The organism is Micromonospora sp. A3M-1-15, from assembly GCF_024213425.1.
Lineage (GTDB): Bacteria > Actinomycetota > Actinomycetes > Mycobacteriales > Micromonosporaceae > Micromonospora > Micromonospora chersina.
Genome location: NZ_JANAVK010000002.1, coordinates 743822 through 794792 on the forward strand (window position 1 = coordinate 743822; position 50971 = coordinate 794792).

General features: G+C 74.4%; 44 protein-coding genes and 1 pseudogene. 26 read left to right on the forward strand and 19 right to left on the reverse strand.

Translation table 11 applies throughout. The annotated features are described in order from the left end of the window. Together NLX85_RS13265 and NLX85_RS13270 are read right to left on the reverse strand one after the other, a co-directional pair. Window positions 1-489 (reverse strand): annotated as a pseudogene (locus NLX85_RS13265) (hypothetical protein); the annotation flags it as partial. 68 nt (window positions 490-557) lie between these two features. Next, window positions 558-1508, reverse strand: coding sequence for a GNAT family N-acetyltransferase (locus NLX85_RS13270; protein WP_254334911.1), 951 nt, complete (start codon window positions 1506-1508; stop codon window positions 558-560). A gap of 79 nt (window positions 1509-1587) precedes the next feature. On the opposite strand from NLX85_RS13270, the gene fdxA reads away from it, so the two are divergent. After that, window positions 1588-1914 carry a ferredoxin gene (fdxA, locus tag NLX85_RS13275; protein WP_091290031.1) on the forward strand — a complete coding sequence of 109 codons (327 nt, stop codon included), beginning with the start codon at window positions 1588-1590 and terminating at the stop codon, window positions 1912-1914. After that, window positions 1911-3020, forward strand: coding sequence for a succinyldiaminopimelate transaminase (dapC, locus tag NLX85_RS13280; RefSeq protein ID WP_305885041.1), 1110 nt, complete (start codon window positions 1911-1913; stop codon window positions 3018-3020). Before fdxA ends, dapC begins: the two co-directional genes overlap by 4 nt. A gap of 51 nt (window positions 3021-3071) precedes the next feature. Here the strand turns inward: dapC and NLX85_RS13285 are convergent, their stop codons facing one another. Then, the gene (locus NLX85_RS13285) at window positions 3072-4913 is read right to left on the reverse strand and encodes a M48 family metallopeptidase (protein ID WP_254334913.1); all 1842 of its coding nucleotides are present in this window, start codon (window positions 4911-4913) and stop codon (window positions 3072-3074) included. A 145-nt stretch (window positions 4914-5058) separates the two neighbouring features. Between NLX85_RS13285 and NLX85_RS13290 the strand changes: the two genes are divergently transcribed. The 4 genes from NLX85_RS13290 (at window position 5059) to NLX85_RS13305 (ending at window position 8423) form a co-directional block, all read left to right on the forward strand. Next, the gene (locus NLX85_RS13290; RefSeq protein ID WP_254334915.1) at window positions 5059-6027 is read left to right on the forward strand and encodes a DUF4034 domain-containing protein; all 969 of its coding nucleotides are present in this window, start codon (window positions 5059-5061) and stop codon (window positions 6025-6027) included. 76 nt (window positions 6028-6103) lie between these two features. Continuing rightward, on the forward strand, window positions 6104-7129 hold the full coding sequence (locus tag NLX85_RS13295; RefSeq protein ID WP_254334917.1) for a prephenate dehydrogenase/arogenate dehydrogenase family protein: 1026 nt from the start codon (window positions 6104-6106) through the stop codon (window positions 7127-7129). A gap of 5 nt (window positions 7130-7134) precedes the next feature. Then, window positions 7135-7776 carry an SIMPL domain-containing protein gene (locus NLX85_RS13300; protein WP_254334919.1) on the forward strand — a complete coding sequence of 214 codons (642 nt, stop codon included), beginning with the start codon at window positions 7135-7137 and terminating at the stop codon, window positions 7774-7776. Then, window positions 7776-8423: a nucleoside/nucleotide kinase family protein gene (locus NLX85_RS13305; RefSeq protein ID WP_254334921.1), complete on the forward strand. Its 648-nt coding sequence runs from the start codon at window positions 7776-7778 to the stop codon at window positions 8421-8423. The genes NLX85_RS13300 and NLX85_RS13305 overlap by 1 nt, the downstream gene beginning before the upstream one ends. Here NLX85_RS13305 and NLX85_RS13310 read toward each other — a convergent pair. From NLX85_RS13310 to dapD, 3 genes are all read right to left on the reverse strand, one after another. Beyond that, a complete protein-coding gene (locus tag NLX85_RS13310) occupies window positions 8400-10967 on the reverse strand; it encodes a hypothetical protein (protein ID WP_254334922.1) in 2568 nt (855 codons plus the stop codon). The genes NLX85_RS13305 and NLX85_RS13310 overlap by 24 nt on opposite strands. A gap of 85 nt (window positions 10968-11052) precedes the next feature. Continuing rightward, window positions 11053-11619, reverse strand: a complete 567-nt coding sequence (locus NLX85_RS13315; RefSeq protein ID WP_308210720.1) for a sugar O-acetyltransferase — start codon at window positions 11617-11619, stop codon at window positions 11053-11055. 122 nt (window positions 11620-11741) lie between these two features. Then, a complete protein-coding gene (gene dapD / locus NLX85_RS13320; protein ID WP_254334923.1) occupies window positions 11742-12701 on the reverse strand; it encodes a 2,3,4,5-tetrahydropyridine-2,6-dicarboxylate N-succinyltransferase in 960 nt (319 codons plus the stop codon). A 24-nt stretch (window positions 12702-12725) separates the two neighbouring features. Between dapD and dapE the strand changes: the two genes are divergently transcribed. Continuing rightward, window positions 12726-13799, forward strand: coding sequence for a succinyl-diaminopimelate desuccinylase (dapE, locus tag NLX85_RS13325; RefSeq protein ID WP_254334924.1), 1074 nt, complete (start codon window positions 12726-12728; stop codon window positions 13797-13799). Window positions 13800-13857: 58 nt separating this feature from the next. Here the strand turns inward: dapE and NLX85_RS13330 are convergent, their stop codons facing one another. Then, window positions 13858-14019, reverse strand: coding sequence for a hypothetical protein (locus NLX85_RS13330; RefSeq protein WP_254334925.1), 162 nt, complete (start codon window positions 14017-14019; stop codon window positions 13858-13860). Between the two features lie 156 nt (window positions 14020-14175). Between NLX85_RS13330 and NLX85_RS13335 the strand changes: the two genes are divergently transcribed. From NLX85_RS13335 to NLX85_RS13360, 6 genes are all read left to right on the forward strand, one after another. Beyond that, window positions 14176-15042 carry a TIGR00730 family Rossman fold protein gene (locus NLX85_RS13335; protein WP_254334926.1) on the forward strand — a complete coding sequence of 289 codons (867 nt, stop codon included), beginning with the start codon at window positions 14176-14178 and terminating at the stop codon, window positions 15040-15042. A 2-nt stretch (window positions 15043-15044) separates the two neighbouring features. Further along, window positions 15045-15590 carry a TIGR00730 family Rossman fold protein gene (locus NLX85_RS13340; protein ID WP_254334927.1) on the forward strand — a complete coding sequence of 182 codons (546 nt, stop codon included), beginning with the start codon at window positions 15045-15047 and terminating at the stop codon, window positions 15588-15590. Window positions 15591-15767: 177 nt separating this feature from the next. Beyond that, the gene (locus NLX85_RS13345) at window positions 15768-19475 is read left to right on the forward strand and encodes an ATP-dependent DNA helicase (RefSeq protein ID WP_254335554.1); all 3708 of its coding nucleotides are present in this window, start codon (window positions 15768-15770) and stop codon (window positions 19473-19475) included. Between the two features lie 114 nt (window positions 19476-19589). Beyond that, window positions 19590-23090 (forward strand): ATP-dependent helicase, encoded by a 3501-nt coding sequence (locus tag NLX85_RS13350; protein ID WP_254334928.1) that lies wholly within the window; start codon window positions 19590-19592, stop codon window positions 23088-23090. 200 nt (window positions 23091-23290) lie between these two features. After that, entirely contained in the window at window positions 23291-23494 is a 204-nt protein-coding gene (locus NLX85_RS13355) for a cold-shock protein (RefSeq protein WP_013288421.1), read from the forward strand. Between the two features lie 214 nt (window positions 23495-23708). After that, window positions 23709-24971 (forward strand): DEAD/DEAH box helicase, encoded by a 1263-nt coding sequence (locus tag NLX85_RS13360; protein WP_254334929.1) that lies wholly within the window; start codon window positions 23709-23711, stop codon window positions 24969-24971. Window positions 24972-25137: 166 nt separating this feature from the next. Here the strand turns inward: NLX85_RS13360 and NLX85_RS13365 are convergent, their stop codons facing one another. From NLX85_RS13365 to NLX85_RS13380, 4 genes are read right to left on the reverse strand one after another with little or no spacing between them, the layout of a single operon-like run. After that, on the reverse strand, window positions 25138-25581 hold the full coding sequence (locus tag NLX85_RS13365) for an Rrf2 family transcriptional regulator (RefSeq protein WP_254334932.1): 444 nt from the start codon (window positions 25579-25581) through the stop codon (window positions 25138-25140). Between the two features lie 4 nt (window positions 25582-25585). Then, window positions 25586-26470, reverse strand: a complete 885-nt coding sequence (locus tag NLX85_RS13370) for an ABC transporter permease (protein WP_254334934.1) — start codon at window positions 26468-26470, stop codon at window positions 25586-25588. After that, window positions 26460-27239: an ABC transporter ATP-binding protein gene (locus NLX85_RS13375; protein WP_254334936.1), complete on the reverse strand. Its 780-nt coding sequence runs from the start codon at window positions 27237-27239 to the stop codon at window positions 26460-26462. Before NLX85_RS13375 ends, NLX85_RS13370 begins: the two co-directional genes overlap by 11 nt. Further along, complete coding sequence (locus NLX85_RS13380; protein ID WP_254334937.1) at window positions 27236-28300, reverse strand: ABC transporter substrate-binding protein; 1065 nt, start codon at window positions 28298-28300, stop codon at window positions 27236-27238. The genes NLX85_RS13375 and NLX85_RS13380 overlap by 4 nt, the downstream gene beginning before the upstream one ends. 229 nt (window positions 28301-28529) lie before the next feature. On the opposite strand from NLX85_RS13380, the gene NLX85_RS13385 reads away from it, so the two are divergent. The 3 genes from NLX85_RS13385 to nudC are packed head-to-tail and all read left to right on the forward strand — an operon-like array spanning window position 28530 to window position 32115. Further along, window positions 28530-29840: a pitrilysin family protein gene (locus NLX85_RS13385; RefSeq protein ID WP_254334939.1), complete on the forward strand. Its 1311-nt coding sequence runs from the start codon at window positions 28530-28532 to the stop codon at window positions 29838-29840. Then, window positions 29837-31171: a pitrilysin family protein gene (locus NLX85_RS13390; RefSeq protein ID WP_254334941.1), complete on the forward strand. Its 1335-nt coding sequence runs from the start codon at window positions 29837-29839 to the stop codon at window positions 31169-31171. The genes NLX85_RS13385 and NLX85_RS13390 overlap by 4 nt, the downstream gene beginning before the upstream one ends. Next, on the forward strand, window positions 31168-32115 hold the full coding sequence (gene nudC, locus NLX85_RS13395) for an NAD(+) diphosphatase (protein ID WP_254334943.1): 948 nt from the start codon (window positions 31168-31170) through the stop codon (window positions 32113-32115). The genes NLX85_RS13390 and nudC overlap by 4 nt, the downstream gene beginning before the upstream one ends. 148 nt (window positions 32116-32263) lie before the next feature. On the opposite strand, the gene NLX85_RS13400 is transcribed toward nudC, so the two are convergent. The 3 genes from NLX85_RS13400 to NLX85_RS13410 all read right to left on the reverse strand — a co-directional run bounded on the left by NLX85_RS13400 (window position 32264) and on the right by NLX85_RS13410 (window position 34025). Then, the gene (locus tag NLX85_RS13400) at window positions 32264-32533 is read right to left on the reverse strand and encodes a hypothetical protein (protein ID WP_254334945.1); all 270 of its coding nucleotides are present in this window, start codon (window positions 32531-32533) and stop codon (window positions 32264-32266) included. Window positions 32534-32743: 210 nt separating this feature from the next. Beyond that, a complete protein-coding gene (locus NLX85_RS13405; RefSeq protein WP_254334947.1) occupies window positions 32744-32974 on the reverse strand; it encodes a DUF397 domain-containing protein in 231 nt (76 codons plus the stop codon). Between the two features lie 70 nt (window positions 32975-33044). After that, complete coding sequence (locus NLX85_RS13410) at window positions 33045-34025, reverse strand: helix-turn-helix transcriptional regulator (protein ID WP_254334949.1); 981 nt, start codon at window positions 34023-34025, stop codon at window positions 33045-33047. A 206-nt stretch (window positions 34026-34231) separates the two neighbouring features. Between NLX85_RS13410 and NLX85_RS13415 the strand changes: the two genes are divergently transcribed. Continuing rightward, on the forward strand, window positions 34232-35497 hold the full coding sequence (locus tag NLX85_RS13415) for an MFS transporter (RefSeq protein WP_254334951.1): 1266 nt from the start codon (window positions 34232-34234) through the stop codon (window positions 35495-35497). A 58-nt stretch (window positions 35498-35555) separates the two neighbouring features. On the opposite strand, the gene NLX85_RS13420 is transcribed toward NLX85_RS13415, so the two are convergent. Continuing rightward, window positions 35556-35798: a mycoredoxin gene (locus tag NLX85_RS13420; protein WP_254334953.1), complete on the reverse strand. Its 243-nt coding sequence runs from the start codon at window positions 35796-35798 to the stop codon at window positions 35556-35558. 91 nt (window positions 35799-35889) lie between these two features. Here NLX85_RS13420 and NLX85_RS13425 point away from each other — a divergent pair, with 91 nt between their 5' ends. From NLX85_RS13425 to NLX85_RS13435, 3 genes are all read left to right on the forward strand, one after another. Then, window positions 35890-38043: an ATP-dependent DNA helicase UvrD2 gene (locus NLX85_RS13425; protein WP_254334954.1), complete on the forward strand. Its 2154-nt coding sequence runs from the start codon at window positions 35890-35892 to the stop codon at window positions 38041-38043. A gap of 131 nt (window positions 38044-38174) precedes the next feature. Beyond that, the gene (locus NLX85_RS13430) at window positions 38175-38429 is read left to right on the forward strand and encodes a hypothetical protein (protein ID WP_091318421.1); all 255 of its coding nucleotides are present in this window, start codon (window positions 38175-38177) and stop codon (window positions 38427-38429) included. 131 nt (window positions 38430-38560) lie between these two features. Then, window positions 38561-38926 (forward strand): WhiB family transcriptional regulator, encoded by a 366-nt coding sequence (locus NLX85_RS13435; RefSeq protein WP_091262418.1) that lies wholly within the window; start codon window positions 38561-38563, stop codon window positions 38924-38926. A gap of 295 nt (window positions 38927-39221) precedes the next feature. Here NLX85_RS13435 and NLX85_RS13440 read toward each other — a convergent pair whose 3' ends face one another. The 3 genes from NLX85_RS13440 to NLX85_RS13450 form a co-directional block, all read right to left on the reverse strand. Then, complete coding sequence (locus NLX85_RS13440; protein WP_254334955.1) at window positions 39222-40568, reverse strand: AarF/ABC1/UbiB kinase family protein; 1347 nt, start codon at window positions 40566-40568, stop codon at window positions 39222-39224. A 10-nt stretch (window positions 40569-40578) separates the two neighbouring features. Then, on the reverse strand, window positions 40579-41679 hold the full coding sequence (locus NLX85_RS13445; protein ID WP_254335555.1) for a TOMM precursor leader peptide-binding protein: 1101 nt from the start codon (window positions 41677-41679) through the stop codon (window positions 40579-40581). A gap of 194 nt (window positions 41680-41873) precedes the next feature. Then, window positions 41874-42041: a DUF5679 domain-containing protein gene (locus tag NLX85_RS13450; RefSeq protein ID WP_012014940.1), complete on the reverse strand. Its 168-nt coding sequence runs from the start codon at window positions 42039-42041 to the stop codon at window positions 41874-41876. A gap of 477 nt (window positions 42042-42518) precedes the next feature. Here NLX85_RS13450 and NLX85_RS13455 point away from each other — a divergent pair, with 477 nt between their 5' ends. Both NLX85_RS13455 and NLX85_RS13460 read left to right on the forward strand, forming a co-directional pair. Continuing rightward, window positions 42519-43049 (forward strand): M48 family metallopeptidase, encoded by a 531-nt coding sequence (locus NLX85_RS13455; protein ID WP_254334956.1) that lies wholly within the window; start codon window positions 42519-42521, stop codon window positions 43047-43049. Between the two features lie 144 nt (window positions 43050-43193). Next, window positions 43194-43796, forward strand: coding sequence for a hypothetical protein (locus NLX85_RS13460; RefSeq protein ID WP_254334957.1), 603 nt, complete (start codon window positions 43194-43196; stop codon window positions 43794-43796). 49 nt (window positions 43797-43845) lie between these two features. On the opposite strand, the gene NLX85_RS13465 is transcribed toward NLX85_RS13460, so the two are convergent. Next, window positions 43846-45048 (reverse strand): zinc-dependent metalloprotease, encoded by a 1203-nt coding sequence (locus NLX85_RS13465; RefSeq protein ID WP_189195745.1) that lies wholly within the window; start codon window positions 45046-45048, stop codon window positions 43846-43848. A gap of 184 nt (window positions 45049-45232) precedes the next feature. Here NLX85_RS13465 and NLX85_RS13470 point away from each other — a divergent pair, with 184 nt between their 5' ends. The 4 genes from NLX85_RS13470 to NLX85_RS13485 all read left to right on the forward strand — a co-directional run bounded on the left by NLX85_RS13470 (window position 45233) and on the right by NLX85_RS13485 (window position 50918). Continuing rightward, window positions 45233-46246, forward strand: a complete 1014-nt coding sequence (locus NLX85_RS13470; RefSeq protein WP_254334958.1) for a PDZ domain-containing protein — start codon at window positions 45233-45235, stop codon at window positions 46244-46246. Between the two features lie 125 nt (window positions 46247-46371). Next, a complete protein-coding gene (locus NLX85_RS13475; protein ID WP_254334960.1) occupies window positions 46372-49347 on the forward strand; it encodes a UPF0182 family protein in 2976 nt (991 codons plus the stop codon). Between the two features lie 148 nt (window positions 49348-49495). Further along, entirely contained in the window at window positions 49496-50005 is a 510-nt protein-coding gene (locus tag NLX85_RS13480) for an RNA polymerase sigma factor (RefSeq protein ID WP_254334966.1), read from the forward strand. After that, window positions 49995-50918 (forward strand): hypothetical protein, encoded by a 924-nt coding sequence (locus NLX85_RS13485; RefSeq protein ID WP_254334968.1) that lies wholly within the window; start codon window positions 49995-49997, stop codon window positions 50916-50918. The genes NLX85_RS13480 and NLX85_RS13485 overlap by 11 nt, the downstream gene beginning before the upstream one ends. Window positions 50919-50971: the final 53 nt, after the last annotated feature.

The following is a 50971-nucleotide window of genomic DNA, read 5'->3' on the forward strand; positions in this document are numbered from 1 at the left end:
CAGGTCGGGCTTGCGCATGTCGGCGGTGCCGGTGACGCCGCGCCGGCGGAGGCGGTCGCGGAGCTGGTCGACCTTCAGGCGGGCGATCTCGCTCTCGTTGATGTCGGGGGTGTTGGGCGTCTGGTTGCCCGGCTGTTCCCCGCCGTTGCCGCGACCACGGGGCGCGGTGCCCGGGCGGCCGCCCGTGCCGCGCCGGCCGGGACCGGAGGCGGACGAGGCCCGGTCGCGACCGGAACCCGAGCCGCCGCGGGAACGGGTGGTCTTGCGGCCCTCGCGGAGGGCCTGGACGAGTGCGTCGACCAGGTCGGGCTTGCGCATGTCGGCGGTGCCGGTGACGCCGCGCCGGCGGAGGCGGTCGCGGAGCTGGTCGACCTTCAAGCGGGCGATCTCGCTCTCGTTGATGTCGGGGGTGTTGGGCGTCTGGTTGCCGGGCTGGTTCTTCGTCGCCGCCGCGCCGTTGCCGCGCCGCGCCATGTGCTGCTTGGCCATCGAGCAGGTCCTTCCTCACCGGGGTACGCCTATCTCCGTACCCCGGACGACCTGCCGGAACCCTTCGATCAGTCCGGGGCGACCCGGGTCAGGTAGGTGTGGTGGGTGGTGAAGCCGAGCCCCTGGTAGAGGGCCACGGCGCCGGTGTTGCGCTGCTCCACCTGGAGGAACGCGTGGGTGGCGCCCTCCGCCCGGCCCCAGTCGGTCAGCGACCGCATGACCGCGCCCGCGAACCCGCGCCGCCGTGCCTCCGGCAGCACCTCGATCAGCGTGAGGCCGAGCCAGCGCCCCTCGCCGGTGACCGTGCCCCGGCCCACCGCGAGCAGCCGGCCGTCGACGTGCAGGTGGGCGAAGCGGATCCGGTCCACGGCGGTCAGCACGTGCCGGGCGTCGTCGGGCAGCCCACCCTTGCGGCCGGCGGCCACCGCCAGCCACTCCGCCGAGGGCGCCGGGGCCAGCTCGACCGGGGGCGGGCCGGGGCGCCCCGGCGGCAGCGCGGTGAGCGGCGCGGTCTGCACCAGCACCGGCGGCCGGGCCGTCCAGCCCCGCGCGTCCAGCTCGGCGCCGACGGGCGCGGCCAGCGGCAGCGGGGTGTTCACCATCGCGGGCTGGCCGCGCTCGGCGTACCAGCGCTGCACGGCGTCCAGCGCGGCGGGCAGCGGGCGGTCCGGGTCGCCGACCGGCAGCGCGCTGTTCGCCCGGCCGGTCCAGCCCCCGGCGCTGCGCAGCAGCCAGTCGCCGAGCCGCCCGCGTACCGGGGCGGGCCACGCCTCGTCGGCCGCCAGCTCCAGGGCGATGACGGCGGCGGCGGTCGGCCGGCGGGCCGGCGGCACCCGTTTCGCCCGGTGCACCTGGTCCACCGGGACCCGCAGCCGGCCCCGGTCGGTGGCCAGCGTGATGTGGGTCTCGCTCAGCTCGACCAGTTCGCCCAGGGCGTCCGAGAAGAGCGGTCGGCCTTCGCGAATCCCCACAATCCGGCGGACCACGATCCGGTGTCCCACGTCCTGCTGTCGGAGCACGATCGACCCCCTCCCCGGCGAGATACTAGGCTCTAACCGTCGCGGATGATCGCGACGAGTCTTGCGGAGGAGAAGACCGGTGACCTACATCATCGCCGAGCCGTGCGTGGATGTGCTCGACAAGGCATGCATCGAGGAGTGCCCGGTCGACTGCATCTACGAGGGCAATCGGATGCTCTACATCCACCCCGACGAGTGCGTCGACTGTGGTGCCTGTGAGCCGGTCTGCCCGGTCGAAGCGATCTTCTACGAGGACGACGTCCCGGAGCAGTGGAAGGACTACACCGCGGCGAACTACGAGTTCTTCGAGGACCTGGGCTCGCCGGGCGGCGCCTCCAAGATCGGCAAGGTGGAGAAGGACGCGACCTTCGTGGCCGCGCAGCCGCCGCGCGGAGAGGGCAACTGAACCGGCCCGCGCCGGTCTCGTCGCGGCTGCCCGACTTCACCTGGGACACCCTGGACGCCGCGGCCGCGACGGCCGCGGCGCACCCGGACGGTCTCATCAACCTCTCGATGGGCACGCCGGTCGACCCGGTGCCGGCGCTGATCCGGCAGGCGCTGGCCGACGCGTCGAACGCGCCGGGCTACCCGCTGACCGCGGGCACCCCCGCGCTGCGGGACGCCATCGCGGCCTGGGTGGCCCGCGCCTGCGGTGCGGGCGTCGACGGGCTGGGTGTGCTGCCCACGATCGGCTCCAAGGAGCTGGTCGCCTGGCTGCCCACGCTGCTCGGCGTCGGCCCCGGCGACGTGGTCGTGGTGCCGTCGATCGCCTACCCGACGTACGAGGACGGGGCCCGGCTGGCCGGCGCCACCACGGTGCGCAGCGACTCGCTGACCGCCCTGGGCCCCAACCCGCGCGTCCGGCTGGTCTGGGTGAACTCGCCCGGCAACCCCACCGGGCGGGTGCTGCCCGCCCGTCACCTGCGCAAGGTCGTCGACTGGGCGCGCGAGCGCGGCGCGGTGGTCGCCAGCGACGAGTGCTACCTGCCGCTGGGCTGGGACGCCGAGCCGGTCTCGGTCCTCTCGCCGGAGGTCTGCGGCGGGTCGTACGAGGGCGTGCTGGCGGTGCACTCGCTCTCCAAGCGTTCCAACCTGGCCGGCTACCGGGCCGGCTTCGTGGCCGGTGACCCGGCGCTGGTGGCCGAGCTGCTCAAGATCCGTAAGCACGCCGGGATGATCGTGCCGGCCCCCGTGCAGGCGGCCATGGTCGCCGCGCTGGGCGACCAGGCGCACGCCGACGCGCAGCGGGAGCGCTACCGCGCCCGGCGGGAGAAGCTGTACGCCGCGTTCACCGGCGCCGGCTTCACCGTCGAGCACTCCGAGGCGGGGCTCTACCTCTGGATGACCCGGGACGAGGACTGCTGGGAGACCGTCGACTGGCTGGCCCGCCGGGGCATTCTGGTCGCCGCCGGCGTCTTCTACGGCCCGGCCGGCGCCCGGCACGTCCGGGTGGCGCTCACCGAGTCGGACGAGCACGTCGACGCGGTCGCCGGCCGGCTCGCCCAGCTCTGACCGCCGTCGCCGCGACGGCCGGCCCGAGCAGGGCCGGCCGCCGCGACCGGGTCAGTCGTTGATCTGCTCGAACACCCGCAGCAGCGTGTCCCGGCTGTGCTTCTCCAGGAACTCGCTGGCCATCAGCTCCTGCACCTGCACGGTCCGGCCGTCGTGGAGGGTGATGGCCGCCTTCAGCGGCACCCGCTTGGTCACCTCGACCGAGCGGATCTCCTCGTAGGGCAGGAACGGGTTCCGGCTGGCCACCTCGGCGACCGGCGAAGCGCTCAGCACCTCCTTGAGCCGCTTCTCACCCTCGTGCGCCTTCCCCGGGTCGGGGACCAGGACCAGGCCGTTGTCCAGCACGTACACGTCGTGCTCCCGGCCGTCGATCTTGATGTTCGCGAGCGCGGCGATCAGGTCGGCGTTCCGCGCCGAGGCCCGGGCCTGGACCACCCTCGACTGCCGCACGTCGACGCCCAGCTCGGCCAGTCGGGCGAGCGCCACGTCCAGGGTCTCCGGGGCGACCGCCAGCTTGGCGATCTCGGCCAGGTCCCACGGCTCGCCGGAACGCCCGACCAGCCGGGCCGGTTCGGACCAGGAGAGCTGCCAGTACGCCCGGCCCGAGCGGACCGCCGCGTTGTCGAGCAGCGTCTCCATCGGGCCGGCGAAGGCGGCCGCCGCCTCCCGGCGGGTGGTGTCGGTGAAGAACTGCTCGGCGAACTCACCGAGCCGGCCGGCGCGGACCAGGTCCAGCACGGTGGGCAGGCCCGGCTCCGGCGTGCCGGTGAACCGTCCGGCCGCGCGGTAGATCCGGTCCGCCCGCTGTTGCACCCCGGCGGCGATCGACTCGGCGATGAACTCCGGCCAGGGCAGCAGGCGGCGGGAGCCGTGCGCGACGATCAGGCTCTGGAGCGCCCGGCCGGCGCCCACCACGTCGGCGAGCATGGTCCAGGCCGGGCGGTCGTCCGGCGTGACGTGCACCGGAGGAATCTGGCCCATCGCGGCGACGCGGGCGCCGATCGGCGGGTGGGTGTCCCAGCGGGACGCCGGCCCCTCCGGGGCGTTCTCCCGCAGCTCGTCGATCTCGTCCCGGCGCGCCTGGAGGAGATGGCCGAAGCCGCCGAAGAAGTCGTCCGGCGCCAGCCCGACCGACCAACCCGGGTCGACGTACCGGGTCTCGTAGAAGCGCCAGGCCGCGTCGAGTGCGGGCAGGGTCCGCAGCGCCGAGGCCGCGGCCTGGTGCCCGGCGATCTGCACCGACGCGCGGTCCGCCTCCAGTTCCTGGCGACGCGACGCGGCGTTGTCGACCAGCAGGTAGAGCTTCGCGTACTGCTTGAAGACCCAGCCGATCGGGTTGCGCGGGCTGATCCGCTCGATGGTCTCGCCGATGGCCAGCCGGCCCCGGTAGGCGACGCCGCCCAGCCGGGTGTGCTGGCCGGAGTAGTGGCCCAGCTCGTGCGCCAGCACCGAGCGGAGCTGGTCGACCCGCATGGCCTGGAGCAGCGGCAGTCCGACGTAGAGGGTCCGCCGGCCGCCGACGAGGCCGAGCAGCCGGCTCTGTTCGCCGACCGCCGCGTTCACCTCGGGCACCAGGCGGATCTCGTCGGGCGCGCGGGTGCCCACGGCCGTGGCGAGCTCCCGTACCGTGGCCCAGAGCCACGGCGCCGCCCGCTCGTCCAGGATCAGGCCGGGCGCCGGCTCGTTCCTCGTACGGATCGCCTTCCACAGCCCGACCCCGACGGCGCCGAGGGCGACCACCAGTGGGAGCAGCAGCTTGCCGGTGACCAGGCCGCTGGTGTGGCTGAACAGCCAGACGCCGAGCGCGGCCACGGCGGCGAGCTGGAGCAGCGCGACGACGTAGAAACCGATCAACATGACCACCGAGGCGAGCGCCCGGTACGTGGCGGACATGTGCATCCTTTCCCCCGTTTGGACCGGCCCGTCCGGTGGGCCGCCGGGGGACCGTACGACGTGAACGCTGCTCGGACAACCCCCTTCCGTGCCCATGCGGGCCGCCCTACGATCTTCGTCGACACGCACGGGGGAGGACGAGAGCATGTGGCCGTTCCGGCGGAGGACGAAGCAGCAGAGTGGACCGGCGCTGCCGGTCGACCCGACGATGGGTGACCCGGCCGCCCGGGCGCTCTCCGAGGCGCTGGCCCGGCGGGACTGGCGGACCGCCCGGGACGTGCTGGTCACCGTCACCGACCCGGACCACCAGGCGTTCTGCCTGCACGCCGCCGGCCGGGTGCCGGGCGTGCAGGAGTGGATCGGCGAATGGGCCGACGCCGAGCCGCGCGCCACCCTCCCGCTGCTGGTCCGGGGCACCCACGCGGTGCACTGGGCCTGGGAGGCCCGGGGCGGCGCGTCCTCCTCGCTGACCAGCCAGGAGCAGTTCCGCGAGTTCCGCAAGCGGCTGACCTTCGCCGAGAACCTGCTGGACGAGGTGGCCGCGCGGGACCCGGACGACACCACCGCCCGGGCCTTCCTGGTCACCTCGGCGCGGGGCCGCCAGGTGGACCGGGACGAGGCGGCGCGGCGCTTCGCCGACGTGGTCGCCCGCCACCCCTGGCACCGGCTGGCCCACGTCCAGATGCTCCAGTACCGGTGCGCCAAGTGGTTCGGCAGCGACGAGGAGATGTTCGAGTTCGCCCGGAGCGCGGCGGCGAAGGCGCCGGCCGCCAGCGGCCTGGCCCATCTGGTCGCGGCGGCCCACCTGGAGATGTGGCTGAAGCTGCCGGCCGGCGAGGACGACGCCCACCTCCGCGATCCCGAGGTGCTCGCCGAGCTGCGCGCCGCGGCCGACCATTCGGTGCGCCACCCGGAGCACGGCCGGTACCCGGGCTGGCCGCAGCCGCACAACAACTTCGCCATGTGCTTCGCGGTGGGCGGCGACCACGCCGCCGCGGCGGAGCGTTTCCAGGCGCTCGGTGACCTGGTCACCGAGCTGCCGTGGTCGTACCTCGGGGATCCGGGGAGCGCGTTCACCCGGTGGCGGCGGACGGTGACGGACAGCCAGGGCTGAGCACCGGACGGTATCCTCGGCGGGACTTGCAGCGGGGCCGGGCCGGCTCCGGACGACGGGACGCCGAGGTGGGCCGATGGTGGGCGGGGCCGGCGGGCAGGCACGCGTGGCGGTGGTCGGCACCGGCCTGATCGGGGGGTCGGTGCTGCTCCGGCTCCGCGACGCCGGGGTCGACGTGGCCGGCTGGGACCCGGATCCGGCGACCCGGCGGCGCGTCGGCGAACAGGGCGTCGCCGCGCCGGACACCGTCGAGGAGGCGGTCGCCGGCCGGGACGTGGTGTTCCTCTGCGGCCCGCTGCCCACCCTGCCCGCGACGCTGGCTCGGGTGGCCGCGGCCACCGACGACCGCTGCGTGCTCACCGACGTGGGCAGCACGAAGGCCGAGGTGGCCACCGCCGCCACCACGCAGGGGCTCGGGCACCGGTTCGTGCCCGGCCACCCGATGGCCGGCGCCGACCGGGCCGGTCTCGGCGCGGCCAGCCCCGGGCTGCTCGACGGGGCGGCGTGGGTGCTCTGCCCGGGGCCGACCGGGATGGGCGCGTTCCGGCGGCTCGCCGCGCTGCTCATCGACGTCTTCCACGCCCGGGTCGTGCCGATGTCCGCCCCGGAGCACGACAGCGCCGCCGCGCTCGCCTCGCACCTGCCCCACCTGCTCGCCGGCGCGCTGGCCGGGACGGTGCAGCGCTCGGCCCTGCGCGACGCGGTGCTGGCGCTCGCCGCCGGCAGCTTCTCCGACGGCACCCGCGTGGCCGGCGGCCCACCCGAACGGACCGCGAACATGCTGCTCGGCAACCGGGAGCGGGTGCTGGCCGAGCTGGACGCGGTCCGGGCGTACCTCGACGACCTGGCCGAGGCGCTGCGGGCCGGCGACCCCGGGAAGCTGGCCGGCCGGCTGGCCGAGGGCCGCACCGCCCGGGCCGCGTTGCGCGGGCGCGCGTTCACCGCCCACCGGCGGGAGTTCCCGGCCGCCGCCGACCACGCCGGGGAACTCGCCTACCTGAGGGAGCTGGGCGCGGCCGGCGGCCACCTGACCGGCTGCCGGGTGGCGGGCGGCGCGGTCACCTACACGGCGCACCTTCCGGTCACCCCGCCACTAGGCTGAGGACCATGGCGGACGCACCGGTCGTGGCGGTACGCGGCGAGGCGTACCGGGAGGTGGCCCCCGAGCTGGCCCGGTTCACGGTGACCGCGACCGCGCGGGACCGCGACCGGGAGACCACGCTGACCCGGCTGGCCGAGCGGACCGCCGCCGTGCGGGTGCTGCTCGACGCGGCCGAGCCCGCCGTGGAGCGGCGGGAGACCGGCCAGCTCCGGGTCTGGCCGGAGACGAAGCGCTCGGGCGAGCGGGTGGTGGCCTACCACGGCAGCGTCACCACCACGGTCACCGTTGTCGACTTCACCGCGCTCGGCGAGCTGATGCTGCGCCTGGCCGACCAGGAGCAGGTCGAGGTGGCCGGTCCGTGGTGGTCGCTGCGGCCGGACAGCCCGGCGTACCGGGAGGCGCGGCACGCGGCGATCGCGGACGCCCTGGCCCGTGCCCGGGAATACGCCGAGGCGCTCGGCGCCCGGGTGACCGCCCTGCTGGAGCTGGCGGACACCGGCCTGGCCGCCGCCCCGCCCATGATGGCGAAGGCGGGCTTCGGCCGGGCCGGGGAGACCGCCCCCGAGCTGGAGCTGGATCCGCAGCCGCAACCGGTGCAGGCGGCGGTCGAGGCCCGGTTCACCATCAGCGAACCGGTGCTCGGCTGATGCCGCCCGCGCAGGTGCTCCCGCTCGGCGAGCTGGTGGCCCGGGCCCGGGCCCTCGCCGCCGACGGCCCGCGGCAGCTGCTCGGCATCGCCGGGGCGCCCGGGGCGGGCAAGTCCACGCTGGCCGAGCGGCTCGTCGCCGAGGTCGGTCCGGCCGCCCGGCTGGTGCCGATGGACGGCTTCCACCTGGCGCAGTCGGAGCTGGTCCGGCTGGGCCGGGACGCGCGCAAGGGCGCGCCGGACACGTTCGACGTCAACGGCTTCGTCTCCGTCCTGCGCCGGCTGCGCCGGCTGGAGCCGACCTCGGTGTGGGCGCCGGCGTTCCGCCGTGATCTGGAGGAGCCGGTCGCCGGATCGATCGAGGTGCCGCCCGAGGTGCGGCTGGTGGTGACGGAGGGCAACTACCTGCTGCTGCGCGACGACCCGTGGGAGGAGGTGCGCACGCTGCTGCACCAGGTCTGGTTCCTCGACCTCGACGCGGAGCTGCGGGTGCGCCGGCTCACCGCCCGGCACGAGGCGTACGGGAAGTCGCCGGAGCAGGCCCGCGCCTGGGCGCTCGGCAGCGACGAGGCGAACGCCCGGCTGGTCGCCGGCACGGCGGGGCACGCCGACCTGGTGGTCCGGCTAGCCGACCCGCTGCCGGGGTGACGGCACGGCCCGGCGCAGCAGCCGGGCCACCACCGCCCGTTCGCGGATGAACTCGGCCGCCTCGGGATAGCCGCTGTGGTTGCGGATCGGCGGGTCGGCCACCTCGCCCCCGGTGGGGTGCAGCGCCTCGGGGTCGACCACCGGCACGTCCCGTTCCCCGGCGCTGACCTGCCAGCCCAGCGGGTCGGTGTCGCGCCAGAAGTTGGTCCAGGTGACGTGGCCGCCGGGCCAGCTGAGCGCCCGGGCCAGGGTGCGCAGCCGCTCCGGGCCGAAGTACGCGGGGAAGACCCGGCCGTAGAGCCGGGTGAGCTGGCAGCCGTAGGAGAAGAACCAGATCCGGCGCCGCCAGCGGCGGGGCAGTTGGAGCAGCATGGCGGCGCAGATGACGGTGCCCTGGCTGTGCCCGGAGAGGATCACCCCGTCCATCCGGTCGGGGTGCAGCGGGGGGAGGGCGAGCAGCCCGGCGACCCGGGTCTGGAGCTCCGGCACGGCGCGCTCGGCGTAGCTGGGCGGGGCGAGCGGGTGCGCGGCGCGGGGCCAGAAGGTGCCGACGTCCCAGATGACGCCGACCGAGCGGCGCACCGTGTCGGTGCGGTAGACCAGCAGTCCGAGCGCGCTGATCACCACGGGTAGCCAGCCGAGCATGGTGTCGCCCTGGTTGGCCGTCCAGTGGACGACGGTGTGCCAGCCGGAGGGGGAGAGCGGACTGGGCCGGCTCCGGGAGAGCGCGGCCGCGCAGCAGAGCGTCACCAGCACCACGGAGAGGGTCGCGTAGCAGCCGACCAGTCGGGCCGCGTGCTCGCCGACCAGCCGGTGCAGCGCGCGGAACGTGCTGACGTCGCGGCAGCGGCGCAGGTCGTGCGCGGAGAGGCCGGCGCCGTCGGTGGTGAGCGCGGCGTACTCGGCCCGGCGCAGCGACTGGAGCAGCACGCCCGCCCGGACGAGCAGCGCGAGCAGGGCGACCAGGCCGACCACGCAGGCCAGCCCCGTCCAGAAGACCGCGAGCGGTGGCACCACGCGGCTGTGGCCGCTCGGGTCGGCCCGGCTGTCGAGCCGGTCGCTGACCCAGTAGAGCAGGCCGGCGCAGTAGGCCACCGCCATCATCCAGCCAAAGCCGGCGATGAGCGCGGGGCCACGCCCGCCCCAGGCCAAATCGGTGTACGCGCCGAGCGGCTGCACCGGCACGGCCGGCCGGGTGCGCGGCAGCAGCAGCCCGGTCAGGGCGACCGCGATGGCCGGCACGGCGAGCATCCAGACGCTCAGCCCGTCCGGTGCGCCGGGCAGGCCGGGCAGACCGCGCTCGATCCAGGCCACCCCGAGCGGCAGCAGCACGCTGCCCGCCACCGGGCCGACCAGCGCCCGCCGCCCGGAGCGGTTCACCGCGCCGATGGTGACCAGCAGCAGCAGCTGGTACGTGGCGAGCCAGGCGACCGCCGTGTCGTACCCGGGCAGCGACCGGTCGGTCCGGCAGCCGGCGATGCCCGGGTCGGCCACGCACCCGGTGGGCGGCCGGTACGCCGACAGCGGCCGGCCGGCCGGACCGTCGGGCAGCAGCAGGAGGGTGAACGTCCCGGCCAGCCCCAGCCCGGTGAGCAGGGCCACGGCGGCGCTCCACCGGCCGAGCGGGGTGGCGCCCTGCCGCCGGGTCAGCCAGGGCCGGCCCAGGGCGACCACCGCGATCGCCACGACGGCCGTGAGCACTCCGACGGTGGCCCAGGCGACCGCGGCCCGCGGCCCGCGGGGCGGGTCCATGATGATCACCGCGGCCACCGGCACCGCCGCAGCGACCACCGCCCCGGTGCACAGGTGCAGCACGGCCGCCCGGCGCAGTTGCCCCTCGCCGTTCCAGAAGGTCGGGTCCTGGAGCGGGTTCTCCAGCGGCTCCGGCCGCTCGACCGGGGAGCCGTCCTGGCCGGGGTGCGGTTCGGCGGGCATCTCCGCCTCGTACTGGTAGGTGCGCCAGGCGACGAGGCCGAGGCCGGCCAGCAGGAGCAGCGGCAGCAGCAACCCCACGGCGAGCGCCCGGGTGTCCTGGCGCCACCACTGGTTGCCGAGGAACTCCCACGGGCCGGGGAGGTGGCCGAGGCAGTCCAGGCCGACGCACTGCCAGCCGATCAGGTCGACACCGATGCCGGTCGCCGTGATCACCAGGGTGGCGGTGAGGCTCAGGCAGAACAGCCGGATGAGCCAGGCCGTGATCCCGGAGCGGCTGGCCCAGCGTTCCTGGTCGGGGTCCGCCGGGATGCCGGTGCGGGCGTAGAGCGCCACGTTGGCCAGGGTGAAGGGGAGCAGCAGCGTCCACAGGGCCCGCTCGACGTCGCGCCGGGTCCGCGCGCCGGAGGTCAACTGCCCCCAGCTGTACGCCTCGACCGCGATCGGGTCGTCCCGGCCGGCGGTGCTGGCGCGGTAGAAGCCGGTGACCGCCCCGCCGGCGACCAGTCCGGGCTGCGCCCCGTCGCCGCCGGGGCCGGGGCGCAGCCCGAGCAGTTGGTCGGGCGGGGTGTTCGACACCCCGTGGACCCGCAGTTCGAGCACCCGTTCCATCGCGCCCCCTGGGTGAACCGGTCACTACCCAGAGTGCACCCTCCGTGCGGAATCCGCACTCGGGCCGAAGGGCTGTTTTAGCAGCTCAGGTGGCCTGTTCGAGGTTCCGGACGGGGCGGGCGGGGTTACCCAGGGCCACCACATTGGGGGGTAGGTCCCGGGTCACCACGGCGCCGGCGCCGACCACGGTGTTCGCCCCGATGGTCACGCCGGCCAGCACGATGACCCCGCCGCCGAGCCAGACGTTGTCGCCGATGGTGATCGGCTCGGCCGCCTCCCACTTGTCCCTCCGGGCCGCCGGCTCGACCGGGTGGGTGGCGGTGAGCAGCTGCACGTTGGGTCCGATCTGGACGTCGGCGCCGATGCTGATCCGGGCGACGTCCAGGAACACGGTGTTGAAGTTGACGAAGCAGCGCGGGCCGAGGTGGGTCTGGTAGCCGTAGTCGCAGTGGAACGGTGGCCGGACCCAGGTGTCCTCGCCGACCGAGCCGAGCAGTTCGCGCAGGGCGGCGAGGCGCCCCTCGGGGTCGTCGGCGGAGCTGCGGTTGAAGCGTTCGCTGAGCCGGGCGGCCCGGTCCAGGTCGGCGATGATCTCGGGGTCGTCGGCGATGTAGGGCTCGCCGGCGAGCATGCGGTCCTTCATGGCGGTCACCCGGGGATCATGCCGGCCGCGACGGTGGACGCGGTGCCGGTTCCGTCGGACTGGCGACGTCCGACTGCATACGGGGGTATGCCGTCCTCGCCCGCAGCGGGCCGGCCCGTCCGCGCCGCCGGTCAGTCGTTGGCGTGCAGCGCCGCGTTCAGCTCGATGCCCCGGCCGGTACGCGGCTTCGCCTCCAGCGCGCCGGTGACGGAGTTGCGCCAGAACAGCAGGCCGTCCACCCCGGACAGCTCCCGGGCCTTGACCACGCGGCCGTCCGGCAGGCTGATCTTGGAGGCGGCGGTGATGTAGCAGCCCGCCTCCACCACGCAGTCGTCGCCCAGCGTGATGCCCACCCCGGCGTTCGCGCCCACCAGGCTCCGCTCGCCGATGCGCACCTTCTCGGTGCCGCCGCCGGAGAGGGTGCCCATGATCGACGCGCCGCCGCCGATGTCGGAGCCGTCGCCGACCACCACGCCCTGCACGATCCGGCCCTCGACCATCGAGGTGCCCAGCGTGCCCGCGTTGAAGTTGACGAAGCCCTCGTGCATCACGGTGGTGCCGGAGGCCAGGTGCGCGCCGAGCCGGACCCGGTCGGCGTCGGCGATCCGCACGCCGGCGGGGACCACGTAGTCGGTCATCCGGGGGAACTTGTCGACCCCGTGGACGCTCAGGTGGCGGCCGGCGGCCCGCTCGATGACCCGCAGCTCGTCGACCCGCTCCGGCGGGCACGGCCCGGCCGAGGTCCAGGCCACGTTGGCCAGCTTGCCGAAGATGCCGTCGAGGTTCAGCTCGTTGGGCCGCACCAGGCGGTGGGAGAGCAGGTGCAACCGGAGGTACGCGTCGGCGGCGTCCTTGATCGGGTCGTCCAGCGAGCCGATCACGGTGACCACCTGGACCGTGCGCAGGCCGGGCAGCGCCCGCTCCCCGATCGCGCCCGGCGGCAGGTCGAGCACGTCGGCCTGGTCCTCGCCGGGGACCAGCGGCAGCTCGCCGAGCCCCAGCTTGCCGGTCGGGTACCAGGTGTCCAGCACCTGGTCTTCAGCGGTGATCGTGGCCAGGCCGATGCCCCAGGCAGACTGTGCGGTCGTCACGAAAATGACGGTACCGTGCCACACATGCAGAACCCGTTGACCCCCGAGGTCTTGGCCGATCCGGTGGCGCTGACCCGCGCGCTGGTCGACATCGAGTCCGTCTCCCTCAACGAGAAGGCGATCGCCGACTGCGTCGAGGAGGTGCTGCGCGGCGTGCCGCACCTCACCACCTACCGGCACTCCAACACGGTCATGGCGCGTACCGACCTGGGCCGGGCGCAGCGGGTGGTGCTCGCCGGCCACCTGGACACCGTCCCGCTGAACGACAACTTCCCGTCGACCATGCGCGGCGACCTGATGTACGGCTGCGGCACCTCCGACATGAAGTCCGGCGTGGCCTTCGCGCTGCACCTCGCGGTGACCCTGCCCGACCCGCGCTACGACGTCACCTACTTCTTCTACGAGGCCGAGGAGATCGAGTCGAGGTACAACGGCCTCACCCTGGTCTCCGAGGCGCACCCGGAGTGGCTGGAGGCCGACTTCGCGGTGCTGCTGGAGCCGACGTACGGGATCGTCGAGGCGGGCTGCCAGGGCACCATGCGGGCGATCGTCACCACGCACGGCGAGCGGGCCCACGCGGCCCGGTCCTGGCACGGGGTGAACGCCATCCACGGCGCCGGCGAGGTGCTGCGCCGGTTGACCTCGTACGAGGCGCGGCGGGTGACCATCGAGGGTTGCGACTACCGCGAGGGACTGAACGCGGTGCGCATCACCGGCGGGGTGGCGGGCAACGTCATCCCGGACCGCTGCGACATCGAGATCAACTACCGGTACGCCCCGGACCGTGACCCGGCCGCGGCCGAGGCGCACCTGCGCGAGGTCTTCGCCGGCTTCGACCTCGCGGTCACCGACGCGGCGGCCGGCGCGGCCCCGGGCCTGGACAACCCGCCGGCGCAGGAGTTCCTGGGCGCGGTCGGCGCGGCCCCGATCGGCAAGTTCGGCTGGACGGACGTGGCCCGGTTCGCGGCCATGGGCATCCCCGCGCTGAACTTCGGTCCGGGCGACCCCAACCTGGCCCACCACAAGGACGAGCACGTCGAGCTGACCAAGATCCGCGACGGCGCGGCCACCCTGCACCGCTGGCTCGCCTCGTCCTGAGCACACGACCGGGGGCCCGCGTCGCTGACGCGGACCCCCGGATCGGCCGGCCGGACCGTCAGACGGTGGTGGTGAGCGGCGTGTCCGTCTCGGTGCTCTCGCCGGTGAGGTCGGTGTGGTGGGCTTCCATCATCCGGGCGCGGCGGCGCTCGGCCACCACGTCACGGATCCGCCGCTGCATCTGCCGGCGAATCCGGATCATCTCGCTGTTGCTGATCAACGCTGGCTCCTCCCCCGAAGGCGCGTCGCCGGGGCATACCCGGTATGTGAATAGTAAGACGTACGAGCGAGCCATTTAGTTGCCCATGATCACGAAGAATTTCTCCGGCTCGCCCGCCTCCGCACCGCGTCGCCCCGCCTCCACTACGGTGGCCCCATGAGCCAGAGCAACGGCCGGCCGCCCGGCCACGGTCCGAGCCGGGAACGGCACCGGGGCGCCGTCACGCTGCGCAACCGGGCCATCCCGACCAGCACCGCCGACCAGCGGCTGCTCGACTCCCGCGGCCGGGGCGACTGGAAGACCAAGGACGCCTGGCGGGCGCTGCGCATCCTGTCCGAGTTCGTCGAGGGCTTCGACACCCTCGCCGACCTGCCGCCCGCGGTCAGCGTCTTCGGCTCGGCGCGGAGCAAGCCGGAGAGCCCCGAGTGCCGGCTGGCCGAGGAGTTGGGTGGCGCGCTGGCCCGGGCCGGCTACGCGGTGATCACCGGCGGCGGGCCGGGCGTGATGGAGGCGGCCAACCGGGGCGCCGGCCAGGCGGGCGGGCTCTCCGTGGGGCTGGGCATCGAGCTGCCGTTCGAGCAGGGCCTCAACGACTGGGTCGACCTGGCCATCGACTTCCGCTACTTCTTCGCCCGCAAGACCATGTTCGTCAAGTACGCCCAGGCTTTCGTGGTGCTGCCCGGCGGCTTCGGCACCATGGACGAGCTCTTCGAGGCGCTCACCCTGGTGCAGACCGGCAAGGTGACCCGCTTCCCCGTGGTGCTGATGGGCGTCGACTACTGGCGGGGCCTGCTCGACTGGCTGCGGGACAGCATGGCCGCCGAGGGCAAGATCGGCCCGACCGACCTGGACCTGATCTGCCTCACCGACGACGTCAACGAGGCGGTCCGGCACATCGTGGAGGCCGAGGCGGTGCTCTCCGCCGAGCAGGAGGCGGTCCGCGAGGAGGCGGTCGCCCGGGTGGCCGCCGACCAGCAGGCCGCCGCCGAGGCCGCCCCCGAAGGGCCGGCGGAGCAGGGCTGACCATGGCCAACGTCTGCGTGTTCTGCGCGTCCTCGCGTACCCTCGACGCCCGCTGGCTGGATCTGGCCACCGAGACCGGCGCGGCGCTGGCCCGGCGCGGGCACACCCTGGTCAGCGGCGGCGGGTGCGTGGGCATGATGGGCGCGGTGGCCGACGGGGCGCGGGCCGCCGGCGGCCGGACGCTCGGTGTCATCCCGCAGGCCCTGGTCGACCTGGAGGTCGCCGACCTGGCCTCGGACGAGCTGCTGGTCACCGACGGGATGGCCAGCCGCAAGACCCTGATGATCGACAAGTCGGACGCGTTCGTCGCCCTGCCCGGCGGGCTCGGCACCCTGGACGAGCTGTTCGAGGTCTGGACGACCGCCACCCTGGCCATGCACGCCAAGCCCATGGTGCTTGTCGACGCCGACGGCTTCTACCGCCCCCTCCTCGACTGGCTGCGCACCCTGGCCGACCAGCACTTCCTCAAGCCGGCCGGCCTGGACCTCCTCCTGGTGGCGAACACGGTTCCCGAAGCGCTCGACCTCCTGGACACCCGCCTCACCTGACCGCGTGCCGCCCCCGGACCGCTCTCGGTGATCATGAAGTTATTGCCCTCGATGCCGGCGTGTCGTGACAACAACTTCATGATCAGCGAGCGGGGGCGGGCGGAGGGCGGCGGGCGAGGGCGGCGGGCGGGGGCGGTGGGTTTTCGGGTGTCGTACCAGCGTGGTGGGATGTCGGGGATGCAGGCGTATCGGCTGGTGCGCCGGGCCGGTGACGTGGGGACGGGGGTCTCCCGCGTCGCCGGGGCGGGGCAGGGGGGTGGTCGGTCCGGTGGGCCGGCCGGGACGGAGCCGCGATCCGGGGGGTCCGCGGGCGATGCCGCGCACCCGCCGCTGCTCCGGCCGGATCCCGTGCAGGCCGAGGTCGTCGCGCACACCGACGGGCCGATGCTTGTCGTCGGCGGCCCCGGCACCGGTAAGACCGGCACCCTGGTCGAGGCGGTCGCCGCCCGGGTGGCCGAGGGCGTCGACCCGGAGCACGTCCTGGTGCTCACCTTCGGCCGGCGGGGCGCCACCGACCTGCGCCACCGGATCGAGGCGCGGATCGCCGGCAACGGCCACCGCGTGGTCCGCGAGCCACTGGTGCGCACCTTCCCGGCGTACGCCTTCGGGCTGCTCCGCCGGGCCGCCGCCGAGCGCGGTGAACCCTCGCCCCGGCTGCTCACCGGCCCCGAGCAGGATCTGATCATCCGCGAGCTGCTCGACGTGGTGGGCGAGGAGCCGACGGACGACCCGGTCGGGTGGCCGGAGGACCTGCTCCCGGCGCTGCGCACCCGGGCGTTCGCCCAGCAGCTCCGCGACCTGCTCATGCGCGCCGCCGAGCGGGGCGTCGGCCCCGTCGAGCTGGCCCGGCTGGGGGAGAAGCTGGGCCGCGCCGACTGGCCGGCCGCCGCCCGCTTCCTCCGCGAGTACGTGGCCGTCCTCGCCCTGCGCGACGTGAGCAACCGGGGCTCGATCGCGTACGACCCGGCCGAGCTGGTCCGGGCCGCCACCGGCATGCTCCTCGACGACCCGGAGCTGCTGGCCGCCGAGCGCCGCCGGCTGGCCCACGTCTACGTCGACGAGTTGGCCGACACCGACCCCGCCCAGCTCGACCTGCTCGCCGTCGTGGCCGGCGGCGGCAAGTCCCTGGTCGCCTTCGCCGACCCGGACTCCTCCACGTACGCCTTCCGCGGCGCCGACCCGACCGGGGTGACCACCTTCCCGCACCGGTTCCGCACCGCCTCCGGAGCGCCGGCGGCCCAGGTCACGCTGACCACCTCCTACCGGGCCGGCCCACAGCTGCTGGCGGCGACCGCGCGGCTGGCCCGGCGGCTGCGCGGCCCGGCGGCGCACCGGCGGCTGCGCCCGCTCCCCGACGCCCCGCCCGGCACAGTGGAGGTACGCACCTTCCGCTCGGCCACCAGCGAGTCCGCCTGGCTGGCCCACGCCCTGCGCGAGGCGCACCTGCTCGACGGGGTGCCCTGGTCCCGGATGGCGGTGCTGGTCCGCTCCACCGGCCGGCAGCTGCCCTCGCTGCGGCGCGCCCTGCACACCGCCGGGGTGCCGACCGTGGTGCACGGCGAGGACCTGCCGCTGCACCTCCAGCCCGGCGTGGCCCCGCTGCTGCTCCTGCTCCGCTGCGCGCTCGACCCCGAGCGGCTCGACGAGGAGTCGGCGGTCGCCCTCCTGCACTCGCCGCTGGGCGGCGCGGACCCGCTCGCCGAGCGGCGGCTGCGCCAGGGGCTGCGCGCGCTCGCGCTGGCCGCCGGCGACCGCCGCCCCTCCGGCGAGCTGATCGTCGAGGCACTGCGCGACCCGGCCGAGCTGGCCACCGTCGAGCGGCGCTGGGCCGCCCCGGCGCAGGCCGTGGCGCACCTGCTGGACACCGCCCGGCAGGCCGCCGCCACCCCCGGCGCGACCGCCGAGGACGTGCTCTGGGCGGTGTGGCGCGAGAGCGGCCTCGCCGAGCGCTGGGCCGGGGCGATCACCCGCGGCCGGGCGGCCACCGGGGAGCACGAGACGGCACAGCGCTGGCGGGCCGAGGCCGCCGACCGCGACCTCGACGCCGTCATGGTCCTCTTCGACGCGGCGGCCCGGTTCACCGACCGGCTGCCCGGCGCGCGCACCGAGGTCTTCCTCGACCACGTGCTGGGGCAGGAGCTGCCGGCCGACACGCTCGCCGCCAGCGCCGACCGGGGCGAGGCCGTACGCCTGCTCACCGCGCACGCCGCCAAGGGCCTGGAGTGGGACCTGGTGGTCGTCGCCGGGGTGCAGGAGGGCGTCTGGCCGGACCTGCGGCTGCGCGGCAGCCTGCTCGGCTCGGAGCGGCTGGTCGACGTGCTGGCCGGTCGCGCCGACGGCGCCGGGCTGCGGGCCAGCCTGGTCGGGCAGACCTCGGCGCTGCTGGACGAGGAGCGCCGGTTGTTCCACGTCGCCGTGAGCCGGGCCCGGCTCCGGCTGCTGGTCACCGCGGTCGCCTCGGCGGCGGTGGGCGGCGACGACCACGAGGAGCAGCCCAGCCGCTTCCTGCACGAGCTGGCCGCCACCGACCCGCCCGCCGTCGGCGGAGGCGGCACGACCCCGCCCGCCCCGGAACCCGGACCGCGCCCGACCGGCGGCGCCCCGACCGGCGGCGCCCCGACCGGCGGCGGTCCGGCCGGTGGCGGTCCGACCGGCGGCGCCTCGACCGGGGGCGGCCCGACCGGTGACGGCCCGACCGGCGGCGCCGTCTCGACCGGGGTCGCCGGCCGGGGACGGGACCGGCGTGCCGGCGACGGCGCCGCCGGGATTCCGGCCCTTGTGGCCGGGCGACCCGGCGACGGCGCCGCGCTGACCTTGCCGGCGCCGGACGGGCCGGTGCCGGCCGGGGACGAGGACCCGCAGGACGGGACGCCGGGCGCGCTGCTGGTCACCCTGCCGCCGCGCGGGCTCACCCTGTCCGCGCTGGTGGCGGAACTGCGTACCGCGGTCACCGACCCGGCGGTGCCGGTCACCCGGCGGCGCGCGGCGGCGGCCGAGCTGGCCCGGCTGGCCGCCGCCGGGGTGCCCGGGGCGCACCCGGACGACTGGTGGGGGCTGCGTGGCCTCTCCGACGACCGGCCGCTGGTCGACGAGGGCGAGCCGGTGCGGGTCACCCCGTCGGCCATGGAGAGCGCGCTGCGGTGCAGCCTGCGCTGGCTGCTGGAGCGGCACGGCGGCAGCGCCCCGGCCAGCGCCGCGCAGGGCGTCGGCAACCTGGTGCACGCCGCCGCCATGCTGGCCGAGGACGCCAGCGTCGACCGGACCGCCCTGCTGGAGTACGTGGCCGCCCGGTTCGACGCCATCGAGCTGGCCGCCCGCTGGATGGTCGGCCCGGAACGGGCCCGCGCCGAGGCCATGGTGGACAAGCTGCTGCGCTGGCTGGCGGGCAACCCGCGGCGGCTGCTCGCCATCGAGCACGAGTTCGCGGTCCGCCTCGACGACCCGCAGCGGCCGGTCCAGCTGACCGGCCGGGTCGACCGGCTGGAGGTCGACGCCGAGGGGCGGCTCGTGGTCATCGACCTGAAGACCGGGAAGTCCACCGCCGTCACCGAACGGGAGGTGGCCGAGCACCCGCAGCTCGGCGCCTACCAGGCGGCCGTGGAGGCGGGGGCGTTCGCCGAGTTCGGCGAGGAGTCCGGGGGCGCCGCGCTCGTGCAGCTCGGCACCGGCGCGAAGGACGCCAAGGAGCAGGCGCAGGCAGCCGCCGGGGAGGGGCCCGAGGCCGGCTGGGCCACCGCGCTGGTCCGGCGCACCGCCGACACGATGGCCGCCGCCACCTTCGCCGCCGTCGCCAACTCGAAGTGCCGGGTCTGCCCGGTGCGGACGAGCTGCCCGGTCTCCGGGCAGGGCCGCCAGGTCGTCGAGCCCCCCGCGGAGAACCCGTGAGCGCGAGGAGTGAGCCGGTTCTGCGAGCCCCGCAGTCGCGAACGAAGAGGGCACCGTGAGCGCGAGGAGTGAGCCGGTTCTGCGAGCCCCGCAGTCGCGAACGAAGAGGGCACAGTGACGACGCAGCCGACCCTGTTCAGCGCCACCGCCACCCCGGCGCCCCGGACCGCCGACGCCGGTCCCCGCTACACCCCGGTCGAGCTGGCGAAACTGCTCCGGCTGCCGGCGCCCACCCGGGAACAGGCGGCGATCATCGCCGCGCCGGTGGAGCCGCTGCTGGTGGTGGCGGGCGCCGGCTCCGGCAAGACCGAGACGATGGCCGCCCGGGTGGTCTGGCTGGTCGCGAACCAGTACGTCCGCCCCGAGCAGATCCTCGGCCTCACCTTCACCCGCAAGGCGGCCGGCGAGCTGGCGCACCGGGTACGCACCCGGCTCGACCAGCTCATCCGCCGGCTCGGCCGGCAGGGCCGGGACCCGCACGAGGACCCCCTCGCGGGCGAGCCGACGGTCTCCACCTACCACTCGTACGCGGGCCGCATCGTCACCGAGCACGGGCTGCGTGCCGGCTACGAGCCGACCACCCGGCTGCTCACCGAGGCGTCCCGTTGGCAGCTCGTCGACCTGCTGGTGCGCAACTACGACGGTGACATGTCCGAGGTGGACCGGATGCCGTCCACCATCACCGACGCGGTGCTCGCCCTGGCCGGCGAGCTGGACGAGCACCTGGTCGACCCGGACGAGCTGGCCGCCTGGACCGGGCGGTTCTTCGCCGAGGTGCAGTCCCGTCCCGGCCGGGTCTACGCCGACGTGCGCAAGGCCCTCCAGCTCCAGCAGACCCGGCTGAAGCTGCTCCCGCTGGTCCGCGCGTACGGCCGGCGCAAGGACGACTTCGAGGCCATGGACTTCGCCGACCAGCTGGCCCGGGCCGCCCGGGTGGCCCGCGACCACCCCGGCGTCGGGGTGATCGAGCGGGACCGGTTCCGGGTGGTGCTGCTCGACGAGTACCAGGACACCAGCCACGCCCAGGTGGTGCTGCTCAACGCGCTGTTCGGCGGCGGCCATCCGGTCACCGCGGTGGGCGACCCCTGCCAGTCCATCTACGGCTGGCGGGGGGCCAGCGCCGGCACGCTGGACCGGTTCCCCACCGAGTTCGCCCGCACCGACGGCGCCGCCGCCGAGGTGCTCGGCCTCACCACGAGCTGGCGCAACCGGCCGGAGATCCTCGGCGTCGCCAACGCGCTGTCGGTGCCGCTGCGGGCGGCCGGCGCCCGGGTGCCCGAGCTGCGCGCCGCGCTCAGCGTCCGCGACCCCATCCCGCACCGCAGCCCCGGCGGGCGGGCCGCCGGCACCGTGCACTGCGCGCTGCTGGAGACGTACGCCGACGAGGCCGACTGGATCGCGGACAGCGTGCTGGCCGCCTGGCGCGGCGCGGCCGGGATGCCGGACTCGCTGCCCGAGCACATCCCGGCGCACCGGCGCCCCACCACGGCCGTGCTGGTCCGGCTGCGCAGCCAGATCCCGGCGATCGAGGCGGCGCTGCGCGCCCGCGGGCTGCCGGTCGACGTGGTCGGGCTGGGCGGGCTGCTGGACACCCCCGAGGTCCGGGACGTCGTCTGCACGCTGCGGGTGCTCGCCGACCCGACCGACGGGGCGGCGCTGCTGCGGCTGCTCACCGGCGCGCGCTGGCGGATCGGGCCGCGCGACCTCGTCGCCCTGCACCGGCGGGCCCGGGCCATCGCGCGGGCCCGGCGGGAGGTGACCGGCGACGACGGGCCGGAGATCAGCGTGGACGCGCTGGACGAGGCCACCCTCGTCGAGGCGCTGGCCGACCTGGGGCCGGCGCAGGCGTACTCGGCGGAGGGGTACGCGCGGCTGCGGTCGTACGGGATGGAGCTGGCGCTGCTGCGCTACCGGCTGGACCAGTCCCTGCCGGAGCTGATCGCGGACATCGAGCGGACGATCGGCCTGGACGTGGAGGTGGCGGTCCGGGCCGGCCGGGACGGCGCCGGTGACGCCGGGCTGGCCCGCGCCCACCTGGACGCGCTCGGCGACGTAGCGGCCCGGTTCAGCGGCGAGACCCCCGGCGCCACGCTGGCCGGGTTCCTCGCCTACCTGGCCGCCGCCGAGGACGAGGAGCGCGGCCTCACCCCGGGCGAGGTCGAGGTGGTGGAAGGCGCGGTGCAGATCCTCACCGCCCACGCCGCCAAGGGGCTGGAGTGGGACGTGGTGTCGGTCGCCGGGCTGACCCGGGGCGTCTGGCCGGGGCCGGTGCGCAACTCCGACCACTGGCTGGGCGGGCTCGGCGTGCTGCCGTTCCCGCTGCGCGGCGACGCGGACGGGCTGCCCGAGCTGGGCCTGTCCGGGGCGGAGGACCAGCGCGGGGTGGCCCGGGCCGTGGAGGACTTCACCGACGCGTGGCGCGCGCACGACGAGCGGGAGGAGCGCCGGCTGGCGTACGTGGCGGTGACCCGGCCCCGCCGGCTGCTGCTCTGCTCCGGCTACTGGTGGGGGGAGGGGACGAAGCGGTTCCGCGGCCCCTCGGTCTTCCTCCGCGAGGTGCACGACGCCTGCCTGGCCGGCGGGGACGGTCACCTGGTCGACGCCTGGGCGCCGGAACCGGCCGGGGACGCGGTCAACCCGACCACCGAGACGGTGCTGCGGGCCGAGTGGCCGGCCGACCCGCTCGGCGCCCGCCGGCCGGCGCTGGCCGAGGCCGCCGCCCTGGTCCGCCGCTACCTGGCCGACCCCGAGGCGGCCCGCCGCGAGGAGGCCCTGCTGGCGGCCGCCGCGGCGCCCGCGCCGGCGCCCGCCGACGCCGACACGTCCGCACCGGCCGGGGAAGCCGACACGTCGGCACGGGCAAACGACGCCGACACGCCGGTGTCCGCCGAGGACGTCGAGGTGGCCCGCTGGCGGCGGGAGGCCGATCTGCTCCTCGCCGAACGGGCCGAGCTGGCCCGGCGGGCCGAGGCGGTCGAGGTGGAGCTGCCCGGACACCTGTCGGTGACCCAGCTGGTGGCGCTGCGCCGCGACCCGGAGGCCCTGGCCCGGACGCTGCGCCGCCCCATGCCCACCGAGCCCAACCCGTACGCCCGGCGGGGCACCGCCTTCCACACCTGGCTGGAGCAGCGCTTCGGCGCCGACCGGCTGCTCGACGTGGACGAGCTGCCCGGCGCGGCCGACGACGACGCCGCCCCGGACGAGGCGCTCGCCGAGCTCCAGGAGCGCTTCCTGGCCAGCGAGTGGGCCGACCGGGTGCCGGTGGAGGTGGAGGTGCCCTTCGCCACAGTGATCGCCGGGGTGGTGGTCCGGGGCCGGATGGACGCCGTCTTCGCCCGCCCCGGCGGCCGCTTCGACGTGGTCGACTGGAAGACCGGCCGGCAGCCCGCCGGGCGGGAGGCCGATGCCGCCGCCGTGCAGCTCGCCGTCTACCGGCTGGCCTGGGCCGAGCTGGCCGGGGTGCCGGTCGACCGGGTCGGTGCCGCCTTCCACTACGTCCGGGACGGGGTGACCGTCCGCCCGGCCGACCTGCTCGACGCCGAGGGGCTGACCGCGCTCGTCGCCGCGGTACCGGAATTTCCGACAGAGGGCGCGGCGTTGCGGAGAACGTGGTAGGTTAGGCGCGTTGCAGTTTTGGTTTCCAGAGACTCTGTGTGCGCCTGGCGGATTGTGGCCCCAGGCGCTCTTTGTTGTGTCCGGAGTTCTCCGGGCGGGGCGACCAGCAGCGACAGGTACACCGCGCACACGCGTGCGGTGTGCTCCCTTCGGTCCGCAACAGGTGCGGGTCCGAACGTTCCGTCAAGGAGACGAAACAAATGGCAATTGGCACCGTCAAGTGGTTCAACGCTGACAAGGGCTTCGGCTTCATCACCCCGGACGACGGCGGCGCCGACGTCTTCGCCCACTTCTCGGCGATCCAGACCTCCGGCTACCGGAGCCTGGACGAGAACCAGCGGGTCGAGTTCGAGGTGACCCAGGGCCAGAAGGGCCCGCAGGCGGAGAACATCCGTCCGCTCTGATCTTCGGATCATCCGGTAACACCCATCGCGCCCCCCCCCGGGCGCGGTGACGGGCCGGTCCGCTGCGCCGCCCACCCGCTCCGCGGGACGTGGCGTGCTGCGGCGGGCCGGCCCGTACCTTTCGGTTCGTGCTTGTGACCACCGGCGACGCCGGTGACGCGCCGCTCGTCGGCGCCCTTCCTCGACACGTGCCGCGTCGAGGAAGGCTTTTCGCATGACCATGACCGTTCCCACCTTCGCCGCCACCGGCCTGGCCCCGGCGCTTGTCGCCGAGCTGGCCGCGCAGGGCATCACCGAGCCCTTCCCCATCCAGGCGGCGACCCTGCCGGACTCGCTGGCCGGCCGCGACGTGCTCGGCCGCGGCCGCACCGGCTCGGGCAAGACGCTGGCCTTCGGGCTGCCGCTGCTGCACCGCACGGCCGGTGGCCGGGCCCGCCCGGGCCGCCCGCTGGCGCTGGTGCTGGTGCCCACCCGCGAGCTGGCCCAGCAGGTCACCGCGGCGCTCACCCCGTACGCCCGGGCGCTCGGGCTGCGCTGCGCCACCGTGGTGGGCGGGCTTTCCCTCCAGCGGCAGGCGGACGCGCTGCGCGCCGGAGCGGAGGTGCTGGTGGCCACCCCGGGCCGGCTGCACGACCTGATCGCCCGCCGCGACGCCCGGCTCGACCAGGTGGCCGTCACGGTGCTCGACGAGGCCGACCAGATGGCCGACATGGGCTTCCTGCCGCAGGTGACGAAGCTGCTGGAGCAGGTCGACCCGAACGGCCAGCGGATGCTGTTCTCTGCCACCCTGGACGGCGGCGTGGACCGGCTGGTCCGCCGCTTCCTGAGCAACCCCGTGTCGCACTCCGTCGACCCGGGCACCGCCACGGTGACCGCCATGACCCACCACGTGCTGCACGTGGAGGCGGAGGACAAGCCGGCCGCGCTGGCCCACATCGCCGCCCGCGAGGGCCGCACCATCCTGTTCATGGCGACCAAGCACCGCGCCGACCGGGTCGCGCGCCAACTGCTCGCCAAGGGGGTACGCGCCGCCGCGCTGCACGGCGGCAAGAGCCAGCCGCAGCGCACCCGGATCCTGGAGCAGTTCCGCACCGGCCACGTCACCGCGCTGGTGGCCACCGACGTGGCCGCCCGGGGCATCCACGTGGACGGGCTGGACCTGGTGGTCAACGCCGACCCGCCGACCGAGGCGAAGGACTACCTGCACCGGGGCGGGCGGACCGCCCGTGCGGGCGAGTCCGGCGCCGTGGTCACCCTGGTCCTGCCGGAGCAGCGCCGGGACGTCTCCCGGCTGATGACCGTCGCCGGCATCACCCCGCACACCGCCCGGGTACGCGCCGGCGACGAGGAGCTGGCCCGCGTCACCGGCGCGCGCCAGCCCACCGGTGTCCCGGTGACCCTCACCCCGCCGCCCGCGCCGCACCCCACCGCGGCCTCGCGGCCGGCCCGGTCCCGCCGCCCGCGCCGTCGGGGCTGATCCTCCACTCCGGCCTGGCGAGCGGCGGTGTCCGGCGTGCCGGGACACCGCACGGCCCGCCGGGCCGGAGTCGATCGGGTCCGGGCCGCGTCGCACCCGCGGCCCGAGCCCGTCGAACGTGGTCAGGGCGCCGCGTCGCAGCCGCGGCCGACCCCGCCGACGGTGGTCAGGACGCCGCGGCGCGGTCGGCCAGCAGGTCGGCGAGGGTGGTCCGGTCGACCACCAGGGCGATCGCGCCGTCCACCGCCAGCCAGACGTCCCGCAGCCCGGCGGCCACCCCGTGGTAGCCGTCGTGGCCGGCGGGCATGCCCCGGACACTGGTCAGCGCGCCGCCCACCGCCCGCAGCACGTCGCCGACGCTGATCTCGGCGGCCGGGCGGGTGAGCGCGTACCCGCCCTCGGTGCCGCGGTGGCTGTGCAGCAGCCCGGCCCGGCGCAGGTCGAGCAGGATGCCCTGGAGGAAGCTGAGCGGGATGTCCTGGCGCTCGGCCAGGCTCGCCGCCTTGACCAGCTCGCCGGCGCCGGACCCCCCGTCGCCGGTGGACCCGGCGGCGTCGGCGACGGCGAGCATGGCCCGGAGCGCGTAGTCGGCGCGCGCGGAGACGTACACGGCCTCAGTTGCCGGCCTGGTCCAGCACGCCCCAGCGGCGGCGGATCGCCTTGTCGGCCGCGCCGAACGCGGCGTCCACCAGCAGGCCCACCACCAGGATGACGATCATGATGGCCATCAGCCGGGGCGCCTCGCTCAGCTCCCGGGCGTAGGTCAGCTGCGCGCCGATCGAGGTCCGGGTGGCGATGACCACCAGCAGCTCGCCGGCCATCAGGCTCCGCCAGGCGAACGCCCAGCCCTGCTTCAGTCCGGCCACGATGGCCGGCAGCGCGGCCGGCGCGATGACGTACCGGTACAGGTTGAGCCCGCGGGCGCCGAGGTTGCGGCCGGCCCGGACCAGCAACGGCGGCACGTAGTCGACGCCGTGGATGACGCCGTTGGCCACCGACGGCGCCGCGCCGAGCACCACCACGAAGAAGATGGCCTGCTCGCTGAGCTGGAAGAGCAGGATCGCGAGGGGGAACCAGGCGATCGACGGCATGGTCTGCAACGCGGTGATCATCGAGCCGAGCGCGGCGCGGAGCACCTTCACCCGGGCCACCGCGAGGCCGAGCAGCAGGCCGACGGCGACCGCGGCGGCGAAGCCCACGGCGGCGCGTCGGGCCGTGGTGGCCAGGCCGTGCCAGAGCGCCGGGCTACCGACGTAGTGGGCGAGGTCCTCGAAGACGACCACCGGCCCGGGCAGCGCCCACGGGTCCTTCCAGCCGGTCCAGACCACGGCCTGCCAGAGGGCGACGGCCAGGGCCAGCGCGGCCAGCTTGGGCCAGGTGGCCGACCACACCCGGCGCAGCCGGGACGGCGCCTTCTCCCGGCCGGCGATCTCCAGGGCGTCCAGGCCGGAGATCTCCGCGTCGGTACGCGGCGCCCCGGCGAGCGTGTCACTGGCCATGGCGGCCCACCTCCATACGCAGCCGGTCGGTGACGTCGGCGGCGATGGCCGCGATCTCCGGCGAGTCGATCCGCCGGGGTCGCGGCACGTCGACCTCGGTGGAGTAGATGATCCGGCCGGGCCGGCTGGAGAGCAGGATGATCCGGTCGGCGAGGCGGGCCGCCTCGCGGACGTTGTGGGTCACGAAGATCACGGTGAGCTTCCGCTCGGACCAGATCCGCTCCAGCTCGTCGTGCAGGATGTCCCGGGTCATGGCGTCGAGCGCGCCGAACGGCTCGTCCATCAGCAGCACCGGGGTGTCCAGGGCGAGGGTGCGGGCCAGCGCGACCCGCTGCCGCATGCCGCCGGAGAGCTGGTGCGGGCGCTTGCGGGCGAAGTCGGCCAGGTGGACCGTGCGCAGCAGCTCGGCGACGCGGGCCTTGCGCTCGGTGCGGGGCAGCCCGCGCAGCTTGAGCGGCACCTCGACGTTGCCCTCGACGGTGAGCCACGGGAAGAGCGCCGACTCCTGGAACATGAGGCCGGGGTTGACCCCCTCGCCCAGGTCGATCCGGCCGCCGCTGGTCCGGTCCAGCCCGGCCACCAGGTTGAGCAGGGTGCTCTTGCCGCAGCCGGACGCGCCGACCAGGCAGACGAACTCGCCCGGGGCGACGTCCAGCGAGACCCCGTCCAGGGCCAGGACGGCGTTCTCGCCCTGGCCGTACACCTTGGTCACACCGCGCAGCGCGACCGAGCCGGTCGCGCTGCGCGGGGTCGTCGTGGTCGACGTCACGGCTGGACGACCTCGGCCTTGCCCTGCGCCTTGAGCACCTCGTTGAGGTACTTCAGGTCGTAGAGGCCGTTCAGGTCCACCGGCTGGGTCAGCCCGACGGCGACGGCGTGGTCCAGGCCGGCCTTCAGCGAGGACGGGATCGGGTCGTTGGTGAACTCCAGCGTCGGCCAGGCCTGCTTGATCAGCTTGAGGTCCAGCGGCTTGCCGGTGATCTTGCCGATGTGGTCGGAGATGGCCTGCTGGGCCTCGTCCGGCTTGCTGTTGACGAACTCGTTCGCCGCGACCTGCCCCTCGACCAGCTTCTTCACCACGTCCGGGTGCGCCTTGAGGAACTTGGTGCTGACCAGCAGGTTGGTGATGACGAACTTCTTGTCCGGCCAGAGGTCGCGCTCGTCGACCAGCACCTTGCCGCCCGCGTTGACCAGCCGGGAGACGAAGGGCTCGGGCACCCAGGCGCCGTCGATGGCGCCGGTGCCGAAGGTCTCGACGGTCTGCGCGTTCTCCTGGGGGACCACCTTGACGTCGCCGCCGCCCTCCTTGGTGGTCTGGAGGCCCTTCTCCTTGAGCCAGTAGCGCAGCGCGACGTCCTGGGTGTTGCCGAGCTGCGGCGTGGCGATCTTCTTGCCGCGCAGCTGCTCCACCGAGGTGATCTCCGGCTTCACCACCAGGGCGACGCCGCCGGACGCCGCGCCGGAGACGACCCGGACCGCCTCGCCCTTGGACTTCGAGAAGGCGTTCACGGTCGGGTTCGGGCCGATGTACGTGGCGTCGAGCGCGCCGGAGAAGACCGCCTCGATGGCCGCCGGGCCGGCGTTGAAGGTCTTGGTCTCCAGCGTGACGTCGCTTCCCAGCTTCTCCTTGAAGATGCCCTTCTCCACGCCGACCACGGCCGGCGCGTGGGTGATGTTCGGGAAGTAGCCCAGGCGCAGCGTCACCGGACCGGAGCCACCGGCGTCGTCGTCGCTGTCGTCGCCGCAGGCCGCGGTGGCGCCCAGGGTGGCCGCGCCGACCACGGCGAGGGTGGCCAGGGTGACCAGGCGGCGGAAGGGGAGCCGTCTCATCGTGTATCCAATCCGCAGTATTCCTACTTAGTTGATAGGAAGACTGGGGCAGGCGCCGAGCGGCGTCAAGACCCATCCAGAATCCGGGACACGCGACCTGGGGATTCTCGGCAACTCCTACCTGTTCGGTGGAGATAGCCACACCGGTCGGCCCCCGCCCGGCACCGCCGTCCGGTGGGCCCGCGCACACCGCCGGTGCGGGCGCGGCGGACGCGTTAGGGTCGATCTCGTGCCGACGCGGAGAGCGAAAATTCCAGCGACGAAATACCCGGTCGAGCGGTTCACCCTCGACAACGGCCTGCGGGTGGTGCTCACGCCCGACCGCAGCGCCCCGGTCATCGGGGTGGCGGTGGTCTACGACGTCGGCATCCGCTCCGAACCGGAGGGGCGCACCGGCTTCGCCCACCTCTTCGAGCACCTGATGTTCCAGGGCTCGGAGAACCTGGAGAAGCTGGCCCACTTCCGGCACGTCCAGGGCGCCGGCGGCACCTTCAACGGCTCCACCCACCTGGACTACACCGACTACTACGAGACCCTGCCCAGCAACGCGCTGGAGCGGGCGCTCTTCCTCGAGGCCGACCGGATGCGCGGCCCCCGGCTGACCGAGGAGAACCTCCGCAACCAGGTCGACGTGGTCAAGGAGGAGATCCGGGTCAACGTGCTCAACCGGCCGTACGGCGGGTTCCCCTGGCTCACCCTGCCGCCGGTCATGTTCGACACCTTCCCCAACGCGCACGACGGCTACGGCTCCTTCGACGACCTGGAGTCCGCCACCGTCGGCGACGCGGCCGACTTCTTCCGCCGCTACTACGCCAGCGGCAACGCCGTCCTCGCGGTCAGCGGGGACGTCGACGTTGCCGAGGCGACCGCGCTCGTCGAGCGGCACTTCGGCGACGTGCCGGCCCGGCCCGCCCCGGAGCGCCCCGACTTCGCCGAGCCCGACCTCACCGCCGAGCGGCGCACCTCGTACACCGATCAGCTGGCCCCGCTGCCGGCGGTGGCCGGCGCCTGGCGGGTGCCCGACCCGGTGACCGACTTCGCCGGCTACCTGCCGTACGTGGTGCTGGCCGAGGTGCTCACCGACGGCGACGCCTCCCGGCTGGTCGAGCGGCTGGTCCAGCGGGACCGCTCGGTCACCAGCCTGGGCGGCTACCTCGGCTTCATGGGCGACCCGTTCGACGTGCGCGACCCCACCGCGCTGCTGCTCCAGGCCCACCTGCCGCCCGGCGGCGACGTGGACAAGGTGCTGCGCACCGTCGACGAGGAGCTGGACCGGCTGGCCACCGACGGGCTGACCGAGGGGGAGCTGGCCCGGACCCAGGCCCGCATGGCGACCCACCTGCTGCGGGACACCGACGCGGTGCTCGGCCGGGCGCTGCGGATGGCCGTGCTGGAACAGCAGCGCGGCGAGCCCGGCCTGCTCAACGAGCTGCCCCGGCTGGTCGGCGAGGTGACCGACGAGCAGGTCCGCGCCGCCGCCGCCACCCTGCGGCCGGAGCGCCGCGCGTCCATCGAGGTCATCGCCGGAGGCGCCCGATGACAACCGTCGAAACGGGTACGCGGCCGCTGCCGGCGCTCGGGCCCAACCGCAGGCTCAAGCTGCCCCAGCAGGCCGAACGCACGCTCGGCAACGGGCTCACCGTGATCGCGGTACGCCGCACCGCGATCCCGCTCGTCGAGCTGCGGCTCTGGATGCCGTTCGGGCGTACCCACCTGGCTCGTGGCGGGATGCTGGCGCAGACCCTGCTCTCCGGCACGGAGACGCACACCGCGACCCAGCTCGCAGCGGAGCTGCAGAAGGTCGGCGGCGGGCTGTCCGCGGGCGTCGACCCGGACCGGCTGATGCTCTCCGGGGCGGGCCTGGTCACCGGCCTGGACCGGATGCTGGAGCTGCTCGCCGACGTGCTCACCGGGGCCACCTACCCGGCCGACTGGGTGGAGACCGAACGGGACCGGCTGGTCGACCGCATCCAGGTGGCCCAGAGCCAGCCCGCTCACCTCGCCCGGACCGCGCTGCTCAAGCGGATCTACGGCCGGCACCCGTACGCGGTGCAGACCCCCGAGCCCGACCAGGTGCGCGCCGTGAAGCCGCCGGTGCTGCGCCGCCTGCACGCCGAGCGGGTGCACCCGGCCGGCGCGGTGCTGGTGCTGGTCGGCGACGTGCAGCCGGAGCGGGCGCTGGACGCCGCGGAGCGGGCACTCTCCGGCTGGCAGGGGGACGGGCAGCCGGCCGAGCTGCCGCCCGCGCCGCCGCTGGAGCCCGGCCCGCTGCTGCTTGTCGACCGGCCCGGCTCGGTGCAGTCCTCGCTGCGGATCGCGCTCCCCGCGGTGCCTCGGACCCACCCCGACCACGCCGCGCTGCAACTGGCCAACCTGGTCTTCGGCGGCTACTTCTCCTCCCGCTGGGTGGAGAACATCCGCGAGGACAAGGGCTACACGTACGGGCCGCACTCGCTGGTCGAGCACTCGGTGGCCGGGTCCGTGCTGGTCGCCGCCGCCGAGGTGGCCACCGAGGTGACCGCGCCCGCCCTGCTGGAGACCCTGTACGAGCTGGGCCGGCTGGCCACCGTGCCGCCCAAGCCGGAGGAGCTGGAGCAGGCACGCCAGTACGCGCTCGGCACCCTCCAGCTCGGCATGTCCACCCAGGCCGGGCTGGCCTCGCTGACGAGCGCGTACGCCGGCAACGGGCTGCGGCTGGACTTCCTCGCCGAGCACGCCGCCCGGCTGGCGGCGGCGACCGTGGACGACGTCACCGCGGCGGCGGCCCGCTACCTCGCGCCCGCGCAGGCGGTCACCGTGGTGCTCGGCGACGCCGAGCGGGTGGCCGACAGCCTCGCCACGCTCACCCCGGTCCGCACGGAGTCCTCATGACCGGCGAGCCCGCCCCGCCGCTCGCCCGGTCCACGCTCGACCGGGCGGCACACCGGCGGACGGACCCGGGCTGGCTCGCCGAGGCGTGGGAGCAGGCCCGGGTGCTGGTGCTGGACTCGGCCGACGAGGGCCGCGCCCTCGTCCGCGGCGCGGCGGCCCCGCCGGAGCTGGTGCTGGTGGGCCCGGGCGAGCTGCCCGAGGTGCCCCGGTCGGTGCCGATGTTCCTCGGCGTCGAGCCGGACGGCGTGCCGATCTTCGCGGTGGACTCGCGGCTGCCCGAGCTGGCGGGCACCCGCCGGGTCAACCTGCGCGAGGTCGGCCACCTGCTGACCGACCGGGACGCCGGGATCTTCACCACGGCGCTCGCGCTGATGAACTGGCACACCCGGCACGGCTACTCCTCGTCCAGCGGGCATCCGACCGAGGTGGACGAGGCCGGCTGGTCCCGGGTCGACCCGGGCGGCGGCCGGATCTGGCCGCGTACCGACCCGGCCATGATCGTGCTGGTGCACGACGGCGTGGACGGCCCGGACGGGCGCTGCCTGCTGGGCAACAACGCCACCTGGCCGAGCACCCCGGGGCTGCGCCGCTACTCCTGCCTGGCCGGCTACGTCGAGCCGGGGGAGTCGGCCGAGGCCGCCGTGCTGCGCGAGGTCCGCGAGGAGGTCGGCGTCGTGGTCGAGGAGATCGGGTACGCGGGCAGCCAGTCCTGGCCGTTCCCCGGTTCGCTGATGCTCGGCTTCCTGGCCCGCGCCGACGCCGACGCGCCGATCCGGGTGGATCCGGCCGAGATCGCCCACGCGCGCTGGTTCACCCGGCGGGAGATCGGCGCGGCGCTGGCCGACGAGCCGGTCCGCGTGGAGGGCGGCGACCGCCTGCTCCTCCCACCGCCCTCGTCGATCGCCCTGTTCCTCGTCCACCGCTGGCTCGACGGCCACTGCTGACCGGCGGGAACACGGGCTGGATGCGGCCCCGGCCCGGGACCGTCGTTGCCGCGGCGGTCTCGGGCCGGGAACACGGGCCGTCGTGGCCGGGTGAGGCGTGGAACGCGGCGGGGGAGCCGGTCCGGCCACGACGGACGTCAGTGGCGGGTCAACCGCTGCCCAGGTGGTACGGGTGAGCCGGGTCGAAGTCCGTGATCGGCAGCACCTTGACCCGGTGCCGACCGGCCCGGACGGCCCCCACGGTGGACAGCGCCCGGGCGAGCAGCAGGGCCGCGTCGCGGTCCTCGGCGTGGACGACCTGGCGGCGCGGTTCCGGCGCGCTGGTCTCGTCCCGCAGCCGGCCCCCGCCGGCCCAGGCGGCGGCGATGTCGGTGTCGGCGGCGGCACGGATCTCGGTGCGGACGATCAGGAACCGCATGGTGTCCCCCGGTACGGACGGACGGATGCACTCTGCAACTTCCACGTCACTCTTGCGTCATGTTACGCCCGCGCGTGGTCACAGCAAGTGAAACTCGCCTATTGCCCGGGCCGTCGACCGATCGGGTGACCTCAGCTCAGCACGGTTGTCGGGGGTGGACGCGCAAGGGGCCGCCGGTGCCACACCGGCGGCCCCCGCGACCTCGCCGGATCAGTTCAGGTCGAACTGGCCGTTCTTCGCGCCGGCGATGAAGCCGAGCCAGCCGGCCCGGTTGAACAGCAGCACCGGCCCGCGCGGGTCCTTGCTGTCCCGCAGCGCGACGGCCGCCGGCCCGGTGTGCAGCGGCGCCATCTCCACGCAGTTCGAGGTCTGGCTGCGGGTGCTCTTGCGCCAGGCGAGGCCGGCGAGCTGCTCGGACGAGCTGTTGCGGATCTCGTTCATGGTTCTGCTCCTGGTCTGGAGTGCTCCGATGGGGACGAGTGACGCCGCGGGCCGCACGGGTGTCCGTGGATCACCGGTCCGTCGTCAGGCGCCCCGAGTCGCGGCGGCGCTGGGTCGGCGCCGTTGCCGGCCCGAACGCCACTGTGGACTCGGCTGCCGTGTCGGTCAGCCGTCCCGTCGCCTCGATCAGCCAGGAAAGGGTGTCCGATGCGGAGAGCGCCGCCGAGCATAGCCACTCGAACACCACTTTATAGCGATTTAGGGTGTTTACCTCGGTCGACATGACGTCGGTGAACCCACCTTCGATGGCCAGCGTCTCCGGATCGAGCGGATCGGCGAACCGGTAGACCGAGAAGGCGGTGGGTGGCAGGTACCAGTCGCCCACCCGGGTGTCGCGCAGCAGCAGGCGCAACGTCACGTTCGGCAGCATGGCCAGCTCGCACAGGTGGACGATCTGCTCGTGCAGCACCTCGGGCGGACCGGCCCGGCGGCCGAGCGCCGCCTCCTCCAGCACCGCCGTGTAGCGGGGCGCGTCGGGGGAGCGGGTCAGCAGCGACTGGCGGGCCTGCCGCGCGCGTACCTCGGTCTCCGGGTCCTCGATCTCCTGGTCGCCGGCCTGCTCGGCCACCCGGGCCGCGGACATGATCCGGTGCCGGGCGTACCCGGGGGTCTGCAACAGCCCCGGCACCAGCACGGGGTTGTACTCGGAGATCTCCGCGCACCCCGCCTCCAGCTCGGCGAAGCCGCGCTGCTGCTGGGTCATCACGGGGAAGTTGCGCAGCCAGCCGCGCATGTCGCCGGCCTCCTGGGTGATCCCCAGCAGTTCCTCGCGCAGCTCGCCCTCCGCGCCGTAGAGGGTCAGCAGGACGCCGACGTCGTCCGGGTCGGGGCGGCTGCGGCCGTTCTCCAGGCGGGACAGCTTGGAGGCGGAGGCCCAGCCGATCCGCTCGATGACCTGGTCGCCGGTCAGGCCGGCCTGCTCACGCAGCCGGCGCAGCTCGGTGCCGAGCCTGCGACGGCGCAGGATCGGGCCTGGTGCGGCAGGAGGCACGGTGTCCTCTTTCCCGTCGACCGTCGCAGGACGCGACGGTAACTGTATGAAATTCGCCCCCCACGGTCAGTATGGACGGCGCGACCGGCGCCGGAGGTTCCGGCGGGGGCGTGTCACGCGACAAAAAGAGGACCGTGGAGGGGTGCCTTCACCGGCGCGCCCGCCCCCGACGCGCCCCATGGCGCACGCCCGCCGGAGGGAACCCGATGCGCACCGTCCTGCGCCGCCCCGACTTCCGCCTGCTGTTCGTCGCGCTGCTGGCCAGCATGGCGGCCGAGTCGATCCTGCTGCTGGCCCTGGCCGTCTGGGTCAAGGACCTGACCGGGTCGGACGGCATGGCCGGTGCCACCATCTTCGCCGTCATCGCGCCGATGGCGCTGGCGCCGCTGGTCGGCTGGGTGGTCGACCGCTGCCGCCGCCGGCCCTTCTTCGTGGCCGCCAACCTCGGCACGGCCGTGCTGCTCTGCCCGCTCCTCGCGGTCCACGACCGTGCCGACGTCTGGCTGATCTACGTGGTGGCGGGGCTCTACGGATTGTCGTACATCACGTTGAGCGCGGTGCTCAGCGGGCTGATCCGGCACCTGGTGCCGAGCGACCTGCTGGCCGACGCCAACGGGGTGCTCCAGACCGTCCGGCAGGGACTGCGGCTGGTCGGCCCGCTGGCCGGGGCCGGGCTCTACGCCGCGGTCGGCGGCTGGCTGCTGGTCGCCCTGGCCATGACCGGCTTCCTCACCGCCGCGGCGGTGGTCGGCCTGCTCCGGGTCACCGAGGCCACACCCGCCCGGTCCGCGCGCCGCTGGCCGGCCGGGCTGGGCGCCGGGCTGCGGCACCTGGCCGGCGACCCCGCGCTGCGCCGGGCCCTGCTCGGGTACGGGCTGGGCTCGCTCATGATGGGCTTCACCGAGTCGCTGATCTTCGCGTACGTCGACCTGGGGCTGGGCCGGGACGCCGCGTTCGTCGGCGTGCTCGTCACCGTGCAGGGGGTCGGCGGGCTGGTCGGCGGGCTCGTCTCGGCGACCGTGGTGCGCCGGGCCGGTGAGGTGGGCGCGCTCGCCGCCGGGGTGAGCTTCTTCGGGCCGGCCGCGCTGGCGCTCGCGTACCCCCGGCTCTGGCTGGGTGTGGTGGCGCTGCTGCTGGCCGGGGTCTCCCTGCCGCTGACCATGGTCGGGTTGAACACGCTCATCCAGCGGCGGACCCCGCCGGGGCTGCTGGGCCGGGTCGCCGCCGCCGCGGAGGCGGTGGTGAGCGGCCCGCAGGCGGTCTCCATCGGTGCCGGCGCGCTGCTCGTCGGCGTCTTCGACTACCGCCTGCTCTTCGCGCTGGTCGGGGTGACCACCACGGCCGCCGGCCTCTACCTCTGGCGCGGCCGCCGGCTCACCGCGCCCCGGCCCGTCCTGGTCCACGTCCCGGCCCCGCGCCGCCCGCTCGACCACGAGGTGCTCGCCGCGCCGCGCCGGCGCCGGACGCCCTGAGACGCGACAGCGGCCGCCCCCCTCCCGGGGGCGGCCGCTGTGGCCGGGTGCGGCCGGGTCAGCCGGCGATGCTGGTCAGGTGCTGCTTGACCTGGACGATCGACGGGTTGGTCAGGGCGCTTCCGTCGTCGAACCGCAGCGTCGGGACAGTCTGGTTGCCGCCGTTGACGCTCATCACGAACTCCGCGGCCTTCGTGTCCTGCTCGATGTCGACCACCTCGTACGCGATGCCCTCCCGGTCGAGCTGCGACTTCAGCCGGTGGCAGTAGCCGCACCACGAGGTGGAATACATCGTCAACATGGTCAGGTCCTCCAAGGGGTGACTCGCGCCCGGTCCGATCAGGCCAGGCTAATGGCTGCAACATCACCGGAGGCTGGAATGATTCCTGGCTGTGGTGGTTCACTCAGCGGCGGAACGGGTGCTCGCCGGCCTCGACCCGGAGCAGCGGTCCGCGGTGACCGCCCCGGCCGGCCCGGTCTGCATCCTGGCCGGCGCCGGGACCGGCAAGACCCGGGCGGTGACCTCCCGGATCGCCCACCGCGCGCTCAGCGGCGACATCTCCGCCCGGCACGTGCTGGCGGTCACCTTCACGGCCCGGGCCGCCGCCGAGATGCGAAGCCGTCTCGCCGTCCTCGGGGTGCCAGGTGTGCAGGCGCGCACCTTCCATGCGGCGGCGCTGCGCCAGGTCCGCTACTTCGCGCCCCGGCTGCTGGAGGGGCGGGCCATGCCCGAGCTGCTGGACAGCAAGGTGCGGGTGGTCACGCTGGCCGCCGCCAAGGTGGGCCTGCGCGCCGACCGGGCCGCCGCCCGTGACCTGGCCGGCGAGATCGAGTGGGCCAAGTCGTCGCTGGTCGAGCCCGGTGAGTACGTGGTGGCCGCGGCCAAGGCGCTGCGCGAGACCCCGTACGAGCCGGCGAAGGTCGCCGACGTCTTCGCCGCGTACGAGCGGCTCAAGCGCGGCAACGGGGTGATCGACTTCGAGGACATGCTGCGCGCCGCGGTCTGGGGGATCGAGGAGCACGCCGACGTGGCCGAGCAGGTACGCGGGCAGTACCGGCACCTCGTGGTCGACGAGTACCAGGACGTCAACCCGCTCCAGCAGCGACTGCTGGACGCCTGGCTGGGCGGCCGGGACGACCTCACCGTGGTGGGCGACGCCAGCCAGACCATCTACTCGTTCACCGGGGCGACCTCCTCCTACCTGGTCGACTTCCCGCGCCGCTACCGGGGCGCCACGATGGTCCGGCTGGTCCGCGACTACCGCTCCACCCCGCAGGTCGTCGGGCTGGCCAACGCGGTGATCTCCCAGGCGCGGGGCGCCGAGGCGCGGCTCCGGCTGGAGCTGCACGGCCAGCGCCCGCCCGGCCCGGAACCCGATCTGCGGATCTTCACCGACGAGCCGGCCGAGGCCAACGCGGTCGCCGCCCGCTGCCGTGCGCTGATCGACGGCGGCACCCCGGCCCGGGAGATCGCGGTGCTGTTCCGCACCAACGCGCAGTCCGAGGCGTACGAGAAGGCGCTCACCGAGGCCGCGGTGCCGTACGTGGTGCAGGGGGCGGAGCGCTTCTTCGAGCGCCCCGAGGTGCGCCAGGCGATGATCGCGCTGCGCGCCGCCACCCGGTCCATCCCGGGGGAGACCCCGCTGCCGGTCGCCGTCGTGGAGGGGCTCGCCGCGGTCGGCTGGGCGCCCGACGCGCCCCCGGCCGGCGGGGCCGCGCGCGAGCGCTGGGAGGCGCTGGCCGCCCTGGTCCAGCTCGCCGAGGAGTACGCGGCGACGCCCGAGGTGGTGCCGATCGGTGAGGCGGTCGCGATCGAGCGCCCGGTCACCCTCGGCGACTTCAACGAGGAGCTGGCCCGGCGGGCCGCCCAGCAGCACGTGCCCACCGTGGAGGGGGTGACGCTGGCCTCACTGCACTCGGCCAAGGGCCTGGAGTGGGACGCCGTCTTCCTGGTCGGGCTGGCCGAGGGCACCCTGCCCACCACGTACGCGAAGACCCCCGAGCAGGTCGAGGAGGAGCGGCGGCTGCTCTACGTCGGGATCACCCGGGCGCGGGAGTGGCTCTGGCTGTCGTACGCGGCGGCCCGCTCGCCCGGCGGCCGGGCCCGGCGGCCGTCCCGGTTCCTGCCGCAGCTGGACCGCTCCGGCGGCGGCGAGCGGGCCGGCGGGGGCGCGGCCCGGCGCACCGAGCGGCGGCGCGCCCAGGTGGTCTCCTGCCGGATCTGCGGCGCCACCCTGCTCGCCGGAGCGGACCGGAAGCTGGGCCGCTGCCCGACCTGTCCGTCCGATCTGGACGAGGAGCTGTACGAGCGGCTGCGCGAGTGGCGGCAGCGGGTGGCCGGCGCACAGAAGGTGCCGCCGTACGTCGTCTTCACCGACGCCACGCTCACCGCGCTGGCCGAGCGGAAGCCGGGACGCACCGAGGAACTCATCGCGATCGCCGGTATCGGCCCCCGCAAACTGGGACTTTACGGGGATACGGTGCTGGCCCTGGTGGCCGGTGCGGGGGTGGACGAGGTCGGCCCGCAGAAAAGTTTCGAAATCTAGCCGTAAATCGTTTGCCCTCGCCCCGAGGCGAGGAATAGCCTCAGGACACACCTCGCGAGCGGCGCCATTCTGGCTGCTCACGGGGGATGAGTCCATGGTCGGCACGAGGAACGTTGAGGGAGGTGGCACCCGTGGAGATCTTCACCTATGAGCGTCCGGCGGCGATGCCAGCTGCCTGCGCTCCGCTGTCGTCCGTCCGGGTGGCCCTTGCCGCTCGACCGTCGGCTCCGCAGGTGCACCAGGTCCAGGTTCAGGCCGAGCTGAACCTGACCGTCGCGCCGCTCGCGGAGATCGAGGGGACCAGTGGCTTCACGGGCATGGGCATCGGTGACGTCAAGAAGCGCACGGATGTCCGCGGCGTTCCACCTCGAGGTAGACCGGTCTGATCCAGACCACCGGCTCACCTCGAGGCCGCGGAACCCGCACACCGGGATCCGCGGCCTCAGTTTTTTTGCACTGCCGTAGTGCCGAACGAATGCGATCCACGAGATCGAAGTGAGAGAGAGGTGACCGGAGGATGAGTCTGGCGTTGGCCCCACTCGACGTGAGCGTCGAGGTGGAGGCGAACCTGCCCTGCCGGAAGTTCGACCCCGACCTGTGGTTCTCCGACTCGCCTGCCGAGCTCGAGCTGGCCAAGTCGCTCTGCGGGGACTGCCCGCTGCGCGTCGAGTGCCTCGCCGGCGCGGTGGAGCGGGCCGAGCCCTGGGGCGTCTGGGGCGGCGAGATCTTCGAGCGTGGCGCGGTCGTCCCGCGCAAGCGGCCCCGTGGCCGTCCGCGCAAGGAGGACCTCGCCCGTGACGCCCAGCTCCGGGTCGAGGCGGAGGCGCGACTGGCGGCCAGTGGGCTGTCCGAGTCGCGTAGCTCCGTCCGGCTGGCAGCCTGACAAAACCCCGTTCCAACGTCCCCGCCGGTGACACTCACCGGCCGCGAGAAAGCCGAGACCATGCTGCACCTGCCGAATGGAACCGAGATGCAACTACTCCACGAAGCGTTGTCCCGGGCTCGAATGCGCCGGCCTCAGGCTGGCACCACCACGAGCACTGAGGCAACCCGTTCCGCCCGTACCGTCGCCATGCGTAGCCGCAGCCAGTCGGCTCGCGACCTGGGCGTTCTCTAGATCCAACACCACAGAAGGGGCGGCGACCGGATGGTCGCCGCCCCTTCGGCGTACGCGGAGGTCAGCCCACCGGGGCGAAACCGGGCAGCCAGCGCTCCAGGATCGCCCGGTAGGGCGCCTTCGCCTCCAACTGGCAGAGCACCCCGATCGAGCCCAGCGTCACCCGGTGGATCATCAGGTACGACGGCGGCAGGTTGAGCTGCCGGCTGAGCTGGTAGGTGGGGGAGCGCGGGCTGGCCAGCCGGGCCGCCTCGCCGCGCAGCCAGGCCCGGGTGAACCGGAACTCGTCCGCGGCGATCGGCTCCAGCATGGGCCGGAGGAAGTCCAGCACCCCCTCGGCGTCGATCGGCTCGGTGGGGCTGACGAAACCCTCGTCGCGCAGCCCGGCCACCACGGCGTCCGCGTCGCCGCGCAGCGCCAGCGCGGCGATCCGGCCGATCGGCTCGGGGGTGCCCTCCGGCATCCGGGCCACCGCGCCGAAGTCGATCACGCCGAGCCGGCCGTCCGGGAGCAGCCGGAAGTTGCCCGGGTGCGGGTCGGCGTGCAGCAGCCCGGCCCGCATGGGCGCGGAGAGGTGCAGCTCGGCCATCAGCCGCCCGGCCTCGTCGCGCTGCTCCTCGGTGCCCTCCCGGATGATCTGCGCCAGCGGGGTGCCCTCGACCCACTCGGTGATCAGCACCCGGGGCGCGGCGTCGAGCACCTCCGGGATGTAGATGTCCGGGTCGTCCGCGTACGCGGCGGCGAAGGCGCGCTGCGACTCGGCCTCCAGCTCGTAGTCCAGTTCCTCGGTGATCCGTTCGCGCAGCTCGACCAGGAGCGGCTTGACGTCCAGCCCGGGCTGGATCGCGCGGAACATGCCGCCCAGCCGGGAGAGCTGCTTCAGGTCGGCGAGCAGGGCGTCCCCGGCGCCCGGGTACTGGATCTTCACGGCCACGTCCCGGTGGCGCGGGCCGCCGTTCGGCCCGTATCCCGGATCGCGCCAGACCGCGCGGTGCACCTGGCCGATGCTGGCCGCGGCGGCCGGGGTGTCGTTGAACTCCACGAACCGGTCCCGCCAGTCCGGCCCGAGCTGCTCGGCCAGCACCTTGTGCACGGTCGCCGCGGGCAGCGGCGGGGCGGCCTCCTGGAGTTTGGTGAGCGCCTGCCGGTAGGGGGCGGCGATCTCCTCCGGCAGCGCCGCCTCGAAGACCGACAGGGCCTGACCGAACTTCATGGCCCCGCCCTTGAGCTGCCCGAGCACGCTGAACAGCTGCTCGGCGGTGCGCTGCTGGATCTCGGCGGAGATGACGTCGGACGCGAGCCCGGTGACGCGCTTGCCCATGCCGAGGACGGTCCGACCGGCGAAACCGAGCGGTAGAGCGGCGAGCTTGGCGGTCCGGGACACGGCCCGGCGCGGGATGTCGGTCACCCGGTCATTGTTACCGACTCGAGGGGCCCGCTGCTGCTGTGCGGCCGGGAGCGGGCGCGCCCGACCGGATCGGGCGACGCCCGGAGCACTCGCAGGAGGGGTGCGGCGGCCACCGGCGGTGCCGGAAGCGGCCCGGCCCCGGAATCTCCACGGCGCAGCCGAGGGTCTCCGGTGTGCCACCGTCGAGCTGCGTCAACGCCTCGGCCGCCGCGTAGGCCGTCGCCGCCAGCCGGGTGGTGGCCGCACAGGCCCGGTCGCCGTCGCCGGCCGCGAGCTGGGCGGCGAGCGCCGGCCACTCCGGGTCGCGGTCCGTCCGGTGCAGGTCGACGCAGCGCAGGCAGGGGCCCACCGGCGGGCGGACCAGCGGGCCGATCACCGGCACGCCGCCGCGCAGGTCGACCAGGAGATGAGGCTGGCGGCGCCGCGCGTACCCGGCGGCGAGCAGGGCCGCCGGGCGGTCCGCCCCGAGCTGGACCACCAGGTCGGACCGGTCCGGCCGGAGCGGCCCGGTCGCCGTGCCGGGCGCGCACCGGGCCAGCGCCGCGCGGACCGCCGGCGCCAGCGGGCGGCCCAGCTCCGCGCCGGTGAGGCCGGTCCCGACCAGGTCACCCGGGCGGACCGGCCCGGCCAGCTCGGGTACGACGTGCCCGACACCGGCCTGCGCCAGCGCGACGGCCACCGCCGCGCCGAGCCGCCCGGCCCCGGTTACCAGCACGCGGGCCGCCCGGCGGCGGCGCAGCACCCGGGCCGGCGTGCCGGGCAGGGCCGGCACGGCCAGGGCCAGGGCGTCGGCCTCCCCGGCGAGCCGGGCCCGGACCGGCCCGGTGAGCTCGCGGGGGAGCAGGCTCTGCGCGGGTACGACCAGACCGGCGGCCCGGAGCGTGTCGAGCAGCACCCGGGCCTCGGCCGGAGGCACCCGCGCGGCGGTCGCGGCAGTCAGCACGGCCCGTTCGCTCCGGGTGCCGTCCAGCAGGTCGAGCAGGCGAGCCGCACCCGGGCTGGTCACCTCGAGAAGCACGGCCCGGCCGGGCTCCACCCCGAGCTGGAGGGTGTGGCGGTCCCGCCAGAGCCGGGTCAGGCCGGGCAGCAGCGTCGGACGGGCGAGCGGCATCGGGTCGGTCACACCACGAATCGTGACCGTGTCCGCGCTCTCCGTCGATCGTTGTCCACAGGTGCGCTCGGCCGTGGCCAGCGTTGTCCACAGGAAAACCGGGGTTGTCCACAACCCGCCGGTAGCTGCTGTCGGCTATGCGACGGGGGAGGGGTGGCCGCCGGCCACCCCTCCCCCGTGCGACCCGGGACGGGTCAGACCTTGGCCTTGCCCAGGATGCGGTTCACTGTTGTGCCGCATACCGGGCACTTGCCCTTGGCCATGTTCATGCCGGTCTTCGAGACCTCCACGCGGCCCTCGAAGTCCCGCTTCTCCTTGCACTTCACGCAGTAACCGTTGTAGGTCTGGGCCTGGTCGGCCACGGTAGCCCTCCTCGTCTCGTCCGCCGGACGCCTCCGGCGGGTTCCCTGCGGCGGGCCACGGGTGGCGCCGGCGCCGGGGGGTTCTCCACGGCCACTCGCGTGACCGCTGGTTGGCGGACCCTACCCAGGTCTGGGCGGTTCCATGTCAGCTGCGCGTCGACTCTGTGAGTAAGTCGACGGCAAGAGTGTGCATGCCGAGTTACGTCGGATAAGTCAGTTTCGCGGGGACACGCCGGGTGAATGCCCTCAGATCCCCCTTCGGGAGGCCCCCAGCGCGACCGCCCGTCCGTAGATCACTTAACGTTGACAGGGGCCGGCAGGTGATGGTCAACTGCCGCCGCAAAGAAATTTTTCGGGACTCCTGACGACCAACCGCCATTTTCCGGGCGCGTGTCGTCGTGTTGACTCTTGCGGACCCCTGGTCAGTACGCATTAGCTTTCCCTCGTGACAGTCATCCGAGGCTGCGCGGACCAGTGATGGCCGCGACGCGGAAGCCCGTCGTCGAAGTACGGCGCAGCCAGCGCCGGCGGCGCACGGTGTCCGCGTACCGCGACGGGGAGCGCGTCGTGGTGCTCATCCCCGACCAGTTCTCCCGCGCCGAGGAGAGCGAGTGGGTCGACCGGATGCTGGCCCGGCTCGCGGCCCGCGAGGGCCGGCTCGCCCGCTCCGACGCCGAACTGCTGGCCCGGGCCACCCGGCTGATCAACCTCTACCTGCCGGAGCACGGGCTGGCCGCCGTCCCGGCCAGCGTCCGCTGGGTGACCAACCAGAACGGCCGCTGGGGTTCCTGCACCCCCGCCGACCGCACCATCCGGATCTCCCACCGGATCCAGGACATGCCCGACTGGGTGATCGACTACGTGCTGCTGCACGAGCTGGCGCACCTCGTCGTGCCCAGCCACAACGCCCAGTTCTGGGCCCTGGTCGGCCGCTACCCGAAGACCGAGCGCGCCCGCGGCTACCTGGAGGGCGTAGCCGCCACCTCCGGCGTCCCCCTGGCCGACTGACCCCCGCGCCCCCCGCTGCGTCGATCATGAAGTGAGCGGCGCGGTTCGCCCGCGTTGTCGCAGCTGACTTCATGATCGACGATCCACCGACGGGTGGCCATGGCGCTGACAGGGCGGCGGTACCCGGAGGGCTAGGGTCGTCGGGTGGCTCGACGTGTGGTGGTGGCGTTGCTCGCCCCGGTCAGGTGGACGCCGCCGGGGATCGATCCGGTGCGGTGGCGGAGCGCGCTCGCCGAGGACGTGGTGGACCTGCTGGCCACACTCAACGAGGTGGAGACCGCCGTGGCGGTGACGCCGGAGGACCGCTGGCTGGCCGACGAGGTGGTCTGGCCCGGCACCGCCGTGTACGAGGTGCCCGAACCCACCGCCACCGCGGTGTTCGCCGCGCTGACCGGATACGACCAGGCGGCCGTCGTGGTCGCCGACGCGCCCGACGTGCCGGGGCTGACCCTCGGCAAGCTGCTGCGGCCGCTGTCCAGCCGTCCGGTGGCGGTCGCCCCCGTCGAGGGCAACGGGGCGGGGCTGCTCGGGGTGGCCGCCCGGCTGCCCGTGCCGGAGTGGTTGCCGGCACTGGACCTGGACAAGACCGCGCCGGCCGAGGTGCGTGCCGCCGCCCCGCGTCCCGGGGACGTGGCGGTCACCGCCGGCTGGCGCCGGCTGCGCGGCCCGGCCGACCTGGCCACCCTCGACCCGGCCTTCGAGGGCTGGGAGGCGACGCGGGCGCTGCTCTCCGGCCAGCCCGGCTGACGCGCGGGGCCCGCACGAACACTCGTGCGGGCCCCGGCGACGTGCGGCGTCAGGACTTGTCGTCGTCCTCGCCCGGGGCCTGCTCCTCCGGCGCGCCGGGCGCGGTGAAGTCGAAGTTCGCCAGCTCCTCGTCCAGGTCGCTGGTGGTCGCGGCGAACGCCTCCGGGTTGGCGAAGTCGTCGTCCGAGGGGAGCAGGTCGGGGTGGCCCCAGACGGCGTCCCGGCCGGCGATTCCGCGGTGCTCGGTGAGCGCCGACCAGAGCACGGTCGCCTCGCGCAGCCGGCGCGGCCGCAGTTCCAGGCCGACGAGGGCGGCGAAGGTCTGCTCGGCCGGGCCGCCGGCGGCCCGGCGGCGGCGGAACGCCTCGCCGAGGCGGACGACGTTGGGCAGCCGGTCGCCGGCGGCGCTGTCGACCACGTGGCACACCCAGCCCTCGACCAGGGCGAGCACGGTCTCCAGCCGGGCCAGCGACGCCTTCTGCGCCGGGGTGTCCTCGGGAGTGAAGATGCCCTCCAGGGCGATCGCCTGCATGGACTCCGGGTCGGTCGGGTCGACCCGGCCCATCGCCTCCTCGATGGCCTCCCGGTTGACCCGGATGCCGGCGGCGTAGTTCTCCACGGCGGCGAGCACGTGCCCGCGCAGCCACGGGACGTGCTGGAAGAGCCGCTGGTGGGCGGCCTCGCGCAGGGCCACGTAGAGGCGCACCTCGTCCTCGGGCAGTTCCAGGCCCTCGCCGTACGCCCGGATGTTGGCCGGGATGAGCGCGGCGGTGCCGGCCGGGCCGAGCGGCAAACCGATGTCGCCGGCGGAGAGCACCTCGGCGGCGAGCGAGCCGAGCGCCTGGCCGAGCTGGCCGCCGAAGAGCGCGCCGCCCAGCGTGGCGACCATCGACTGCATCGGGCCGAGCTGGGCCCGGGCCTCCGGCGGCACGAGGTCACCCATGGCGCCGACCATGCGGCTGGCCACCGGGTCGCAGAGCTTGCGCCACACGTCGAGGGTCTTGTAGATCCACTCGTTGCGGTTCCAGGCGACCGAGGTCCGGATGCCGGAGGGCCACGAGGTGGCCGGCTCCAGCCAGAGGTCGGCGATGCGCAGCGCCTCCTCCACCGCGTTGCGTTCGAACGGCGAGACCGCCGGGTCGCCGGCGGCGGCGAGCTGGCTGGCGGCCACCTGCCGGGCGAGGTCCCAGTTGACCGGCCCGCTGCCCGGCGCGGAGAGCAGGTGCTGCAACTGCGACATGAACTGCTGCATCTGCGCGGGATCGTTGGGGTCTGGTGGTTGCCCACCCGGGAGCGCGAAGCCGAACGGAATATCAGGCACGACGTCTACGGTACGCGGGCCGCGCCGCAGGTCGTGCGCGTCGGCGTTGCGCTGAGGGCGAAGTCCGGTGGTCACCGCGCCGGACGTTCCGGGCCGGATCGGTACGCTCTGGCGCATGAGACGTCGCGGCGTGACCGTACTCCTCGGTGCACTGCTCACCGCCCTGCTCAGCGTCGGCGTGCTGAGCGTGCCCATCCCGTACGTGGTGCTCGGTCCCGGTCCGACCGTGAACACCCTCGGCAGTGCGGACGGCAAGGAGATCATCCAGGTCACCGGCCGGTCGACGTCCACCTCCGCCGGGCAGCTCCGGCTCACCACGGTCGGCGTGCAGCCCACCGTCCGGCTCCGGTCGGCGCTGGCCGGTTGGTTCTCCAAGGACGAGGCGGTGGTGCCGCGCGAGCTGGTCTACCCGCCGGGGGAGTCGCAGGAGGAGGTCGAGCAGCGCAACGCCGAGGACTTCCAGAACTCGCAGACCAGCGCGGAGACGGCGGCCCTGCGTGAGCTGGGCTACCCGATCCGGGTGCTGGTGAAGGCGGTCACCGCGGGCGGCCCGTCGGTCGACGTGCTCAAGCCCAACGACGTGATCACCTCGGTGGACGACCAGCCGGTGACCAGCGCGGCGCGGCTCACCGAGCTGATCCGCGCCAAGCCGGCGGGCACCGCGCTGAAGATCGGCTACACCCGTGCCGGCGCGCCGGCCACCGCCACGGTGACCAGCCGCGAGCAGGACGGCCGGCCGCGTATCGGCGTCGAGATCGACCAGCAGCAGCCACACCCGTTCACCCTCAAGATCGACCTTGGTGACATCGGCGGCCCCAGCGCCGGGCTGATGTTCACGCTGGGCATCATCGACAAGCTGGAGCCGGCCGACCTGACCGGCGGGAAGGTCATCGCCGGCACCGGCACCATCGACGACGAGGGCCGGGTCGGCCCGATCGGCGGCATCGCGCAGAAGCTGGTCGGCGCGAAGGAGGCCGGTGCGAAGGTCTTCCTGGTGCCCGCCGACAACTGCGCCGAGGCGGTCCGCAACCCGCAGCCCGACCTGCCGCTGCTGCGGGTGGCGACGCTGGACGACGCGCTGACGGCGCTGGAGAAGCTGCGCGCGGGAGGGCAGCCGACCCGCTGCTGACGGGCCCCGCGACGGGTCACCGGACGATCGTGACGTGACCTTGACCCGAGGTGTTCAGCAACACCCCGTACTCTGGGTGCCTGGTCGGAGCCGATCACATCGAGCGTGCGGAGCCAACAGTGGTCATGCGGAGCAGCCCCCTTCCGAGGATGAGCCGGCGCGGACGCGTCACCATCGGGGTCCTGATCGGGGTGTTCGTGTTCTTCACCCTGCTCGGGTGGGGGGTCAACGCCTGGACCGACTGGCTCTGGTTCGACGAGGTCCGCTACACCCAGGTCTTCACCGGCGTGCTCGCCACCCGGCTGCTGCTGTTCCTGGTGATCGGGCTCGGCATGGCGGCGATCATCGCGGGCAACCTGTGGCTGGCGTACCGGGTGCGGCCGCAGTTGCGCCCGCACTCCGCCGAGCAGGCGACCCTGGAGCGCTACCGGATGCTGCTGAGCCCCCGGCTCGGCACCTGGATCGCCCTGGCCTCCGCGGTCATCGGGCTCTTCGCCGGCCTCTCCGCGCAGAGCCGGTGGAGCCAGTGGCTGCTGTTCCGCAACGGCGGCAGCTTCGGCGTGAAGGACCCGGAGTTCGGCATCGACATCGGCTTCTACGTCTTCCAGCTGCCGTTCTGGCGCTACCTGCTCGGCGTCGGCTTCACCGCGGTGGTGCTCGCGCTGCTCGGCGCGCTGGCCGTGCACTACATCTTCGGCGGGGTGCGGCTCCAGGGCGTCGGTGACCGGATGACCAACGCGGCCCGGGCCCACCTCAGCTCGCTGGTCGCGGTCTTCGTGGTGCTCAAGGCCATCGCGTACGTGCTGGACCAGCGGGCCATGCTGCTGGAGTACAACGAGGGCGCCAAGCTCTACGGCGCCGGCTACGCCGACATCAACGCGCTGCTGCCGGCGAAGGAGATCCTCGCCTGGATCGCCGTGGTGGTGGCCGTCGCGATCATCGTGTTCTCCAACGCGTGGATGCGGAACCTGGTCTGGCCCGGCATCGCGCTCGCCCTGCTCGGCGTCTCGGCCGTGGCGATCGGCGGCATCTACCCGTGGGCCGTGCAGACCTTCGAGGTCAAGCCGAGCGCCCGGGACAAGGAGGCGCCGTACATCGAGCGCAGCATCGAGGCGACGCGGGCCGCCTTCGGGTTGACCGGCACGAAGAGCGCCGGCTACGCGGCGGACAACCTCATCCCGCCGGCCAGCCTGGCCACCGACACCTCGGTGGTGCAGAACGTCCGGCTGCTCGACCCGCAACTGGTCTCCGAGACGTACACGCAGCTCCAGCAGGTCCGCGGCTTCTACGACTTCGGCCCGAAGCTGGACATCGACAGGTACGCGAACGCCGGCAGGACCTCCGACTACGTGGTCGGCGTCCGGGAGATCAACTACGGCGAGCTGCCCAACAACAACTGGATCAACCGGCACACCGTCTACACCCACGGGTACGGCCTGGTGGGGGCCCCGGCGAACCAGGTGGTCTGCGGCGGCCAGCCGTACTTCGTCTCCGGCTTCCTCGGCGAGAAGGCCCAGGAGGCGTGCTCCTCGCAGGCCGAGCAGATTCCGGCCCAGCAGCCGCGGATCTACTACGGCGAGCGGATGGAGGCCGACGACTACGCGATCGTCGGGCAGACCGGTGACCGCAACGTCGAGTTCGACCGACCCACCTCGACCGGCGGCGAGCAGTACTACACCTACACCGGCGAGGGCGGCGTCGAGATCGGCTCGTTCACCCGGCGGCTGCTCTACGCGATCAAGGAGCAGGAGTCGAACTTCCTCCTCTCCGAGGCGGTCAACGACGACTCGAAGCTGCTCTACGTGCGCAACCCGCGGGACCGGGTGGAGAAGGTCGCGCCGTTCCTCACGCTGGACGGGGACCCGTACCCGGCGGTGGTCAACGGCCGGGTCCTCTGGATCATCGACGGCTACACCACGGCGGCGACCTACCCGTACGCCGATCGGGTCAACCTGCAGGCCGAGACGGCCGACGAGCTGACCGGCCGGGGCACCTTCCAGCTGGCCCGGGAGAACGTCAACTACATCCGCAACTCGGTGAAGGCGACCGTCGACGCGTACGACGGCACGGTCAAGCTCTACCAGTTCGACGACTCCGACCCGGTGCTCAAGGCGTGGAACAAGGCGTTCGGCGGCGAGCTGGTGCTGCCCAAGGGCGACATCCCGCCGGAGCTGGCCGAGCACTTCCGCTACCCGGCCGACCTGTTCAAGGTGCAGCGCAACCTGCTCACCAAGTTCCACGTCACCGACCCCGGCGACTTCTACTCCGGCCAGGACTTCTGGCAGGTGCCGAACGTGCCGGACGCGCCGGACAGCGGGCAGAAGCAGCCCCCTTACTACCTGTTCACCCAGTTCCCGGGGCAGGAGTCACCGCGCTTCCAGCTCACCGCGGCGGTCACCCCGAACGGGCGGCAGAACCTGGCCGCGCTGGTCTCCGGGTCGTACGTCGACGGGCGGCCCCAACTGGAGGTGCTGGAGCTGCCGGACCAGACCCGGATCTCCGGGCCGACACAGGTGCACCAGCAGATGACCAACAACGGCGACATCCGGCAGCAGCTCAACCTGCTCTCCTCCAACCAGGCGCAGGTGCAGTACGGCAACCTGCTCTCGCTGCCCTTCGCCGACGGCATGCTCTACGTCGAGCCGGTCTACGTGAAGAGCAGCAACCAGGACGCGTACCCGCTGCTGCAGAAGGTGCTGCTCTCCTACGGCGACGGCGGCTCGTACGTGGTGCTCGCGAACAACCTGAGCGACGGCATCAAGCAGCTCGTCGAGCAGGGCAAGCGGGCGGCCGCCGGCAGTCCGCCGCCGAGCACCGGTGACAACCCGCCGACGACCGGCGGCACGTCCCCGCCGGTGCTCACCGGCGAGCTGGCCGAGGCGGCCGGCAAGGTGCAGAGCGCCATCGCCGAGGTCAAGGCCGCGCAGGCGTCCGGCGACTTCGAGCGGTACGGGCGGGCGCTGAAGGCGCTGGACGAGGCGATGGCCGCGTTCCAGCAGGCCCAGGCAGCGGCCAACCCGTCGCCCGGCCCGACCCCGAGCGGCAGCCCGTCCGCGTCGCCACCGGCCTCGCCCTCGTCCTCGCCGTCACCGAACGGCTGACGCCGAGCCGACCACGCGAGCCCGTGGTCCGTGACCCGTAACGGTCCGGACCACGGGCTCGTGTCGCTTACCGGACGGAACACCCGCAACCCGGTGCCCGCTTCGACCGTCATCAGAGCAGGTGGGCGACAGGGAGGCGGGAGCCACGATGCGCGATGCGAACACCTTCGACGACTTCTACCGCAGCACGTCGGGTCGGGCGCTGCGGTACGGCCGCGCAGTGGCCGGCGACGCCGGTGAGGCCCAGGACCTCGTCCAGGAGGCGTACGCCCGGGCCTGGCGGCAGTGGGGGAAGCTCGCCGCCCACCCCGCGCCGGAGGCGTGGCTGCGGCTGGTGATCAACCGGCTGGCCACCGACCGCTGGCGGCGGCTGCGCGGCTGGCGTCTCGCGGCCAGCCGCACCGGCCCGCCCGACGACGTCGGACCGCCGGGTGAGGACACCGTGCTGCTGGTCGGGGCGCTCCGGCAGCTGCCGGCCCGGCACCGGCAGGCCCTCGCCCTGCACTACCTGCTCGACCTGTCGGTGGAGGAGATCGCCCGGGAGGCCGGTGTTCCCGCCGGCACCGTGAAGTCCTGGCTGTCCCGGGGCCGGGCCCGGCTGGCCGAGCTGCTGCCCGGCGTGGCCGCCGTGGAGCTGGAGGTGAATGATGTCGCGTGACCTGAACGGCCTCTACCGGGCGCTCGCCGCCGACACCGACGAGCGGGTGCTCCCGACCCCGGACCGGGTCCGCCGGCGGGCCGACCGCCGGGCCCGGCAGCGGGCCGCGTTCGGGGCCCTGACCGTGGCCGTGCTGGTCGCCGGCACCGCCGCCGGCACGCGGTGGGTGCTCGCCGCCGCGCCGGACCGTTCACCCGGGCCGCCCGCCGCCACGCCGACCGCGACGTCCGCACCCTCCAGTCCGGCCACCGCCTCGCCGACGCCCTCGACCGGCCGCACCGGGGCGGCGCCGTCCCGGACGCCCGGCGCGCCGACCACCGGCGCCCGGCCGCCCGCCACCACCCCGACCACCATCCCCGACCGGGCCTTCTTCACGTTGCCCGTTGCCAACGACGCCGGCACGGGCAACGAGTTCACCCCCGGAGCGGTGCTGCCGGCGCTCTGCGGCGCCACGCCGGGGGAGGCGCAGCTCGTCACGCGCCGCGCCCGGTCGTTGCCCTTCCGGCGCGCGGGCGCGGCGGCCGACGAGGTGCCGGCGGGCAGCTACCGGCACAGCATCGCCGTCTACCGGACCGGCCTCGCCGACGACGCGCTCCGCGAGCTGCGGCAGGCCGTCACGGACTGCCCCACGCGGCCGGTCCCCGACGCGCCCGGGGTGACGGTGCGCCAGCGACTGCTGCCCGACACCGGCTACGGCGACGAGTCGGTGCTGTTCGAGACCCGGACGCCCTACCGGGACGCGAACGGCGACCCGACCGGCGGCGACGAGGTTCACCTGGTCCGCGCGATCCGATCCGGCGACGTGGTCACCGTGCTCTGGGAGCAGGGCTGGGAGAGCACCTCCACCGAACGCGTCCAGTTCGACGCGGACAGCCGCCGGGCGGTCGAGGCGATCCGGAGGTGGCTGACCTGACGACCCGTTTTGCGCCTCCTGGGGTCGGTGCGCTACGGTTTACCAGCCGACGC

What these genes read in the sequence shown, in the direction of transcription:
- NLX85_RS13285 (WP_254334913.1), bottom strand. Translation starts at nt 4,913, where the DNA reads ATGTCCGCCACGTACCGGGCGCTCGCCTCGGTGGTCATGTTGATCGGT.
- NLX85_RS13290 (WP_254334915.1), top strand. Translation starts at nt 5,059, where the DNA reads ATGTGGCCGTTCCGGCGGAGGACGAAGCAGCAGAGTGGACCGGCGCTG.
- NLX85_RS13295 (WP_254334917.1), top strand. Translation starts at nt 6,104, where the DNA reads ATGGTGGGCGGGGCCGGCGGGCAGGCACGCGTGGCGGTGGTCGGCACC.
- NLX85_RS13300 (WP_254334919.1), top strand. Translation starts at nt 7,135, where the DNA reads ATGGCGGACGCACCGGTCGTGGCGGTACGCGGCGAGGCGTACCGGGAG.
- NLX85_RS13305 (WP_254334921.1), top strand. Translation starts at nt 7,776, where the DNA reads ATGCCGCCCGCGCAGGTGCTCCCGCTCGGCGAGCTGGTGGCCCGGGCC.
- NLX85_RS13310 (WP_254334922.1), bottom strand. Translation starts at nt 10,967, where the DNA reads ATGGAACGGGTGCTCGAACTGCGGGTCCACGGGGTGTCGAACACCCCG.
- dapE (WP_254334924.1), top strand. Translation starts at nt 12,726, where the DNA reads ATGCAGAACCCGTTGACCCCCGAGGTCTTGGCCGATCCGGTGGCGCTG.
- NLX85_RS13335 (WP_254334926.1), top strand. Translation starts at nt 14,176, where the DNA reads ATGAGCCAGAGCAACGGCCGGCCGCCCGGCCACGGTCCGAGCCGGGAA.
- NLX85_RS13340 (WP_254334927.1), top strand. Translation starts at nt 15,045, where the DNA reads ATGGCCAACGTCTGCGTGTTCTGCGCGTCCTCGCGTACCCTCGACGCC.
- NLX85_RS13345 (WP_254335554.1), top strand. Translation starts at nt 15,768, where the DNA reads ATGCAGGCGTATCGGCTGGTGCGCCGGGCCGGTGACGTGGGGACGGGG.
- NLX85_RS13355 (WP_013288421.1), top strand. Translation starts at nt 23,291, where the DNA reads ATGGCAATTGGCACCGTCAAGTGGTTCAACGCTGACAAGGGCTTCGGC.
- NLX85_RS13360 (WP_254334929.1), top strand. Translation starts at nt 23,709, where the DNA reads ATGACCATGACCGTTCCCACCTTCGCCGCCACCGGCCTGGCCCCGGCG.
- NLX85_RS13370 (WP_254334934.1), bottom strand. Translation starts at nt 26,470, where the DNA reads ATGGCCAGTGACACGCTCGCCGGGGCGCCGCGTACCGACGCGGAGATC.
- NLX85_RS13380 (WP_254334937.1), bottom strand. Translation starts at nt 28,300, where the DNA reads ATGAGACGGCTCCCCTTCCGCCGCCTGGTCACCCTGGCCACCCTCGCC.
- NLX85_RS13390 (WP_254334941.1), top strand. Translation starts at nt 29,837, where the DNA reads ATGACAACCGTCGAAACGGGTACGCGGCCGCTGCCGGCGCTCGGGCCC.
- nudC (WP_254334943.1), top strand. Translation starts at nt 31,168, where the DNA reads ATGACCGGCGAGCCCGCCCCGCCGCTCGCCCGGTCCACGCTCGACCGG.
- NLX85_RS13400 (WP_254334945.1), bottom strand. Translation starts at nt 32,533, where the DNA reads ATGCGGTTCCTGATCGTCCGCACCGAGATCCGTGCCGCCGCCGACACC.
- NLX85_RS13405 (WP_254334947.1), bottom strand. Translation starts at nt 32,974, where the DNA reads ATGAACGAGATCCGCAACAGCTCGTCCGAGCAGCTCGCCGGCCTCGCC.
- NLX85_RS13415 (WP_254334951.1), top strand. Translation starts at nt 34,232, where the DNA reads ATGCGCACCGTCCTGCGCCGCCCCGACTTCCGCCTGCTGTTCGTCGCG.
- NLX85_RS13420 (WP_254334953.1), bottom strand. Translation starts at nt 35,798, where the DNA reads ATGTTGACGATGTATTCCACCTCGTGGTGCGGCTACTGCCACCGGCTG.
- NLX85_RS13435 (WP_091262418.1), top strand. Translation starts at nt 38,561, where the DNA reads ATGAGTCTGGCGTTGGCCCCACTCGACGTGAGCGTCGAGGTGGAGGCG.
- NLX85_RS13445 (WP_254335555.1), bottom strand. Translation starts at nt 41,679, where the DNA reads ATGCCGCTCGCCCGTCCGACGCTGCTGCCCGGCCTGACCCGGCTCTGG.
- NLX85_RS13455 (WP_254334956.1), top strand. Translation starts at nt 42,519, where the DNA reads ATGGCCGCGACGCGGAAGCCCGTCGTCGAAGTACGGCGCAGCCAGCGC.
- NLX85_RS13465 (WP_189195745.1), bottom strand. Translation starts at nt 45,048, where the DNA reads ATGCAGCAGTTCATGTCGCAGTTGCAGCACCTGCTCTCCGCGCCGGGC.
- NLX85_RS13470 (WP_254334958.1), top strand. Translation starts at nt 45,233, where the DNA reads ATGAGACGTCGCGGCGTGACCGTACTCCTCGGTGCACTGCTCACCGCC.
- NLX85_RS13475 (WP_254334960.1), top strand. Translation starts at nt 46,372, where the DNA reads ATGCGGAGCAGCCCCCTTCCGAGGATGAGCCGGCGCGGACGCGTCACC.
- NLX85_RS13480 (WP_254334966.1), top strand. Translation starts at nt 49,496, where the DNA reads ATGCGCGATGCGAACACCTTCGACGACTTCTACCGCAGCACGTCGGGT.
- NLX85_RS13485 (WP_254334968.1), top strand. Translation starts at nt 49,995, where the DNA reads ATGTCGCGTGACCTGAACGGCCTCTACCGGGCGCTCGCCGCCGACACC.